Source organism: Cupriavidus sp. DB3, assembly GCF_020418465.1.
Lineage (GTDB): Bacteria > Pseudomonadota > Gammaproteobacteria > Burkholderiales > Burkholderiaceae > Cupriavidus > Cupriavidus cauae.
Genome location: NZ_JAIZPL010000002.1, coordinates 800,518 through 857,360, shown reverse-complemented (window position 1 = coordinate 857,360; position 56,843 = coordinate 800,518). Strand labels below are relative to the sequence as shown.

Sequence of the window (56,843 nt, the reverse complement as noted above, 5' to 3'; positions counted from 1 at the left end):
CAACGTCGCGCGACACGCTGCTGTCGTGTTCTCGATGCGCGGGAAGGCGATCGAAGCAGCGACGCACGCAGGGACAGAAACGGGGATCGAAGCGGGATGAAAACGGAGCGCCGCGACATCGCGCATCGCGCTGCCAAAAAGCAGGGTTAACCCATCGGCCCGGGCGCTGGCCTGCTGTCGGCCCGGGTGTGGCGAAGCATCGTTCGCCGGTTGTCTCCATGCACCGTCGAGGCAATCGCGTCTCCCCTTTGGAATCGTGGCGCGCACCGTGCGGGTGCGTGCCCATTGGAATGCCGAAACCGCTACAGGTTCCAGTTCGCATTCGACCGCGTCGATCGCATCGCTGTCTCCCCGTCGCGGTTGCCCGCGCGGCGGCATCCGTCGGCCACCGTTGTCGGTACACCAGCAAATTGCGGGCCACATGCGACGGGCGAGCGGAACGATCGTCGGACGGTCGACGAAGAAGGCGGTGGACGAACGGCATTCACCGACGACAGCCGGCGGTGATGCGGGGAAACCGCAATGCGCGAAGACGTGCGCGCGAGCGACAATCGATCGAAGGAGGAGAGGCGAAACGGCGAAGGAGAGGAGAGGAGAGGAGAGGAGAGGAGAGGAGAGGAGAGCGCGGAGAAGAGCGAGACAATGAAAACGCCGGGCGTCAGCACCCGGCGCGTCGTGCTGCCAGCGCATTGCCGGCAGCGGCGTATCTCGGATCAGATCGTCGGAAGCGAATCCTCAGATCGGATCCCAGTTGATGACGTCGGGCGAGCGCTCCAGCGGATAGAAGCTGTTGCGCATCGCCGGGATCGCGATCTCGGCGATCGACTCGGGCGTCCACCCCTCGCTGGCATGCACCGAGCGCACCGGCCGCGGCTGGCTCATCAGCATGATCTCGTTGGCGCGCACCGCGAAGATCTGCGCATTGACCTCGCGCGCCGCCTCGCTGGCGAGGAACACCGCCATCGGCGCGACCTTGCCGGCCTCCATCTTCTGCAGCTTGGCCACGCGCGCCTGCTCCTCCGGCGTCTCCGACGGGATCGAGCTGGTCATCCGGCTCCAGGCGAATGGCGCGATGCAGTTCGAGCGGACGTTGAAGCGGGCCATGTCCAGCGCGATCGATTTGGACAGCGCCGCGATGCCCAGCTTTGCGGCGGCGTAGTTGGCCTGGCCGAAATTGCCGATCAGGCCGGAGGTCGAGGTCATATGGACATAGGCGCCGCTCTGCTGGTCCTTGAAGTAGGGCGCGGCGGCGCGGCTGACGAAGAAGGTGCCGTGCAGATGCACGTCGATCACCGCGCGCCATTCCTCCTCGTTCATCTTGAAGAACATGCGGTCGCGCAGGTTGCCGGCGTTGTTGATCACGGCGTCGATGCGGCCGAACCGGTCGAGCGCGCACTGGACGATCGCGTTGGCGCCCTGCCAGCTCGACACGCTGTCGGTGTTGGCCACCGCCTCGCCGCCGGCCGCCTGGATTTCCTCGACCACGCGCTGCGCCGGTCCCGCATCGCCGCCCTCGCCGCTCAGCGACACGCCGATATCGTTGACCACCACGCGCGCGCCCGCGGCGGCCAGCGCCAGCGCGATGCCGCGGCCGATGCCGCCTCCCGCGCCGGTCACCACCGCGACCTTGCCCGCCATCGTGCCAGCCGTCGAGTCTGCCATCGCGCCTGCCGCCGATCCTTCCACCTTCGCCGTCATCATCGGTCTCCTGTCCCACCTACGAGGTTCTATTGAAGCGGCATATACGATAAATTGCCGGCAGCGAAAGGGGAATTCGCCAATCCCAAAAGACGCCTTCCGCCTGCCGAAACCCTCCGTTCGATCCCGCCAAACCCATCACGACACGATGCATTACGACCTGACCGACCTGCGCCTGTTCCTGAACGTAGGGGAAACCCATAACCTGACGCGGGCGGCCGAACGCAGCTTCCTGTCGCTGCCGGCGGCGAGCACCCGCATCAAGCAGCTGGAGGAAGCGTTCCAGACCCAGCTGCTGATCCGCCAGGTCAAGGGGGTGCGCCTGACGCCGGCCGGCGACGCGCTGCTGCGGCACGCGCGCGAGGTCTTTCGCGAGCTCGAATGCCTGCATGCCGATCTGCGCCCCTACGCCAAGGGCGTCAAGGGCAAGGTCCGGCTGCTGGCCAACACCACCGCGACCAACTCGTTTCTGGCCAACGCGCTGTCGCGCTTCCTGTCGGAGAACCCGGACGTCGACATCGAGCTGGAGGAACACCTGTCGCAGGAGATCGTCTCGGCCATCGGCGCCGGTGCGGCGGACCTTGGCATCGTCGCCGGCGAGGTCGCCACCGAGGACCTGGACGTGATGCAGCTGTGCAGCGACGAGCTGATCGTGATCGCGCCGGTCAACCACCCGCTGCCGCAGTTCAAGCGGCTGCATTTCGCCGATCTGCTCGATACCTGCCGCTTCGTCGGCCTGAACCAGTTCAGCGCGATCCAGTCCTTCCTGGACCGCATCGCCAGCGGCATGGGCAAGCGCATCAGCCTGCGCATCCAGGTCGGCAGCTTCGACGCGGTCTGCCGCATGGTCGAGGCCGGCGCCGGCATTGCGATCGTGCCCAACAGCTGCGCGCGCCGCTACGCCAGCCGCAAGGTGCTGCGCTTCATCACGCTGGAGGACGACTGGGCCAAGCGCGAGCTGCGCCTGGTGCGCCGGCCCGGCCGCGAGCTGCCGCAGTTCGCCGAGACCCTGGTCCATTACCTGATCGACGCGGCGCGCGAGCCGGTCTGAGCGGGCGCGTCCGGCATCGCGGACCGCCGGGGGCCACGACGTGCCACCCGCATGCCACCGCCAGCCATCGCCAGCCATCGCCGGCCACCGAGGCCCTGGCGGGTCCCAGCGCGCCACATCGGCCCACGGCGGCCACGGCACCGGCGAGGTAAGGCCCGCCCTAAGCCGCTCTTTGGCAAATGCGAATGTCGGTCCGTGGCAGGCTCGGGAATAATGGCCGCATTCCCGTGATTTCCCGCAAAGGCCCCTTGATGACGATCGACCAGGCGCACGATGCGCATTACCCCGAAATCCGCGAGGCGGTGCGCGATCTGTGCGCCGGCTTCGATTCCGCCTACTGGCAGCGCGTCGAGGAGCAGGACGCCTTCCCCGAGCAGTTCGTCCAGGCGCTGACGCAGGCCGGCTGGCTGTCGGCGCTGATTCCCGAGAACTACGGCGGCTCCGGCCTGCCGCTGACGGCCGCCTCGGTGATCATGGAAGAAATCAATCGCAGCGGCGGCAATTCCGGCGCCTGCCACGGCCAGATGTACGTGATGGGCTGCCTGCTGCGGCACGGCTCCGAGGCGCAGAAGCAGCGCTGGCTGCCGGGCATCGCCGCGGGCGAGCTGCGCATGCAGTCGATGGCGGTGACCGAGCCCACCACCGGCACCGACACCACCAAGCTCAAGACCACCGCGGTGCGCCAGGGCGACCGCTATGTCGTCAACGGCCAGAAGGTCTGGATCTCGCGCGTGCAGCATTCGGACCTGATGCTGCTGCTGGCGCGCACCACGCCGCTGGACCAGGTCAAGCGCAAGTCCGAGGGCCTGTCGGTGTTCGTGGTCGACCTGCGCGAGGCGATCGGCAACGGCCTGACGGTCCAGCCGATCCGCAACATGGTCAATCACGAGACCAACGAGCTGTTCTTCGACAACCTGGAGATCCCGGCCGAGAACCTGATCGGCGAGGAAGGCAAGGGCCTGAAGTACATCCTCGACGGGCTGAACGCCGAGCGGATCCTGATCGCCGCCGAATGTATCGGCGACGGCTACTGGTTCGTCGAGCGCGCCAGCCACTATGCGCGCGAGCGCGTGGTGTTCGACCGGCCGATCGGCCAGAACCAGGGCATCCAGTTTCCGATCGCCCGCTCCTACGTCAACGTAGAGGCCGCCAGCCTGATGCGCTACAAGGCCGCCGAGCTGTTCGACGCCGGCCAGCCCTGCGGCAAGGAGGCCAACATGGCGAAGCTGCTGGCCGCCGATGCTTCGTGGGAAGCGGCCAACGTCTGCCTGCAGACCCACGGCGGCTTCGGCTTCGCCGCCGAATACGACATCGAGCGCAAGTTCCGCGAGACGCGTCTGTACCAGGTCGCACCCATCTCGACCAATCTGATCCTGTCCTATGTGGCCGAGCACGTGCTGGGACTGCCGCGGTCCTTCTAGGCCGGCGTCTTCCTCAGCGCCGTTGCCACCGCCTTGCGCCAGGCCTTCCGCGCCAGACCGATACGCACCAAGCCGATACGCACCAAACCGATCCACGCCAAGCCGATCCCCGCCAAACCGATGCCAAGCTCCTATCCCACGCGCGAACTCTGCGAGTTCCTTGCCCGCTTCACGCTGTCCGACGTGCCGCCGCACGTGGTCGAGCGCACCAAGGACCTGTTCCTCGACTGGATCGCCTCGGCCCTCGCCGGCAAGGACGCTCCGGCGATCCGCCGGCTGCAGGAGTTCGCCGTGGCGATGGGCCCGCAGCAGGGCCCGTCCGAGGTACTGGTCGACCGCCGCCGCACCTCGCCGTGGTTCGCCGCGCTGGTCAATGCCGCGGCCTCGCATGTGGTCGAACAGGACGACGTGCACAACGGCTCGGTGCTGCATCCGGCCGCGGTGGTGTTTCCCGCCGTGCTGGCCGCGGCCCAGGCCGAGGGCAAGAGCGGCGCGCAGCTGCTGACCGCGGCGATCGCCGGCTACGAGGCCGGCATCCGCATCGGCGAATTCATGGGCCGCTCCCACTATCGCGTATTCCATACCACCGGCACGGTCGGCACACTGGCGGCCGCGGCGGCGGTGGCCAAGCTGTACGGGCTCGATGCCGAGGGCATCAACCAGGCGCTGGGGTCGGCCGGCACCCAGGCCGCGGGCCTGTGGGAATTCCTGCGCGACGCCGCCGATTCGAAGCAGCTGCATACCGCCAAGGCTGCGGCGGACGGGCTGATGTCGGCGCATCTGGCGCGGGCGGGCTTCACCGGCGCGCGCCGCATCCTGGAGGGCGCTCAGGGCATGGCGGCCGGCATGTCGAGCGACGCCGATCCGGCGCGGTTGACCGACGGCCTGGGCACGCGCTGGGCTACCGCCGAAACCTCGTTCAAGTTCTTCGCCTCGTGCCGCCACACCCATCCGGCGGCCGATGCGCTGAAGGCGCTGATGCAGCGCGAGCGCCTCGACCCCGAGCAGATCGCCAGCGTGACCGCGCACGTGCACCAGGGCGCGATCGACGTGCTCGGCCCCGTGGTCGATCCGGTCACGATCCATCAGGCCAAGTTCTCGATGGGCACGGTGCTCGGGCTGGTCGCCTGGCACGGCCACGCCGGCCTGGGCGAGTTCGAGCAGCATGGGCTGCGCGATGCGCGCGTGACGGCCTTCCGCGACAAGGTGACGATGGCGCTCGACGCGGAGATCAACGCCGCCTATCCGCGCCAGTGGATCGGCCGCGTGACGGTGGCGACCACCGACGGCCGCACGCTGGAGGCCCGCGTCGACGTGCCCAAGGGCGATCCGGACAACACGCTGAGCCGGCCCGAACTGGAAGCGAAGGCGCTGCAACTGGCGGCCTTCCGCCAGGGCGCAAGCGAGGCCGAGATGCGCACCATCATCGCGCGCGTCTGGGCGCTCGAACACACGGACAGCATGGCGGACTGGTTGCCGGCCGCAGCCTGAACTCCTACGCTCGCAGAGACGGCGCGAAGACTGCCGTCCCCGCCGTTCCCCAAACCATAAGAGGATTCCCAACCGTGGCCCAACAACTCACGGCCGATCCGGCCGCCTCTGAAACCCATCTCGATACCGATACCAGCCTCGAAGCGCTGCGCCGGTGGATCGGCCGCAGCGAAAGCCGTACCGAAACGCTGGCGCTGCAACCGGTGCTCGGCCTCGCCGCCACGCTGGATCTGGACGGCGAGGCGATCGCGCGCGGACCGCTGCCGCCGCTGTGGCACTGGCTGTATTTCCTGCCGCGTGCGCCCCAGCACAGGCTGGGCCGCGACGGCCACGCGGTGCTCGGCGGCTTCCTGCCGCCGGTGCCGCTGCCGCGCCGGATGTGGGCCGGCAGCGAGCTCGACTTCCAGCGTCCGCTGCGCGTTGGCGACACCGTGACGCGCACCTCTACCATCGAGGAGGTGCAGCAGAAAACCGGCCGCAGCGGCGAGCTGTGGTTCGTCTCGGTCCGCCACGTGCTGACCGTCGACGGCGAGACGGCACTGAGCGAGCGCCACGACATCGTCTATCGCGCGATGCCGGAGCCCGGCCAGGCCCAGCCGGCGCGCCCGCGGCTGCCGCACCAGCCGCAATGGCAGCGCCAGCTGCATGCCGATCCGGTGCTGCTGTTCCGTTTCTCCGCGCTGACCTTCAACGGCCACCGCATCCATTACGACCATGACTACGTGCGCGACGTCGAGGGCTATCCCGGCCTGGTCGTCCACGGTCCGCTGCAGGCGGTGCTGATGGTGGACCTGCTGCGGCGCGAACTGCCGCAGGCGAACGTCAAACGCTTCGGCTTCCGCGGCATGGCGCCGCTGTTCGACCACGACCTCGTCACGGTCGGCGGCCGCCGCGATGACCAGCAGCCCGGGCGCGTGTTGCTGTGGACTGGCGACGATGCCGGCGGCCAGGCGATGGAGGGATGGGCGGTGGTCGAGGAATAATCCGCTTCCCTGCACCGCCGCCTCCGCTCTCCACCGCCACACCTGCCTCCGTCGTTCCCGCATTCGGGGAACGACGGAACTGCATCACTCCACCTCGATCTTCGCCGTCTTGACCACCCCGCCCCACAGCCGCAGCTCTCGCTCGATCCGCTCCGCCAGCGGCTTCGGGCCGGTGATGTTCAGGTCGTAGCCCCCCTGCGTCATCCGCTGGCGAAAGGCCGGATCGTCGCCCACGGTCTGCTGCGCCTTGACCAGCGTGTCGACCACCTCGGCCGGCAGCTTCGGCGGCCCGATCAGCGCGTACCAGCCGGTCACCGCATAGTCCTTCAGCCCCGACTCGACCATGGTCGGCACGTTCGGCAGCGCGGCGTTGCGCTCCTTCGACGTCACCGCCAGCGGCCGCACCTTGCCGCTCTGGATATGGCCGATCGCGGTGCCGGTGATATCGAACATGAAGGCGATCTTGCCGCTGATCACGTCGGTCATCGCCGGCGAATTGCCCTTGTACGGCACGTGCAGCATCTTGACGCCGCTCATCTGCGCCAGCAGTTCGGCCGACAGATGGTTGGACGCACCGACGCCGGCCGAGCCGAACGCCACGCCCTGCGGGTGCTTGCGGGCGTACTCCACCAGCTCGCCGACATTGCGGGCCGGGAAGTCCTTGTTGATCAGCAGCACGTTGGTGTAGTCGGTGATCAGCCCGATGTGGCTGAAATCCCGGCTCGGATTGAAGTTGACCGCCTTCTGGATCAGCGGCGTCATCGTCATGGTCGGGCTGGCGACGAAGTACAGCGTATAGCCGTCGGGCGGCGCCTTGGCCGTGATCTCGGCGGCGATCGCGCCGCTGGCGCCGGCACGGTTGTCGACCACCACCGGCTGCTTCAGCACTCGTCCCAGGTGATCGGCATAGACGCGCGCCGCGGTATCGACGGGACCGCCCGGCGTATAGCCGACGATCAGCTTGATCGGCCGCGACGGATAGGCGTCGGCCGCCGCGGCGCCATCGCTCAGCGCCAGCGAGGCCACGCCGGCCAGTGGAATCAGCGCGCCCAGCACGGTCGCCAGCATGCCGGCGGGCCGCCATCGTGTTTGCTTCGTTGCCATGCGTCTCCTCCTGTGGTGAACGGTCTGGCTCGGCCGGCGCACTTTCTTGGTTTGCGCAGGTCTTTTCCGCATACGTCCGTATACATATAGAGGGAAGCCCGGGCGCTCCCGCCGATGCCATCACCGCAGTGTGTGGGCGCGCCGGGGCGCTCGCCATTTGCATTTGGCTAAGGCGGCCTTTTGCACGGCCGTGGGTGCGGTGCGGCAAATCATGGATCGCGAGCACGGATCGCGAGTACGGATCCGGAGCGCTGATCAGCAGCGCAGACGGGGCGCCCCGATGGCGCGCAGGGACCTCGCGAAGGGATGGGGCACACGGACGGGGGGCATGAAAGGAAGCACGGTAGCGCGCTACACCATGCCTCCGCGGCTCAATAGCAGCGCACCTCGTCGTCGCGCACTGCCGGCTCCGGCTCCGGCGGGAGTGCCGAGAGGAGGCACCGCGGACCTTCCAGTTCCCGCCTGACCGCTTCGACGCCGTGAATGGCCGCCCGGTATCCTTCCCGGCGCTTCCCCTCGCCGCTCATCCGCACGACCACCGCCGCGCGCCCGTCGCGCGGCATCGGATAGACCTTCAGCTGCGCCCTGCCGGCGATCTCGCCGCGGCGAGGCATCGGCAGACGAAACAGCCGGATCAGCAGCATCAGCAACGCGCCGCGCCAGTCGCCGGCGGCGAGCCGATCGCGTACACCGGGGCCGGGTATCGGCACGGCCTCGTGCATGCGCCGCGCATCCCCGACGCGCACCGGCCGGATGCGGCAACGGAGCAGCACACGCCGTGGATCGCCGCGGCGCGGGCGCACCGTCCGGCGCCACGGCTCGATCCGGAAGGCCAGGCACGCGTCCATCTCGGTAGCCTGTGTCACCGGACCATCCGCACCGTCTGCACCCGCACCAAGGGCACCGTCGGCGCTATCCGGCCTGCCGGTGCCACCCGTGCGATCGGTCCCTCTCTCCGGCTGCCGCTGCCAGCGTGTGAACTTGTGCAGGCGAATCTCGCCGCCTGCGCCCGCGCAAATCGACAGGCAGCGCTGCACCGGTGCAGCGTCGGCCTTTACGGCACGCTCGTCGCGGCAGATCAGCGCCTCGTCGGCAATCGCCGCCGCGCATTCGAGCAGCGCGGCGCGGCGGGCGATATGGTCGCCATGCGCGTCGCGCTGAACGTCGCGCTGTGCGGCGCCCCCTGCGTCGTCCCGTACGTCGCTCCGTACGCCGTTCCGCACGCCGTCCTGCGCCCCGAACAGGGCGCCGAGGCAATCGCTCAGCCGCATCAGCACCTTGATGCCCATTTCGAGCTCCAGCGCGGCATGGGCTGCCTCGGGATCGGGTGCGCGGTCGCAGCTGCGTCCGCCGATGCGGTATTCCCGCTCGATGTCGGCGAAGACCGAACGCAAGCGTCCGCCTCGATCCGCGGCCAGCGTGACGTCGATGCTGCCTTCGCCGAGAAACAGCGTGGCCGCGGTGCGCGCCACCTGCGCGGCATCGCGCGGCCGCAGCGGCGCCTGCCATGCGCGGGATCGCGGGTCTCCGATACGTGACGTCGGGGGAAGGAACGATGGGATGGGACGGGCGGACAGCGTCATGATGCGGGCAGGCTCAGAAGGACAAGGCAGGGGCGTGGGCGAACCACAGGCCGAGCGGCAGCGCCTTGCCGGTCCGCGATTCGCCCTCGCACTCTCTAGACGAGTGGCGCGGCGCCATCGTTGACGGCCAATGCCGACTTCGCGAGTCTTCGACCGGACCTGGTGTCGCCAAACGAAAAAATGCGGACGAACGCGTTAATCGTCCGTCCGCATTGCCTTGCGCGCTTGCGTACCTGCCTGACGCCTGCTGCGGCATGCCGTCGCAGCATCGGTTCGGCAGCCGGGGCCGCTACAGCGCCGCCGCGGTTCCCAGAATCGCGGTCGACTGGCTCGACAAGGTGCCGCCGTTGCCGTGCACCAGCGCGATCTCCGCACCGCCGACCTGGCGTTCGCCGCATTCGCCGCGCAACTGGCGCACCGCCTCGATGGTGATGAACATGCCGTACATGCCGGGATGCACGCACGACAGTCCGCCGCCGTTGGTATTGACCGGCAACCTGCCGCCGGGCGCGATGGCCCCGCCGCTGACGAAGGGTCCGCCCTCCCCCTTGGCGCAGAAGCCAAGATCTTCGAGGAACAGCAGCGTGTTGATGGTGAAGGCGTCGTACAGCTCGAGCACGTCGACATCGGCCGGCTTGACGCCCGCCATCGCGAACGCGCGCTCGCCCGATTCCTTCGCCGCGCTGACGGTCAGGTCCGGCATGCTGGAGATCTGCCGGTGCCAGGTCGCGGTGGCGTTGCCGAGCACATAGATCGGCGGCTTGGCGAGGTCCTTGGCGCGTTCGGCGCGGACCATCACATAGGCGCCGGCGCCGTCGGTGACCAGGCAGCAGTCGCGCACCGACAGCGGGTCGGACACCATGCGCGCGTTCAGCACGTCGTCGATGCTCAACGGATCGCGCATCAGCGCATCGGGATTGAGTTGCGCCCACTTGCGCGCGGCCACCGCCACCTCGGCCAGATGCTCGCGCGTGGTGCCGTACTGGTGCATGTGCCGCGCGGCCGCCAATGCGTACGAGGTGATCGGCTGCATCGGCTGGTAGGGGTTCTCGTACGGCTGCGGGTCCAGCACCGAACGCACCTTGGCGATGCCGGCGCGGCCGACCGTCGAGGTGCGCTGATTGCTGCCGTAGCAGACCAGCACTGCGTCGCACAGGCCGGCCTCGAGCGCCAGCATCGCGGGCAGCATATGGGCGACGAAGCTGGAGCCGCCGATCATCGTGCTGTCGACGAACTTCGGATGGATGCCGAGGTATTCGGCCACCGGCATCACCCACATGGTGGCGCCGACGCTGGCGGTGGCGATGCCGTCGATCTCGCGCATCGACATGCCGGCGTCCTTGACCGCGGCCTTGGCCGCCTCCACCAGGATTTCCATTTCGGTCTTGCCGTGGGCCTCGCCGAGTCCGGCCTGGCCCACGCCGACGATGGCGACGCCACCGCGCAACGATTGTGCTGGCATCGCGTCAGCCCTCCATCGGATCGAACACCACCATCGCGGGAACGCCGTCGCCGGCGGCGGGCGCCACGCGCGCCCTGACGCGCATGCCGATGCGCACCGCCTGCGGCGCCACGCCCTCGACCCGGCTCATCATGCGCACCCCTTCGTCCAGGTCGATCAGCGCGACGTTGTAGTCGCCGCCGGCGTCCGGCTTGCGGCGCACGACGCTGGTCGAATAGACGGTGCCGGTGCCCTTCGGATCGGTCCAGTCCAGCGCCTCGCCGCCGCAGTGCGGGCAGAGATTGCGTGGATAGAACACGTGGCGGTCGCAGTCGCGGCAGTGCTGGATGCGAAAGCGCCCTTCGTTCAGCAGGGCCGCGTAGAGGCGGTCCGGCCCCTGCTCGGCCTGCGCCTCGGTGGTGGGTGTTGTCATGCTGTCTCCTGGCTCGGTGCCTTCCGGGGGCAGCTTGCCGCAGTCATTGGCGCCTGCACAATTCGCTTGTCCGGAAGGGTGGACTATTCAATCGCGAATGGGGCCGCCCTTGCCCTCTCCCCGGCCCTCTCCCGCAAGCGGGAGAGGCAGAACACCACCGGTCGTTCGTCGGCGCGGCGGTTTGCTCCCCTCCCGCATGCGGGAGAGAGGCTGGGGGAGAGGGCAAGCGGCGCCTCATCGCCCCTGTCAAATCACCAGCTCGATCAGGAACGGCCCCTTGCGCTTGTTCGCCATCGCGAACAGATCGGCGAAGCTCTCCATATCGACCGCACGCGCCCCCTCGACGCCCATGCCGGCGGCGAGCTTGACCCAGTCGAGGTCGGGATTGCCGATATCGAGCATGTCGAGCGCGGTCTTGCCGGGGTTGGCGCCCACGCCGGCCAGTTCGCCCAGCAGGATCGCGTACTTGCGATTGGCCAGCACCACCACCGTGACGTCGAGCTGTTCGCGCGCCATCGTCCACAGCGACTGCACGGTGTACATGCCCGAGCCGTCGGCCTGCAGCGCGACCACGCGCCGATCGGGCACCGCCACCGCGGCGCCGACCGCCAGCGGCAGGCCCGCGCCGATGGCGCCACCGGTCAGCTGCAGCCAGTCGTGCGGGGCGGCATGCACCGTACCGGGATAGAAGGCACGGCCGAAGCTGACGCTCTCCTCGACCACCACCGCCTGCTCGGGCAGCAGCGCGCTCAGCGTCTGCGCGACGGCTTCCGAGGTCACCGCGCCCTTGGCGATGCCGGCGGGTGCGACGGCGTCCGGCACCGGCACCGCGGGCGCGCCGAGCGCGTCGGCCAGCCGCGCGAGCGCATCGGCCAGATCCTGCTCGGGGCGCGCCAGCACATGGACCTGCGCGTCCTCGGGATAAGGGCGCGGCGACTTGCCGGGATAGGCGAAGAAGGTCACCGGCGGCGGCGCGCCGACCAGGATCACCTGGCGGATGCCGGCCAGCCTGGCGCGCGCCGCATCGCCCGAGTAGGGCACGCGCTCGACCGCGAAACGGCCGCGGCCGCGCGACACGCGCGCATTGGACATCGGCGTGATCAGCCGCGCGTCGGTGGCGGCGGCGATGCGATGCGCGTCGGCCAGCGGCGCCTCGCGCAGCGCCGTGCCGGCCAGCACCAGCAGCGTCGGCTGGCCCGAGCGCAGCCAGCGCGCGGCCTGCTCGATCGCATCGGGCGAGACCTTGGGCGCGCTCAGCGGCGGCAGCGGCGCGGCAACCTGCCCGCCCTCGTCCCAGCACACATCCGACGGCAGGATCAGGCTCGCCACGCCGCCAGGCGCGGCGCAGGCGGCCTGCACCGCCGCCGCGGCATCGGCGCCGACCTGATCGGCGCGCTGCGCGGTGCGGGTCCACACCGAAACGGGACGGGCCCAGCCCTCGGTGTCGGCGGTCAGCGGCGCATCGAGCGGCCGGTGATAGGTGGCCTGGTCGCCGATGATATTGACGATCGGCGTCTGCGCGCGCCGGGCGTTGTGCAGGTTGGCCAGGCCGTTGGCCAGACCCGGTCCGCAATGCAGCAGCGTCGCCGCCGGCTTGTCGGCCATGCGCGCATAGCCGTCGGCCGCGCCCGTCACCACGCCCTCGAACAAACCCAGCACGCAGCGCATGCCGGGGATGCGGTCGAGCGCCGCGACGAAATGCATCTCGCTGGTGCCCGGGTTGGCGAAGCAGGTATCGACCCCGCAGGCGAGCAGGGTCTTGACCAGGCTCTCGGCGCCGTTGAGCGTCTGCCCGGGTTGCTGGGATTGGTTGGTCTCCATATGCGCGCTTCCTTGGTCTCAGGTCGGTCGATTCGAAAATCTCGGGTGGGGATCGGTGATGCCTGCGTTGGCGATGCGTTGGCGATGCGTTTGGCGATGGGTTCGGGATGTGCCGTGAGGCGTTGCCGTTCAGCCCGCCAGGCCGCCCGGGTCGAGCAGGTCGAAGTCCAGGCAGACGTATTCGGTCGGAAACTCGATGCGGGCGTAATAGACGATCACGCCATCGGCGCAGGCATGGCGGCGCAGTTCGGCGACCGGCGCGCCCACCGGCAGCGCCAGCGCCGCGGCCGACTCCGCGCCGGCGGCGATGATCGACAGCCGCTGACGCGCGCTCGAGACGCGCAGCCCCGGAAAGCGGTCCAGCACCGGCACCGACGCGCCCTGCCGGAACGCGCGCGGATTGCGCGCGAACAGGCCTTCCTCGATATAGACCTCGCCGATCGCGAAGGGCCGGTCGTCGAGCCGGTGCAGGCGGCGCAGGAAATGGTAGGCCGGCGCACGCTCGGCCTCGCACGGCATGCCGAGTTCGTCCGGCAGCGGCACGCTGCCCGCCGACTCGACCAGCGCCTCGGTGCCCAGCTGCTCGCCGACCTCGACCGCCTGGCCCCAGGTGACCGGCAGCGATAGCGGCCGGCGCCGCTTGCCGCCGCCCTTGACGAAGGTGCCGCGGCCGCGCGAGCGCGCGACCAGCCCTTCGTCGTCGAGCACCGACAGCGCGTGATGCATCGTCATGCGCGCGACCCCGTATTGGCGGCACAGGTCCTCCAGCGACGGGATGCGTTCGCCGGGACGCCAGACCCCGCTCTCGATGCGGCGGCGAAAGATGGTCGCCAGCTGCAGATAGACCGGCTCACGGCTGCGCGACAGCAATTCGGTCGAGGACAGGGATTCGGGCATCGATGGCGGCAAGACGAAGGAACCGGTGCGCGGCGCCAGGCCGCGGAGGGACGCGAGGCAAACGAACGCCGTGCGGCCCCCGGAAAGGGGGTTCGGCGAACTGCCACTGTAATAAGGTCTAGTTACCTATACCACTAGGGTTTACCGCGGGTTGGTGCGGCATGCCGCGGTCAGCGAAGGCGCGTCAATGGCAAGTTCTGCTTACGTGTGCCGGCCCCTCGTCTACCCGCAAAGGTGGGTGACGTTCGCGGAGGGTCTGCGGCCAGAATGCGGCATGCCCCTCTCCCCGGGGCAAGCGCGGCTGCCGCTCGCAGCCATTGATCCAGGAGCTTTTCCATGTTGATGCGCGACGTGATTCCCCACATCCTGAACCGCGGTACCGGCCAGCTGGCGCAGGATCAGGTCGAGACCCCACCCCGCAAGACGTTCCACCACACGATCGACATCTATCTGAAGGACTCCAACGCCTTCATGAACACCTACTTCGCGCGCTATTTCGAGTGGCAGGGCATCTGCCGCGAGCGCTGGTTCCACGAGTGCATCCACGGCAATCTGCTGGCCGCGGGCGGCGTCTTCGTGACCAAGCGCGCGCATCAGGAATATGTCGAGGAAACCTTCCCGTTCCAGCGGGTGGACTGCTACCTGAACACGTTCCAGGTCAAGCAGTGCTCGGCGTATCTGCTGTTCCGCTTCTGCGTCGACGAGCGGCCGGTCTCGCTGGGCTACCAGCAGATCGTGTTCGCCGACAAGGAAAAGCGGATCGCGCGGTTCCCGAAGGAGATCGTCGAGCGGGTCAAGGAGTATGAGGTGAGCGCGCCGGTGCTGGCCAACTAGCGCCAACCAGTGCCAGCCGGGCCGGCCATGCGAGCCGGTCCGGGCACGGCCGCCGCGTCAGGCGGCCGTGCCCTGGCCCAGCGGCTGCATCGGCTGGAGCGACTGCATCGGCTCGATCCGATCTATCCGCTCCAGCGTCTCGAGTGGACCGAGCGGGCCGATCGACGTGGCCGCGTTCGCCGAGGCCGGCGGCTCGGCCGCCAGCGCGACCGGCAGATGCAGCGTGAAGACGGTATGCCGGCCGGGCGCGGATTCGCACTCGATGCGGCCGCCGAAGGCCTCCATCACGCGCCGGCAGAAGGCCAGGCCCATGCCGGCACCGCTGCCGTGCGGCTTGGTGGAGAAGAAGGGATCGAAGATGCGCGGCAGCACATCGGGCGGAATGCCCGGCCCCGTATCGCGCACGCGCAGCTGATAGAAGCCGCCCGACTCGCGCGCCGAGATCTCGATGCGGCCGCCGTCCCCGCGCGCGGCCGGGTTCGCGCCCTGGTGCGCGCCCTGGTGCGCGCCCTGATGAGCGCGCATGGCCTGCAGCGCGTTCTTCAGCAGATTGAACAGCACGTAGACCAGCAGCGTGTCGGAACCGCGGAAGCGCCAGCCGGCCGGAATCGCATGCACGGAGACCCGTTCGCGTTCGCCGGCGCGGAACGGGTAGCGCTCCAGCGCCGAATCGACGCATTGCGCCACGCCGTGCGGCACGAAGCTGCCGCGGTCCAGCCGCTCCAGCGTGATCGAGGCCAGCGCCATCTCGATCACCGCCTGCGTGCCGTCGACCTCGCTGCGGATCGCCGCCAGCAGCGTGGGCAGCCGCTCGAGCTGGGCCGGGCGCAGCCGGTCCTCGATCAGGCCGTGTTCGACGGCGCGGCGGTAGCCATCCAGCACCGTGGGCCAGGCCACTGCCAGCTCCTGCGTCTGCATGCGGATCGTCGCCAGCGGCGTGCGTACCTCGTGCGCCACGGTCGCGGCCAGCGAGTACGGATGCATCAGGTCGTAGCGGACGATCGACAGCGCGATCAGGCCCAGGCTGACGGCGATGAAGACCACGCCGGGCGGGTAGAAGTCGTGGCCATAGTTGGCCGCATAGTCGATCGCGGCGAGCGAATACAGGCCCAGGCTCCACAGGCACAGCGTCAGGCGCTGGCGCTTCTCGCCCACCGCGCTGCGGCGCGCGTCGCGCAGCAGCCAGCCGCTGCGCAGCGCCAGCAGCACGGTCTGCGCGACATGGAGGGGATGGAGGACGCCCGCGCGCGGGTAATTGCCGAAGCTGTAGAGGTAGTAGTCGGAGACCAGGCGATCCGACGTCAGCAATACCACCGCCAGCAGCAGCGACATGCCGTACGACACCAGCAGCCATGGCCGCTCGCCGCGGCGCTCGGTCACCTCTGTCATGAAGTGATAGAAGGTGGTCGGCAGGAACAGGATGAACAGATAGCCGACCTTGGCCAGCAGCAGCGCCACATCCGGATGCACGGTCTGGAACAGGAAGGCCCAGGTGCCCTGCCACGCGAACGTGGTGGCGCACATCAGGAAGAAGGACGTGGTCAGGCGCGTGACGCCCTTCGTCACCAGCACGTAGAGGCCGTAACCGAGAAAGATCGACGAGACGAAGGCGGGCAGGATGGCGTACATGGCGTGACCGTTTGAGCTGCCAGACCGGCGGAAAGCGGACATGGTATGCCCTAACGCTGCGCCGCCGTACTGATTTCGGTTGCACTCTGCGGTAACCGGGGTTGAATACGCCATCCCCGATCGGGGGTAGCACGCCGGTAGGGTTGCGAGCCGCAATCCCCGCGCGGAAAACAGGGCCGGCCCCATGCTGTGCCGCGGCAGGCGGCATAATGCGCGCTCCACTTGCTACGCCGCCGCGTCCGCGGCAAGGGCCATTGGCGACGCTGCCCCGAGGCGGTACCACTGCTTCGGGCCCGCGTCGCCCACATCGACGCCCGAGCCCGCGCGCCTTCCGACCGCATGTCCTCTTCTCCGATCGCCGGCTCGCGCGCCGGCTGGCTGACCCTCTTCCTGCTCGCCTTCCCGCCGCTGAGCTGGGCCGGCAATGCGATCGTCGGCCATCTGGCGGCCGGCGCCGTGCCGCCGATCACGCTGAACTTCCTGCGCTGGCTGCTGGCCGGCCTGCTGCTGACGCCGCTGGCATGGAACGGCGTGCGCGAGCACGCGGCCGCGCTGCGGCGCCATGCGGGGCTGATCCTCGCGCTCGGCGTGCTGTCGATCGCCAGCTATAACGCGCTGCAATATCTCGCGCTGACCACGTCGACGCCGATCAACGTGACGCTGATCGGCGCCTCGATGCCGCTGTTCCTGCTGGCGGTCGGCGTGACCTTCTTTCGCGAGCCGGCCACGCGCAGCCATATCGCCGGCGCGCTGCTGTGCCTGGTCGGCGTGACCTTCGTGCTGGTGCGCGGCGAACTGGGCCGGCTTGCGCAGCTCGACTTCGTGCCGGGCGACCTGTTCATGCTGGCGGCCACGCTGGCCTGGAGCGGCTATACGTGGCTGCTGCGCAAGCAGCGGCCGGCGCTGCCGCTGATCGTGCTGCTGTACGCGCAGATCGTCGCCGGCGTGGTGGTCAGCGTGCCCTTCGTCGCCTGGGAGCTGGGCATCGACGGCCAGGCCATCGTCTGGAGCACGAAGACGGTTGGCATCCTCGCCTATGTCGCCACGGTTCCGTCGCTGCTGGCGTATTTCGCCTGGGATCGCGCGGTGGCGCGTGCCGGCGCGCAGCTGCCGGTGTTCTTCGTCACGCTGACGCCGGCCTTCGCCGCGATCCTCTCGACGCTGCTGCTGGGCGAGTGGCCGAACTGGTATCACGGCGTCGGACTGGCCGCGATCGTGGCCGGGATCTGGGTCGCGCAACGCCGCTGATCGGCGCACCGGTTTGCAGCGCGCAGGGCATCGCGACAGGGGCGATCGCGAAGATGGTGGCATCCGCGCGACACATTGCACGGTCCAACCGCCAAATCGCGCCGAAAACCCCTTGAAAATAGGCACCGTTCGCGCGTTTTGCTATTCTGTGCGCGGCGCTGCCCGGCGGCTTCCGACGGTACTGCGCTCCAACATTGAACCTGTTCACGACATCGATATGGCCACCAAAGCTAAACCGACCGCGAAGACTGCAGCAACCAAGACCGCCGCCAAGGCGCCCGCCAAGAAGGCCGCCGCTCCGGTGAAGGCCGCCAGGAAGACGGCGCCGGCCGCGCCGACGCCCAAGCCGCTGAAGGACACCTTCAACAAGTCGAGCCTGGTGTCGCACCTGGTCGCGCAGACCGAACTGGATCCGAAGACGGTCAAGACCGTGCTGGCCCAGCTGGAAAACACCATGATCGGCGCGCTGAACAAGAAGGGCGCGGGCGAATTCACGCTGCCCGGCCTGCTGAAGGTCACCGCCGTGCAAGTGCCCGCCACCAAGAAGCGTTTCGGCAAGAACCCGTTCACCGGCCAGGAGCAGTGGTTCGCTGCCAAGCCGGCGTCGGTCAAGGTCAAGGTCCGCGCGCTGAAGAAGCTGAAGGACGCGGCGCTGTAATCGGCCTGCGTTTGCCGCTGCGCCGGCGCGACTCCCGCGCCGGCATGCAAAACCCTCGCCTCGTTGAGGCGAGGGTTTTTTATTGCGCGCGCGCCCAGGGCGGTTAGAATCGCTCCCGCCGCATCCCCAACGATGTCCCGGGCGCGCGGCCGTAAGCGTTCACGTGAACCAACGCATCACCAGCGGCACCTCCGGCCGGCTGGCGGTGTGTGTCGACCGCTTGCGTCATGCCTCGCGTCTGCATCGTTCCCCGCCTGTCGATCGTTCCGGTGCCGCCCTCTCTCTGAAGGAGCGGCGGTCGATGTCGAACGTCCTGCAAGATTCTTCCCTGCGCCGGCTGGTCTGGATGACCGTGGCGCTGTTCCTGACTTACCTTGCCGTCGCCATGGCGATGCCCGCCGTGGCGATACACGTCTCCGATGCGCTGGGCATGGGCAATGTCGCCTCCGGCCTGGCGGTGGGCATTGCCTTCCTGTCGACGATCCTCAGTCGCGGCTGGGCCGGACGGCTGGCGGACGAACGCGGCGGCAAGGCCGCCATGTTCCGCGGTCTCGCGCTGTACGCGCTGGCCTCGCTGTTGTGCTGGCTGTCTTCCTGGCCGTCCCTCGGCAGCGGCACGGCCTCTTACGTGGTACTGCTCGCGGGCCGGCTGCTGCTGGGGCTAGGCGAAAGCGCCGCGCTGGTCGGCATGCTGGCGTGGGGCATGGGGGCGATGGGGCCGGCGCGCTCGGGCCTCGTCATGGCACTGGTCGGCGCGGGCATGTATGGCGCGTTCGCCGCGGGCGGACCGTTGGGTCTATGGCTGCTGCAACGCTGCGGCTTCGCCGGGCTGATGCTGGTCTGCGTGGCGATGCCGCTGCTCGGCGCGCTGATGCTGTGGCGGACCGCCCCGGCGGCGCCGCCGCAAGCGGGACGCCGTCCGCCGTTCGTCCAGGTGCTCGGGCGCATCTGGCAACCGGGCGCGGTGGTGGGCTTGCAAGGCATCGGCTTCGCCGCGCTCGGCGCGTTCTTCCCGTTGTATTTCCTGGCCAACGGCTGGCACGGCGCCGGCTACGGGCTGACCTGTTTCGGCCTGGGCTTCGTCGCGGTCCGCCTGCTGTGCGGCACCTTGCCGGACCGGCTCGGCGGCGTGCCCGTGGCGCTGGTCTCGCTGCTCATCGAGGCCGCGGGGCAGTGCCTGCTGTGGCTGGCGCCCGGGCCCGCCGTGGCGATGCTCGGCGCGCTGCTCACCGGCATGGGCTGCTCGATGGTGTTTCCATCGATGGGGCTGGAAGCGGTCAGGCGCGTGCCGGCATATCTGCGCGGCACCGCGATCGGCGGCTTCGCGGCGTTCCAGGATCTGGCTTACGGCGCGACCGGGCCGTTGGCCGGCTGGATCGCCGACCATTTCGGCCATGCGCGCGTGTTCATGGTCGGCGCGCTGGCAGCGCTGCTGGCCGTGCTGATGACCGTGCTGATGACCTTGCGGCCGCGCGCCGATCGTTCTGTGCCCGGGCAGGCCGATTCTGCTGCAGCGATGCACAAGGACAACGCACAAGCGGACAACGCGTAAGGAGACGGTCCATAAGGAGCCGGCGCGCAAGGAGCCAGCGCACAAGAAAAATGCCGGCCAAACCGGCCGGCATTTCCTGGCAGCGATCGCAAGACCGCGATCCCATTGCTCAGCGCGTCCAATACCCCGGACGCCGCACGACATGCCCGTGCGAGTCCCTGACCCAGCGCTCGGGCACGTAGCGGTGTCCCGGGCGCGACACGTAGTGGCCGTGGCCATGGTGCGGACGGGCGTAGTAGCGATGGTGATGGTGGTCATGGCGGTAGTGGTGGCGCCGCACATGCGGCGGCGCCGGACGGTAGTGCTCGTGCCGATGGTAGCCATGCCGATGGTCGTGGCGGTCCGAATGCGCCTGGGCGGGCGACACCAGCCCGAACAGGGCGCCGGCGGCCAGGGTTCCCAGTGCGATCAGCAATTGGCGAGTCATGTTTTTCTCCTGATGCGCTGCCCGGCTTGGCGGCGCGTTGAACATGGCTCGACTGTAGCGATGCGTCGCGTTCTCGGACGGATGCAGTTGTAAGGCCGTCTCACAAGCGGGCGGGCGCTGGAGACCGACGTCGACACACGCTGGAGAGCGCCCAGGCCCTTGCCGGGGCGAGGCTGGCGGAGGCTGCGCCCGCCTTCCCGTCATGCTGCCGCCCGTACTGCCGCCAGCGCGGCCGCGTTCGTCGCGTAATGCGGCGTTACAGCCGAAATAACTGCTTGCGACGATCGCGGCGTCCATCGCTGCGGCTATCGCGTCGCGGCGGCCTCGCGCTCGCGGGCCTCGCGCATCGCCAGCGCCTTCTTCTGCAGCGCGTGCTCGCGCATCAGTGTCTCCACCGTGGCGCCGTCGCGCGCCAGCAAGGCGGTGACGAAGCGCTGGTGGTCTTCGACGCCGTGGGCCCATTCGTCCCGGTCCTGGTTCGAGCGGAAGCGCAGGTTCTGCACGCGCAGATTGAGGCGGCGATGGGTGTCGGCCAGCGTCGGGTTATGGGCGGCCGCGCTGATCGCCAGATGGGTGCCCATGCTGGCCTCGTAGTAGGCGTGCAGGTCGCGCGCGGCATAGGCGTCGAGCATCGCGCGATGCAGCCGGGCGATCTGCGCCAGTTCCTCGTCGCTGGCCTTCTCCGCGGCGAGCCGTCCGGTCAGTCCTTCCAGCACGGCCAGCACGTCGAACAGGTCGGCGACGTCGCGCTCGGACATCGCGATCACCTGCGCGCCGCGCTTGGGCAGCAACATCACCAGCCCATCGGCGGCGAGGATGCGATAGGCCTCGCGCAGCGGCGTGCGTGAGACGCGCAGCCGTTCGCACAGATCGCGCTCGTTGAGCCACACCCCGGGCACCAGCGTGCCGTCGATGATCAGTTGCCGCAGCCGCTCGGCGACCACCGCGGCCAGCGTCGGATGCGCGATCGCCAGCGGGTCGTCGCCGTCTGCCGACAGGCCGGCTGCGGCGCTGGCGGCGGTGGCGGGTCCCGTGCGGCGGCCGCGCTCGCCGCCGGTGCGCGCCTGGGGCAGGTCGGGCGCCAGCGTTGCCGGCGCGTCTTCCGGGTTAACCATGGGCGATGCTTCCTTGGTATGTGGCGATGATTTGGGATATGGTATACCAAATCAACGATGCGGCAAGACACCATGTCGCCAACCTGCCAGGAGCGCCCTCGATGACCGTGATGCCCGCCTCCGCTTCTCCCGATTCCGGACCCGATTCCCGACCCGATTCGCACTCGGAATCCCGACCGGATTCCCGCGTCGATCCCCAACCGGGCGGCACCGACGACAGCCCCGTGCTGACGATCCGCGACGGCGCCATCGCCACCGTCGTGCTGAACCGCCCCGCCAAGCTCAACGCGATGACGCTGTCGATGTGGCAGCAACTGGGCGACGCCTTCCGCGCCCTCTCCGCCGACGACGGCGTGCGCTGCGTGATCGTGCGCGGCGCCGGCGAGCGGGCCTTCTCGCCCGGCAACGACATCGGCGAGTTCGCGCAGGCGCGCTCGAACAAGGCGCAGGCCACCGCCTACGGCAAGGTGATGCACGCCACCGCGCAGGCGCTGCAGGACTGCCGCCATCCGGTGGTCGCGCAGATCCACGGCATCTGCGTCGGCGGCGGGCTGGAGATCGCCGCGATGGCGGACATCCGCATCTGCGGCCAGGGCAGCCGTTTCGGCGCGCCGATCAAGAACCTAGGGCTGGTGATGGCCCATGCGGAAATGGCCCCGGTGATCCGGCTGATCGGCGAGTCGCGCACGCTGGAGCTGCTGTTCGAAGGCCGGATCGTCGGCGCGGATGAGGCCCATGGCATGGGCCTGGTGTCGCGCGTGGTGCCCGACGACCAGGTCGCCGCCGAAGCGGCCGCGACCGCGCAGCGCATCGCCAGCGGCGCGCCGCTGGTCGCCCGCTGGCACAAGAAGTTCGCGCGCCAACTGGCGGCCGGCACGCCGCTGAGCGAGCGCGAGCGCGCCGAGGCCTTCGACTGCTTCGACACCGAGGACTTCCGCACCGGCTATCGCGCCTTCCTCGCCAAGCAGACGCCCGAGTTTCACGGCCGCTGAGCGGCCTCCACCTCGAAGGACAGCGATGGCTTCCCCCATGCAATCCGAACGTTCTCCGCGGGCCAGCGCCCTCGCCGGCATGCGCGTGCTCGAGCTGGCGCAGATCATGGCCGGCCCGACCTGCGGCATGATGCTGGCCGACCTCGGCGCTGACGTGATCAAGATCGAGAAGACCGATGGCGGCGACGATGCGCGCGGCTATCGCGATCCGCGCATCAACGGCGTGTCGGCGCCCTTCCTGATGCTGAACCGCAACAAGCGCGCGATCGCACTCGATCTGAAGACGGCCGAAGGCAAGGAAGTGCTGCTGCGGATGGTGCGCGACGCCGACGTGCTGATCGAGAACTTCCGCAAGGGCACGCTGGAAAAGCTCGGGCTCGGCTACGACGTGCTGTCGGAAATCAATCCCGGCCTGATCTATTGCGCGATCTCGGGCTATGGCCGTACCGGCCCGGCCGCCGACAAGGGCGGCTTCGACCTGATCGCGCAGGGCTATACCGGGCTGATGAGCATCACCGGCGAGGAAGGCGGGCCGCCGCTGCGCACCGGCAACTCGATCGCCGACATCAATGCCGGCATCCTGGCCGCGTTCGGCATCCTGGCGGCCTACCAGCACAAGCAGAAGACCGGGCGCGGCCAGATCGTCGAGACCTCGTTGATCGAAGCCGGCCTGCAGCAGCTGTACTGGCATGCGGCGATCCATTTCGCCACCGGCGAATCGCCGGGGCCGAGCGGCTCGGCGCATGTGCTGGCGACCCCGTACCAGGCCTTTCCGACGCAGGACGGGCACATCATCGTCGGCGGCGCCAACGAGAAGAACTGGGAGCGGATCGCGCAGGTGCTGGGCCGGCCCGAATGGCTGACCGATCCGCGCTATCGGCTGAACTCGGACCGCATGCGCCACCGCGACACGCTGCTGCCGGCCATGGCGGAGATCCTGCGCACCAAGCCCTCGGCCGAATGGCTGGCGGCGTTCGACGCGGCGGGCGTGCCGGCCGGGCCGGTGCATTCGATCGGCGAGGCGCTGTCGCATCCGCAAACTCTCGCGCGCGAAATGGTGGTCGAGCAGCAGCACCCCGAGGCCGGGCCGGTCAAGAGCATCGGCCTGCCGATCAAGCTGTCGGAGACGCCGGCGCAATACCGGCGGCCGCCGCCGCGGCTGGGCGAGGACACGCGGGCGCTGCTGGCCGAGTGCGGATATGGAGAGGCCGAGATTGCGCGGATGCTGCGGGCTGGCGTCGTGCGGGACGTGACGGCGGCGGAGGGATAGCGAACGCCGTTGCCCTCCCCCCGCCCCTTTCCCGCCGGCGGCGCAGGCGGTAGAGAGGCGACAATCAAACCACCGCCTCGTCGTCCCGTCGCACCCCTGCTGCCCCCGCCGCAACCTCATCTTCCTCCGCCGCCTCATCCGGCCAGCTGCGGCTGACCATCCATTCGTACAGCGTCGGCAGCACGATCAGCGTCAGCACGGTCGCGGTGATCAGCCCGCCGATGATCACGATCGCCAGCGGGCGCTGCGTCTCCGAGCCGATCGCGCGCGAGACCGCCATCGGGAACAGGCCCAGCATCGCCAGCAGCGCGGTCATCAGCACGGTGCGCAGGCGGTCCATCGACCCGGCCAGCACGGCCTGGCGCAGCGGCAACCCCTGCTCGCGCAGCTGGTTGAAGTAGGTCACCATCACCACCCCATTGAGCACGGCCTGGCCGAACAGCGCGATAAAGCCGATCGCCGCCGACACCGACAGCGGAATGCCGGTCAGGAACAGCGCGAACACGCCGCCCACCAGCGCAAACGGGATGTTCGACAGGATCAGCGTCGCGCTCTTGAACGACTTGAACGCCTGGAACAGCAGCAGGAAGATCAGCAGCACCGACAGCGGCACGACGATCGACAGCCGCGCCATCGCGCGCTGCTGGTTCTCGAACTCGCCGGACCAGCCGATCTTGACGTCGTCGGCGCGCACGTTCTTCGCCACCAGCGCCTGCATGTCCTTGACCACGCTGCCCATGTCCCGGTCGTGAATGAAGACGCCGATCGATGTGGTGCGCTGGCCGTTCTCGCGGCTGATATTCATCGCGCCGGACGCCGCATGGAAATGCACCAGCTGCGACAGCGGCACCTGGGCGCCCTCGGCGGTCTGCATCAGGATGTTCGGCAGGTTCGGCAGTTCGCGTTCGCCGGGCGCGAGCCGCACCACCACGCTGAAGTGCCGCTCGCCCTCCCACAGCTCGGTGGCGGCCTTGCCCGCCAGCGCGGTCTCCATCAGGTCCTGCACGTCGGCCACGTTGATGCCGTAGCGCGCGGCCTGGGCGCGGTCGAAGTCGAGCACATACTGCGGCAGCTCGCCGTCGCGGTCGATGAAGGCCCGCATCACGCCGGGCACGGTCTGCACGTTGGCCAGGATCTGGTCGGCGACGCGCTTGTTCTGCTCGAGGCTGTCGCTCTGCACCTTGATGACGATCTGGCCCTTGATCTGCGAGATGCTCTCGAGGATGTTGTCGCGCACCGGCTGCGAGAAGTTCGGCTCGATGCCGGGCAGCTTGCGCAGATTGGCGTTGATCTCGCCGATGATGCGGCGCTTGTCGAAGCCGCGCCGCCACTCCGCTTCCGGCTTCAGGTCGACCAGGATCTCGACCGTATTGATCAGCTTCGGATCGGTGCCGTCGTCCGGGCGGCCCACCTTTGAAATGGTGGACTTGACCTCGGGCGTCTGCCGGATCGTCCGCCGCAGCCGCGCGGCCTGCTCGCGCGCCTCGTCGGTCGACACCGAGGCCGGCAGGTCGAAGCTGACCCACATCGCGCCCTCGTCGAGCTCGGGCAGGAATTCGCTGCCCAGCAGCTTGCCGACGCCGGCGGTGACGACCAGCAGCGCCACCGCGCTGGCCACCACCGCGCGCTTGTGGTCCAGCGCCCACGCCAGCATCGGCGCATAGGCGCGCTTGCACAGCCGCACCACCGCGTTGTCGTGATGGGCGATGTCCTTCTTCAGCAGCAGATAGCACAGCAGCGGCACCAGCGTCAGAGACACGATCAGCGAGCCGACCAGCGCTCCCGTCACCGTGTACGCCATCGGCGCGAAGATCTTTCCTTCGTGCCGCTGCAGCGTGAAGATCGGCAGGTGCGCGGCGATGATGATCACCATCGAGAACACCGTCGGGCGGCCGACCTCGGTCGTCGCGCGCGCGATCGCGTGCAAGCGCGCGCGGCTGTCGCGGATCTTCTGCTCCTTCAGTTCGCCCAGCCGCTTGAAGATGTTCTCGACCACGATTACCGCGCCGTCGACGATGATGCCGAAGTCCATCGCTCCGAGCGACAGCAGGTTGGCCGGAATGCCGACCCAGGTCAGGCCGATGAAGGTCGACAGCAGCGCCAGCGGGATCACCAGCGCGACGATGGCGGCGGCCCGCACGTTGGCCAGGAACAGATACAGCACCGCCATTACCAGCAGCGCGCCCTCGACCAGGTTGCCGAACACCGTGTGCAGCGTCTTGTCGATCAGGTCGGCGCGGTCGTAGTACGGCACGATCTCGACGCCGCGCGGCAGGATCTGCTCGTTGAGCTGCGCGATCTTCGCCTTCAGCGCGGTCAGCACCTCCGACGGGTTCTCGCCCTTGCGCATCACCACGATGCCCGAGACGATGTCCTCCTCGTCGTCCTGCGCCATCAGGCCCTGCCGCGGCGCGGCGCCGACGCGCACCTCGGCGATGTCCTTGACCAGGATCGGCGTGCCGTTGACCTCGGACACCACCACGTTCGCGATATCGGCCGAGCTGCGAAAGCTGCCGAGCGAGCGCAGCAGATACTGCTGCCGCCCCTGCGCGACCGCGCCGCCGCCGGCGTTCGAGTTGCCGCGCTGCAGGGCCTCGAACAGCTGCGCCAGCGAGATATGCGCGTCGCGCATGCGGGCCAGATTCGGGTTGACCTCGTACTGCTTGATGGTACCGCCGATGGTCACCAGGTCCGCGACGCCCGGTACCTGGCGCAGGTTCTTCTCGACCACCCAGTCCTGCAGCGTGCGCAGCTCCTGCGGCGTGTGGCCCTTGCCCTTCAGGCGGAAGCGGTAGATCTCGCCGATCGCGGTCGACAGCGGCGCCAAGTCCGGCTGCACCCCGTCGGGCAGATCGACGCCGCGCAGGCGCTCGATCACCTGCTGGCGCGCGGTGACGTCGGTGGCCTTGTCGTTGAAGGTCACCATCAGGTAGGACAGGCCGAATTGCGTGTGCGAGAACACCCGCACCGAATTGGGCGTGCCGGCCAGCGCGGTCTCGATCGGAATCGTGACCTGGCGCTCGACCTCCTCCGCCGCGCGGCCGGGATACAGCGTGATCACGTTGACCTGCACGTCCGAGACATCCGGGAAGGCCTCGATCGGCAAGTTCTTGAAGGCCGCCAGGCCGCCGGCGACGAACAGCGCCAGCCCCATCCAGACGAACAGCTTCTGGTGCAGCGCGAAATGGACGATGCGCGAGATCATGACGCGGCCGCCCTCATCGAGCTTGCTGGCGCAGCGCGGCCTGCGTCGCGCTCGCATCGCGCAGGATGTCCTGCAGATACAGATTGCCGTCGGTCACCACCTGCATGCCGGGTTCGAGCCCGGACACCACCTCGGTCACGCCCGGCAGGCTCGCACCGACCTTGACCTCGCGGCGCTCGAAGCGATGCGCGTCGACGCGCACGAACACATAGTGATGATTGTCGGCCAGGAACACCGCCCGGGCCGGCACCGCGATGCCGTCGAAGCCGGCGGCCTGGATGCGCGCGGTGACGAACATCTCGGCCTTCAGCCGCCGCTCGGGATTGGGCACCGACAGGCGGACCTTGATGCTGCGCGCGGCCGGATCGACGTAGTCGGCGATCTTGACGACCTTGGCCGGGAAGGACTCGCCCGGATAGGCGGTCGAGGTCAGCGTCACGCTGCCGCCTGGGCGGAACAGCGCCAGATCGGCCTCGGCCGCGTCGAGCTGCGCCCACAGGTCGGAAGGGTCGGTCAGCAGGAACAGCGGCGCGGCCGGCGGCTGGTCGGGCCGCAGCTGCATGCCGGGATTCAGGTTGCGTTCGACCACCAGGCCGGCGATCGGTGCGCGCAGTGCGAAGCGATCCGGGGCGCCCACACCGATCGCGCCCGGCTTGCCCAGTTCGCCGCCGACCTGCCGCAGGGCCGCCTGCGCGCGCTGCAGTTCGGCGCTGGCCCGTGCGGCCTCGGCCTGGGCCTGCTCGAGGTCCTTCTGCGCGACGATGCCGGCGCCATACAGCTCGCGTTGCCGCGCCAGGCCCTTGGACGCCAGCGCGGCATCGGCGGCCGCCTTGCGCGCGTCGGCCTGCGCCGCGCCGAAGTCGGGCGAGGACAGCAGCGCCAACGGCTGGCCCGCGGCGACGGTGGTGCCCGGCTGCACCAGGATCTCGGCGACGCGGCCGGCGAACGGGCTCATCACGCGCACGGTACGGTCCTCGTTCCAGACCAGCCGGCCGGGCAGCGTCAGCACGCGTTCCGCGCCGCGCCGCACCGGTTCGGCGGCGATGCCGGGCAGCGACTTGACCGTATCGGGGAAGACGACGGCCGCGCCTTCGACGCGCGGCGACTCGGACTCCGGTTCGGCCTTCCGGCCGCATCCGGTCAGGCTCAGCGACGTGGCAAGCAGGACGATCGTCAACAGGGAACGGAGGGTCATGGCGACGGGATCGGGAAAGCCGGAACGTGTCCGGTCAGTGGACGGAAAGGTAGGGGGCGACGTCCTGCAGCGGCAGATCGGCAGCATCGGCCGGAGCCGCGGCGGCCGCCGCTTCATCCGCCGTGCGCGTGGCGGCCAGATAGGCGGACAGCGCCTTGGCATAGGCGCCCCGCGCCTGCGCGGCATCGAGGCGCGTCTGCCGCAGCGCGCGGCGCGCATCGAGCAGTTCGAGCACGCCGATCGCGCCCTTGCCGAAGGCGAACTCGGCATCGGCGGCGACGCGCTCGGCCGTGGGCAGCACGGCTTCGTCGATCTGACGCAGCGATTCGCGCGCGGCATCGAGGGCGGTGCGCAGCCGGCCGACCTCGTTGCCCGCGGCCAGCAGCACGCGGTTGCGTTCGTCGAGCGCCGCGTAGTAATCGACCTCGGCGCGCTGCGCCTCGCCGCCATAGCTGTGGCGCAGATACAGCGGGATGCTGACGAACACGCCGAAGCTGTTGCCGCTGCCCTGCTGGTTGGTGGCCGAGGCCGGATAGCGCTCGGCCTGCGCGCCGACGGTCACGTCGGGCACGCGTGCCGCGCGCGCCAGCTCGCGCGCGGCCGCGGCGGCCTGCAGACGCGCCTGCGCCACGGCGACATCGGGCCGCGCCTGCAAGGCCTGTTCGTCCAGCGACGGCACCGGCTCGGCCAGGCCCGGCCACCGCGGCGACAGCGCGACGTCCTGCAGCGTGCCCGGGATGCCGATGCGCTGTGCGAGTTCGGCCAGGTCGCGCTGATGATCGGCCCGTGCCTCGCGCCAGTCCGCGCGGGCGCGCAAGGCATCGAGCTCGAGCCGGGTCACGTCGGCGCGCGCCAGGTCGCCGGCCTTGTAGCGGGTCTTGTTGGCCTGCTCGGTGCGCTCGTACAGCGCCAGCGTCTGCGCCAGCACGTCGACCCGCTGCTGACTGACCGCCGCATCGAAGAAGGCCTGCTCCAGCGCGGCCATCTGCTGCACGGTGGCCGCCTGCACCTGCCGGCCCGCCGCCACGCTGGCCGCCTGCGCGGTCTTGACGCGCAGGCCGGCCTTGTTGGCGGTCTCGATCACCTGGTCGATGCGCACCGTCGAATCGACGGTCTTGTTGCGCCAGCTGCCGGCGCCGACGCCGGCATGCGGGTTGATGTTCTCCACGCCCAGGCTCAGCACCGGGTTCGGCCGCTGCCCGGCGATCCGGATATCGGCCTCGGCCGCCTGCACGGCGCGGCGAGCCGCGAGCAGGTCGGGATTGCAGCGCAGCGCCAGCGCGCGCGCCTCGGACAGCGTCAGCGTCGCGCCCGCGCCGGGCGCGCGGCATTCGCCATCTGGCTGCGGTGCGACGGCTGCCGGGGGCGGAGCGGCGGCGGCGAAACGGGCCGGCGCGCCGAGCAGCAGCGAGACGGCGATCGACGCGAGCAGCAGGCGGAGGTGGGCAAAGCGATGACGACGGACATGCACGATGACAGGCTCGATTCAGGCAACGCAGACACGAAGCGCGCCGGCAAGGCCGGCGCGACGCGACCGTGCGGCCCCTTTGGCAACGGGCCCGGCACGATCTCCGGCGGCATTGGAGCGAAACCGGATTTCAATCGGCTTTCAAGATCTTGACGATTAGCTTGCAGCGCGCGATTCCGCGGGAATGTCCTGACGTCCAGCGTGTGGGCGATGTCTCCATGTTTTATGATCGATACTTTTGCGCGAGGCCGCCGCGGTGGCGCCCGCCCCCTCCACTCGATCGACGATGCCCGATATTCCGCTGCTCCCCGCGCTGTTGACCTTCCTTCTCGGCGGTGCGCTCGGCGCAGTCGGCGGCCTCTTCGGCATCGGCGGCGGGCTGATCGCGATCCCCGCGCTCGGGCTGCTCTACGGCATGGACCAGCAACTGGCGCAGGGCACCGCGCTGGTGATGATTGCGCCCAATGTGCTGATCGGCTTCTGGCAGTACCGCCGCCGCGCGGACATCGCGCTGCGCACCGCGCTGGTGCTGGGCCTGTCCGCGGTGCTGGCGACCTATGTGGGCGCGCGGCTGGCGACGGCGATGGATGCGGTGCTGCTGCGGCGGATCTTCGCGCTGTTCATGATCGGCATGGCCGTGTATTTCCTGTGGCGGCTGTTGCCTGGCCGCGCGGTCACGGTGCAGAAGGACCGGCTGTCGTCGCGCTGGATTCCGGCGGTCGGCGTGGTCGGGGGCGCGTTGTCGGGATTCTTTGGCGTAGGGGGCGGCGTGGTGGCCGCGCCGGCACTGGTCGGTCTGTTCGGCTTCCGCCAGGCGGCGGCGCAAGGGCTGGCACTGGCGCTGGTCACGCCGGGCGCGGTGGTCGCGCTGGCGACCTATGCACAGGCCCGCCACGTCGACTGGGCCAGCGGCATCCCGCTGTCGCTCGGCGGCATGCTGACGATCTCCTGGGGCGTGGCGCTGGCGCACCGCATGCCCGAACGCCATCTGCGGGCGTGGTTCTCGCTGTGCCTGATCGCGACCGCGGTGGTGATGCTGGTGCGGGGTTGAGCCAGTGTTGATGCTGGCGCGCGGCCGACGCGGTTGGTGATGCTGGCGCGCGGCGACGCGGCGTGATGCCCGCGCGCGGCTGAGGCGGGCGTGATGCTGGTGCGGGGCTGAGGCGGCGGTAATGCTGGCGCGGGGCCGAGGCAGTGTTGGTGCCGGTGCGCGGCCGAGGCGTTTGCCGCTGCGGCCGGTCTTTTTGCCGCAGGCTAGTTCTTCCTGAACACCACGCTGAAGTTGTTGGCCGGCATCGGCACCGCTTCCTCGAAGCGCAGCCCGACGCTGTCCCCCAGCGCGATCACGGCCTCGATATCGCGCACGCCCCACGAGGCGTCGCTCGCGCGCAACTGCTCGTCGAAGATCGCGTTGCTCGGCGACGTGTGCTGACCGTCGCGACGATAGGGACCATACAGATAAAGCACGCCGCCGACGGGCAACAAGCGCGCCGCGCCCGCGAACAGCGCCTCCGTCGCCTGCCACGGCGAGATATGGATCATGTTGATGCAGACGACGGCATCGGCCTGCTCGATGCCCCAGTCGGCCTGCAGCACGTCCAGCGCCAGCGGATCACGCAGATTCGGCAATCCCGCCTCGACCTTCCACGCCGAGATCGACCGCCGCGCGGCGGGGTCCGGATCGCTGGGCTGCCAGATCCACGCCGGATTGGCGGCGGCGAAGTGCCTGGCATGCTGACCGGTGCCGCTGGCGATCTCGAGAATGGTGCCGGCCGCCGGCAATACGCGCCGCAACACATCAAGAATCGGCTCGCGATTGCGTTCGGCGGCCGGGGCGATGCGGCGGTGGTTGGGATGGACGTGTTCAGGCAGCATGGGCATCGGTCGGTCGGGCAGCCGGTTCGAACGGCGAGACTGACAGCCTACCAGCAACGGTCCCGCTGTCGAGCCGAATCGCCACTGCGATACACTGGCCCCGCCGTTGCCATTTCCCCGCCGTAGCCCCTTGCCCACGTACACCCTTTCCGCCCCCGTTCACGCCGAGCTCGATATCCGCAAGAGCCGCTTTCTCGCCGTCGCCATGCCGGTCGCCGACCGGGACGAGGCGATGCGCGTCGTGCAGTCGCTGCGCGCCGAGCATCCGACGGCGACGCATGTCTGCTGGGCGCTGTTGGCCGGCGGGCAGTCCGGCATGTCGGACGACGGCGAGCCGTCGGGCACCGCGGGGCGGCCGATTCTCGAGGTGCTGCGCCATCATGAACTCGATGGCGTGCTGGCCGCGGTGGTGCGCTACTACGGCGGCATCAAGCTTGGCGCCGGCGGGCTGGTGCGGGCCTATACCGATGCGATCGCCGCCGCGCTGAAGACCGCCGAACGGATCGAACGCATCGCCTACGCCAACGTGGCGGTCGAGGTCGACTATGCCGACGAGGCGCGGGTGCGGCGCTGGCTCGAACAGACCGGCCACACATTGGCCGACAGCGTCTATGGCTCGACGGTGAAGCTCATCGTCAGGCTGCCCGCCAGCGAAGTGGACACCGCGCGCGCGGCGCTGCGCGATGCCACCCATGGCCGCGCGCAGTTCCCGCGGGTGGACCCGGACAACGAGGGATGCCGATGAGCGAGGCGATGACCGAGCCCATGGGCGAGGTGAAAGGCGATCCGAGGGACGATGCGATGGGCGAACCAAGGAGCGGACCGGACACGGCATCGCCGCTGCGCGTGCGTATCGCCCCATCCGGGTTCGAGTTCACGGCGGAGCCGGGGCAATCCATTCTCGAGGCCGCGCTGCGCGCCGGCATTCGCCTGCCCAGCTCGTGCCGCAACGGCACGTGCCGCACCTGCCTGTCCCGGCTGGTATCCGGCAGCATCCGCTATCGGATTGAATGGCCGGGCCTGAGCGCCGACGAAAAGGAAGACGGCTATCTGCTGCCTTGCGTCGCCTGCCCCCAATCCGATCTGGAGATCGTCGCACCGGGCGCGCGGCGGCAGGACTAAGCCCGCGACGCTCAGGCGACCGCGCGCCTGCGCACCGGCGCCGGCGCAACCGCGGCAAAGAACGCCAGCGCGATCCGCAGCGCATCGGGCCCCGCCGGATCGGCATAGGCCTGGCTGGCCGCGCCGCCGCTCCACGCATGGCCCAGCCCTTCAACCCGTACCAGGCGGACATAGAGCCTGCCGTCGCGGCGCCAGTCATGCACCGCGACCGGACGGCGCTCACCCCGCCGCAGCACGCGCACCGATGGCTGGGCCGCCGCGGCCGGCAATGCGCCCGGGGTCGACAGCGACAGCCACAGCGTCGCGCTGGCGATGGCGTTGTCGTAGGCCACGACACGATCGGCATCGCCATGGATCAGCAGCAGCGGCGGCGGCATCCTGCCCTGCAATTGCAGCCGCAGCGCCTGCAATTGCGCGGCCGTATGTCCGTTCAGCGAGCCGCGCATGACGCGCCCGGCCTGCGTGGCGTTGCGTGCGAGATGCGGGGCCGCGCCCGAGTGCGAGCCGACGGCGACGAAGCGGTCGGGATAGCGCAGCGCCAGCATCAACGCCATCGCGCCACCCGCCGACAGGCCGAGAAGATGCACGCGATCGGACTGCACCGGATGCGCGCGGCAGACATGGTCGATCATTCCCATCAGCAGGCTGGCCTCCGCCGCGGCCTGCGCCTCGCTGCGGAACCAGTTCCAGCATCGATGCGCATTGGCGCGCGAGGACTGCTCGGGCAGCAGCACGATGCAGCGGCGTGCGCGCGCCAGCGCCGCCACGCGCGTGCAGGCGGCAAAGCTGGCGGCATCCTGCCCGCAGCCATGCAGCAGCACCAGCAAGGGCGCGGGCCGCGATGCGCCGACCCCGGACGGGATGAACAATCGATAGCGGCGCTGCGCCAGCGGACCGAAGCCCCAGACGCCCTCCTGCCATCGCCCGCCGCCACGACTGGTCGGCGCCGCCACCGGCGAGGCGACACCGGACAGCACGCGCCGCGCTTCCCGGCCCTGCTGCGCCGCATGGCCGACCGATTGCGCCACGGTATGCGCGACGGTCTGCGCCACCGTCTTCGTGACGGACTTGGTCACCGTGCGCGCGACGGCGCGCTGCATCTGCTGCATCTGGCGGGCAGCGGTCTTGCCAAGCTTGGCCCAGGGATTGACGGTGCGGCGGCGGCGTGGGGTCGGCATCGGTCAGCCTTGCGCTTTACGCATTGCGGTCCGCGGGTCGGGACCGAGGCCATTATGCGGCAAGCCGGAGCGCGGCATGCCGATGCGGTGCAGACGCCGATACCGTTGCCCTTGCCCTTGCCCTTGCCCTTGCCCTTGCCCTTGCCCTTGCCCTTGCCCTTGCCCTTGCCCTTGCCGTTGCCGTTGCCCTTGCCGTTGCAGTTGCAGTTGCAGTTGCCGACGCCGATGCCGATGCCGCTGCCAGTACGGTGCCGTTGCCGGGCAAGCCGGCCCTCAATGCCAGCCGCGCCAGGCCAGGTCCGCTCCCAGCAATAGCAGCCCGATAAAGAACAGCCGCCGGAACAGCGCCGCGCTGATCCGGTTGCGCAGCCGCTGGCCCAGCCACATGCCGGCCAGCGCGGGCACCAGCGTCGCCAGCGAGGCGCCCAGCACCGGCGTCTGCGCCAGCACGCCATGCATCAACAGATTGATCGCCAGCGCCACCGTCGACACCGTGAACGACAGGCCGAGCGCCTGCACCAGTTCCTCGCGCGCCAGGCCCAGGCCCTGCAGATAGGGCACCGCCGGAATCACCAGCACGCCGGTCACCGCGGTGATCGCGCCGGTGGCCAGGCCGATCAGCGGCGCCAGCCAGCGCTCATGCGCCGCCGGCACGTTCAGGTGCCACGACGACAGCCCTACCGCCGCATAGGCGATCAGCGCGATGCCAAGCGCCGCGGTGGCCTGCTGCATGGCCGACGGCGGCGCCAGCGCACCGGCCACCAGCGTGCCGACGACGATGCCGAGCAGCATCGGCCAGAGCCGCATCACCAGTGCGCCGAAGCGCGGACCGGCGGCCAACTGGACCACGTTGGTCACCATCGATGGCGCAACCAGCAGCGCGGCGGCCTGCATCGGCGGCATCACCAGCCCAAGCAGGCCGACGGCGACCGTCGGCAGGCCGAGTCCGACCACGCCCTTGACGAAGCCCGCCAGCAGAAAGGTCAGGCCGATGAACAGCGCCTGTGCGCCCAGCGTGTGAGCATCCATGCCGCGTTCCCTTACTGGTCGCCGGTACGGGCATCGTGCACGGCGCGGCTGTCGCCCGGCGCCTGCTCGCGCCGATGCATGCCGTAGTCGCGCAGCACCTGCGCGACGCGCAGCCGGTAGTCGGCAAACACGCCGCCGCGGCCCGCCGCCTGGGCGTGGCGGTGCTCGACCGTATTGCGCCAGGCCTGCACCGCGGCCTCGTCGCGGAAGAAGGACAGCGACAGCACCTTGCCTGGCGTGCTCAGGCTCTGGAAGCGTTCGACGGAGATAAAGCCGTCGATCGCTTCAAGCGTGGGGCGCAAATGCGCGGCGATATCGAGATAGGCGTCCTTCTGCCCGGGGGCGAATTCGACTTCAAAGATCACGGCAATCATCGGGGCGTCCTTGAATTGTGTTGGGTGGTCCTGTGCGGAGATCGGGATCCGAAAAGATGGGAATCAGAGGAAATGCGGGATCCGTGCGTTCAGCGATGGCCGGTAACGATACGCCTTTGCCAAGGCGGCCGGCTCGATGCCGCGCGCCAGCAGCGCGGCGACGGTGGCTTCGGCCAGCGTCGCCGCCAGCGCATCGCCGGGACATCGATGCGCGCCATGGCCGAAGGTCCAGGCCCGCTCGCCGGAATTCGGCGGCCCATACACCGAGGCACTCACCGAGGCACTCACCGGGGCACTTACCGGGGCACTTACCGGGGCATTCTCCGGGGCATTCTCCGGGGCATTCGCCGGCACATTCGCCGAGACACTGGCTGGTCGGCCTTCCGATGCGGCGGCCGCGGCCAGCAGCACCAGGATCCCATCGCCGCGCCGCAGCGGCACGCCGCAGACGTACGCATCCTCGGCCATGAAGCGGCGCGTGTTGTGGATCGGCGGATCGGTTCGCAGCACGCCCGCCACCGTCGCCTGCAGATCGTCGGCCGCGGCCGCATCGCGTGCGAGCCGCAGCAGCGTATTGCCGATCAAGCCTGCGGTGGCCTCGCAGCTCTGCACCATCAACCCCAGCAGATTGGCGGCGATCGCGGCGTCGTCGACCCCGGCCGTGCGCGCCTGCTCGCGCAGCGCCTGCGTCCACGGCGTATCGGCACGCAGGGGCTGGGCCTGCAGCGCCGCGGCGGCCTCGATGCCGGCCGCGATCTCGGCCGGACCCGCCAACGGCGACATGGCGGCGGCAAAGCTGGCGATCTGCGTGGCGATCCGGCCGGCCGTGGCCTCGTCGTCGGTGGCCGTGAACCCGAGCAAACCCGCGATCGCGATCACCGGCAGCGCGCTGCTCCAGCGATTCGCGGTCGCGCCGTGATCGTGCGTCACCGCAAGGACACGCGCCCATGCCGAGGCGGCAGCACGCACGTCGTTCAGGTCCAGCGTCGCCAACTGCCGCTGCAGCACCGCCTTCAACGGCGCATGGCCCGGCCCGTCGTTCATGCGGATCAGCCGCGCGAACAAGGTCCCGGCGGGCGACTGCGCGAGCGCCGGCGGCACCGGCTGTCCCGGCGGCCGCACCCGGCACGCCGGATGCGACAGCACCGCGGCCACCTCGTCCGGTCCCGCGGCGACCCACAGCATCAGCATCGCGTCGCGGTGAAACGGCTGCGCGTGTGCGAGTTCGCGATAGTAGGGATAGGGGTCGGGATGCGTGGCGGCGGCCAGCGGATCGGGAGGCGGCTTGGTCGGGTACAGGGTCATGGGGATCACAAGGGGGTTCGCGGCGGCTTTACGGCGGCTTTACGGCGGCATTACCTCGGCATTGCCGCGGCATCGGGGCGGCGCTACGGCGGTATTGCCGCGACATTGCCGCGGCATGACCGCCGACAAGGCATGGTTGATATCGGCAAGTATCGGCCTATACTGCGATCGTTGTTTCACCGTGGAATGAACTATGGAATACGCTCCCAGCATCAGTCAGTTGGCTGGCCTGCTGGCCGACCCGGGCCGCGCCGCGATGCTGTGGGCGTTGATGGACGGCAGCGCGAGACCGGCCGGCGAGCTGGGGCTGATCGCGGGGCTGTCGGCCTCGTCGACCAGCGGCCATCTGGCCCGGCTCGCCGAGGGCGGCCTGCTGGCGGTCGAGACGCATGGCCGCAATCGCTACTACCGGCTGGCCGCGCCCGAGATCGGCGTGGCCATCGAGGCGCTGGCCGCTGCCTCGCTGGCAAGCCGCCCGCCCCGCCTGCGTGCGGTGCCGCCCTCGCGCACCGCCCCGGCGACGCTGCGCCACGCGCGGACCTGCTACGACCACCTGGCAGGCGAACTGGCGGTCGACCTGTTCGCGCGCATGACCGATTCGGGATGGATCCTCGTGCGGGACAGCGCGGTGGAATTGTCCGAGCACGGCGCGCACGGCATGGCGCAGCTCGGCGTGGATCTGGACGGCGCACGCCGCAAGCGCAGGCAATTTGCCTGCACCTGTCCCGACTGGAGCGAGCGCAAGCCGCACCTGGGCGGCGCGCTGGGCGCGGCCTTGCTGGACGCGATGCTGCAACGGCGCTGGGTCGAGCGCACGCCATCGTCGCGCGCGCTGCGGGTGACGCCACGCGGGATGCGGGAAATCGGGCAACTGGCGAATCAGGTTGGCCGCTGGGTCGGCACGGCGGATCAACGCGGTGAACCGACGCAGTGGACCGGCACAGCGGACCGACACAGTGGACGGCGGTCCGGCACACTGGATGTTTTGCATGGGAAGCGGGAGGGCGAGCCGTGAATGGAGTCATCGACGACGAGTCGCGCCAGGCGGTCGAACGGCTGCTCGGCATGATCAATTTCGACGACGGCGCAATGGTCGAGAAGCAGCTGGCGCTGCTGGACGAGGCGCTGGAGGAAGCCGACGATACGGTGGAAGGCACCGAACTGCTGTCGGTGGTGCAGGACGTGGTGGACTGGGAAGCGGGCTTCCAGGTCGAACAGAATGACACCGCCACCTTTATCGACTGCATGAACCAGCTGGCGGCGCGCGTGGCGCTGGTGCTCGATTGGGGCGTCGACGACCCCGAGGACGAGGACTTCCTGGGCAGCACCAGCGTGCCCGAACTGATGGAGCAGGCGCACGAGCAACTGCGCGCGTCCGGCATCACGCTATGGCACTGGGAGATCGGCTCGGGCGTCTACGCGGGCTGGATCGCGCGCGCCGAGGACGATGACGAGATCCTGGCGATCGGCGAAACGCTGGGTGTCGAGCTGCGGACCGGCGACCAGCCGTTCTGAGCGCGGCCGCCGCGGCCGCATCAAGCCTTGATATCGGCCTTGGGGTCGCCCTTGATATCGCCCTTGATATCGCCCTTGGTATCGCCCTTCGCCTCCGCCTTCCCCGCCCGCCGCACTCCTCGCGCCGGCGCCGCGGCCCCCACCGTGTGCTCCATCACATCGAGCAGCGCCCGCACCGCGGCCGGCATCAGCTTGCGCGCGGGCATCAGCACGTAGACCTTCAGCGGCGACGACGCATAGGCGGGCAGCACGCGCACCAGCTGGCCCTGGCGCACCTGCTCGTCGACGAACTTCGGCGACAGGCGCGCGACGCCCAGCCCGTCGGTGGCGGCCTTCAGCCGGATCTCCGCGTTGTGCGTGCGAATGCGCGGGTCGACCGGCAGCACGGCCACCTCGGCGCCGTCCTGCACGAACTCCCAGCGCCGATCGTCGGCGTTGCCGATCACGGGCCAGCCGTTCAGATCGCTGGGCGAGCGCGGCAGCCCGCGCGCCTGGATCAGCGATGGCGCGGCATAGAAGGCGCGCTCGACCAGCACCACGCGCTTGCTGGCGAACGAGCTGTCGTGCAGCGTGGTGTTGGTCATCACGAAGGCCAGGTCGTAGCCGTGCTTGAGCAGGTCCGGCTGGTCCCAGGTGACGTCGATCTGCACCTTCAGGTTCGGATGCAGCGTCAGAAGACGCGACAGGCTCGGGGCCAGATGCTGCGAGCCGACCTCGTACGGGGTGGCGATCCGCAGCGTGCCGCTGACCTGTTCGCTGGCCGAGGCGGCCTCGGCGCTGATCTCGCGCAAGGCGGCGAAATGCGGCGCGACGCGTTCGTACAGCCGCTGGCCCTGCTCGGTCACGCGCACGCGGCGCGTGTTGCGCTCGAACAGCCGTCCGCCGAGCTGCGCTTCAAGCCGGGCGATCGCCGCGCTCGCGGACGACTTCGGCACCTCGGCCAGTTCGGCCCCATGCGTGAAGGTGCCTGCCTCGACCACGCGGCAGAAGATTTCCCAATCCTTCCATTCGATCGTCTTCATCGTCCCGTTCGCCGGCGCCTGAGATGCGGCGCGCGAGCGGGATTTTCCCACAGCGCGGGCGGCATCGTAGGTCCAGCGCTCTGCCGCGGCCGGACTAATGCTCGAACAGGATCACCGAGCGCGCCAGCTCGCCGCGCCGCAGCTCGTCGAAGGCCTCGTTGATGCGCTCGAGCGGCAGCCGCTGCGCGATCAGCGCATCGAGCTCCAGCCGGCCCGACAGATAGAAGTCCACCAGGCGAGGCATGTCGATCGGGAAGCGGTTCGAGCCCATCATCGAGCCCTGGATGCGCTTTTCGGCGAGGAAGTCGGTGCCCTTGAGTTCGACCTTGACGCCCGGCGGCAGCATGCCGATCACGGTGGCGGCCCCGCCCCGGCGCAGCATCGCAAAGGCCTGCTCGGCCGTGGCCTTCAGCCCGATCGCCTCGAAGGCGTGATGGACGCCGCCGCCGGTCAGCGTGCGCACCGCGTCGACGGGATCGGCCGCGCTGGCGTCGACCACATCGGTGGCGCCGAAGCGCCGCGCCAGCTCCAGCTTGCCGGGCAGCCGGTCGATCGCGATGATGCGGCCCGCGCCCGCCAGCGCGGCGCCGTTGATGGTGGCAAGACCGATGCCGCCGCAGCCGATCACCGCGACGGTCTCGCCCGGCCGCACGCCGGCCGTATGCGTGACCGCGCCGAAGCCGGTCGTCACCGCGCAGCCGATCAGCGCGGCGCGATCCAGCGGCATGTCGCGCCGGATCGCCACCAGCGCATGCTCGTGGATCAGCATCTGTTCGGCGAAGGCCGACAGGTTCAGGAACTGGTTCATCGCCGCGCCGGCGGCGCGCAGCCGCGGCGGCTCGTCGTCACGGCGGCGCGTATCGGGCGCGACGCACAGCGACAGATGCCCGCTCAGGCAGTGTTCGCAGTGGCCGCAATAGGCCGACAGGCAGGTGATCACATGATCGCCGGGCTTGACCGTGCGCACTTCGGCGCCGACCTGCTCGACCACGCCGGCCGCTTCGTGGCCCAGCACCACCGGCATCGGAAACGGGTAGGCGCCGTCGAGAAAATGCAGGTCCGAATGGCAGACACCGACCGCCGCGGTGCGCACCAGCACCTCGCGCGGGCCGGGCTTGTCGATGGCGAGGTCTTCGATGACCAGCGGGGTCCTGGGCTGATGCAGCACGGCAGCTTTCATGGTGTCTCCTTGTTCCGCTTGATGGGCTATCGGGAAATCCACTGCGATGTTGCGCCCGCCGGCGCATCGCCCGGGACGGGTCCGGGTCCCAGCGCTGGTTCCGCTCTGGCTCTGGCTCTGGCTCGGGCTCTGGCTCTGGCTCTGGCTCGGGCTCTGGCTCGGGCTCTGGCTCGGGCTCGGGCTCGGGCTCGGAGCGAAGCCTACTGCAGCATGCGCCAGTCGCCCTGCGCTTCCTGCGCCTGTCCATCGGCCTGCAGCTTCAGCAGGTGCGCCAGCAGCGAGCGCTGCGCGACCGGCAGCATGCGCGGCGGCACGTCGTCGTAGACGCGCGGCAGCAGCGTTTCGATCGGCGCCGGCCCGAGCTCGCGCAACGCATTGACGACCTTGGCCTCGCGATGCTGCCGATGGCGCATCAGCAGGCGGATCGCGTCGCGCGGCCGCGGCATCAGGAAGCCATGGCCGGGCGCGAGCCATTCGAGATCCTCGTCCAGCAGCGCGGCGAGCGAGGCCAGATAGGCCCGCATGTCGCCATCGGGCGGGCCGATCACCACGGTCGAGCCCTGCATCACGTGGTCGCCGGTAAACAGCAGCTTCTCTTCCTCGAGCAGGAAGCACAGGTGATTGGACGCATGGCCCGGGGTATGCACCACGCGCAGCGTGATGGCGTCGCCCGGTACATCCGTGTCGCCGAGCACGATGCGCTCGCCGTGTTCGAGCACGCGGTCCGGCGCAAAGGTCGGGTCCTGCCGCTCGGGCCGGTTTGCGATGCGCCCCAGCACCTGGGCCCCGGTCGCTTCGCGCAGCCGCACCGCGCCCGGCGAATGATCGATATGCGTATGCGTGGCGAGGATCCAGCGGATCGGACCCGGCGCGGCGGCCAGCACCGCGCGCTGATGCGCCTCCTCGTCGGGGCCCGGATCGATCACCGCCCATTCGTTGCGCTTGCCGCCGCCGACCAGGTAGGTGTTGGTACCTGGCCCGGTCATCGCGTTGCCGTTGTCGGCGGTCACGCGCCAGACGCGTTCCGACAGCCGCACCGGCACGCCAGGTTCGAGCGCATAGCGGCCGTGGCCGGCGCCGTCCGGATCGATGCGCGCGATCTCCGCGTAGGGCGGCTCGTCCGGCTGCACCGGGCGCACGCCCTTGGGGCCATTGGCCAGCCGCGGCATGATCAGCGCGATCTCGCGCAGGCCCTGCGCGTAGTCGAAGCAGGCCTGCGCCGTGGGGAAATGCGCGATCGACGCCAGCATGCGCCGCGTCACGTTGACCAGCGTCATGCCGCTGTCCGGCGCGATCGCCTCGGCCGGGCGCACCCAGCGATGATCGACCGCCTCGATGCCGTCGTGCATCGCGCTCTGGCCCGGCGGCAGCACCGCGACGAAGAAGCGCGTATCGAAACGCTTGGGCAGGCCCGGCGGCGTCAGCCAGTGGCTGATATAGGCCATCCTGTCCATCGCCAGCCGCAGATCGAAGCGGCGGCAGACCTCGGCGATGCCCGGGCCGCCATAGCGGACCGCCTCGCGCAGCCAGGCCAGCTGGGCGTCGTCGAAGCGTTCGAGCGCGACCATCTCGCCGTCGCGCTGGTAGGCGAACAGCAGACCGGCCTCCTCGCAGCATTCGCGCACCGCGCACAGGTAGAAGTCGAGCCCTCCGGCCGGCAGGCGCAGCCGCGCGCTGGCGGCGGCATCGTCGAGCCCTTCGCAGAGGCCGTGCAACTGGTTGTCCTGCGGATCCAGCGTGCCGCCGGGGAACACATAGGCGCCGCTGCTGCGGTCGTCCTGGCGTTCGGGCCGGCGCACCAGCAGCACTTCCATGCCGTCGGCGCCGTCGCGCAGCACCAGCACGCTGGCCGCGTGGCGCAGCGAAGGAGCGCGCGGACGCTTCGCTGGCGCGGCAGATGGGGCGCCAGCGGCGGCGTCCGGGGTGGGATTCGATGGATTCATACGGGTCGAACAGATCGGGTGGGCGGCGCGCGGACATGGCGCGGGCCGTCATCGGATCGCCCTAGTGTAAGGGCAAGCGTCGCGGCGGTCATGGCGCACTGCGCCAGTGGAGCGGCAGCGCTGTGCGGTCACCGGCCGCAAGCCGGGCTGCGAACCGGGCTGCGAACCGGGCTGCGAACCGGGCTGCGAACCGGGGCTGCGAGCTGGACCCCGAACTGGCCGCAAGCCGGGCCGGTATGCCAGGCGCGTTACAGGGCAGGCAATCAGAAGGCAGGCGACGAGGCAGGCGGCCCGCTGGCGTCCGGCGCGCCCGGGCCGCCGGCCGTGCCAGGGCGTCCGGCGCGGGCCATCCGCGCGCGGTCCTCGGCGGCCTCGCGCTGGTCGGCTTCCGTGGCGGCCTCGGCGGCCGCATCGGCGCCGGCCTCCTTGCTGTCGCTCATCCGCTGCCGATAGAAACGCCGGATGATCTGCTGCGCCACCGGCAGCCGCCCGCCCACCGGCGCGGGGAAGCGCACGATCGCGTCGAGCCGGTCGGTGCCGACCGGTTCGAACATCACGCGCGGCGCGAACTGCGACAGCTCCAGGAAGCGCGTATCGCCATAGCGGCGCAGGCTCTGGCCCGCGGCCTCGAGAAACGGCTCGCAGGCCTGCTGCGCGATGTCGAGCAGTTCCGCCTCGATGCGGTCCGGGTCGCACTGCGCCGCCAGCGGAATGCGCACGGTGTCCAGCGTGTATTTGCCCGCCTGCGAATGATTGCGCACCGCCACCGTCAGCAGCAGGCTGTTGGGCACCTGCACCGTGAAGCCGGTGAATTGCCGGGTCGGCGCGACCTCGACCAGCGTCGTCGTCAGCGCGTCCATGTCGATCACCTCGCCGGCGTACTGGCCGATCTCCACCAGGTCCCCCAACTGGAACGGCCGCGTCAGCATCCGCATGAACGCGCCGAGGAAGCACATCACCAGCTCCTTGCCGGAGATCATCAGCGCGGCGGCAAACGCGGCCAGCGAGATCGCGACGCTCTTCAGTTCGGAGACCCAGATGCCGAGCAGCAGCAGGAACACCACCGCGCCGATCAGGTTGCGCGAGGCCACGGTCCAGGTGCGATAGCTGCGCAGGTTGTCGCGATCGGCGAGCTGGCGCGAGACGAAGAAGCGGTTGCTGAGCTTGACCAGCAGCACGCCCACCAGAACGATGAGCACGCTCAGCACGATATGCAGCAGGATGCTGTCGTTGAAATCCAGATTCAGCTTCATGGTGTCGGGACCGCGGCGCCGCAGCGCCGCTCGGCCGCGCGGGCAGGGAAGCCACGATTCTACCGAGTTGGCGGCCCGGGTATCCCGCCGTCTATCCCGCCGGCGGGTTTTCTTATAGGATGCCGCCCCATTGCTGGCCTTCCTGTCCTGACCATGACCGCTTCCCAAGACACGCGCGCCGCGGCGGCCGCCGACACCGCGCGTCCGACCTTGCAGCGCAAGCTGCGGGCCCGCCATCTGAGCATGATCGCCATCGGCGGCTCGATCGGCACGGGACTGTTCGTCGCCTCCGGCGCGACCATTGCCCAGGCCGGCCCGGGCGGGGCGCTCGCCGCCTACCTGCTGATCGGCGCGATGGTCTATTTCCTGATGACCAGCCTGGGCGAACTGGCCGCCTATATGCCGGTGGCCGGCTCGTTCTCGACCTACGGCTCGATGTATGTCGAGGAGGGCTTCGGCTTCGCGCTCGGCTGGAACTACTGGTACAACTGGGCGGTGACGATCGCGGTGGAGCTGGCCGCAGCGCAGCTGGTGATGCAGTACTGGTTCCCCGACACGCCGGGCATTCTGTGGAGCGCGCTGTTCCTGGCGCTGATGTTCGGGCTCAACGCGATCTCGGTGCGCGGCTTCGGCGAGGCCGAATACTGGTGCTCGCTGGTCAAGGTGGTGACCGTGATCGCGTTCATCGCGATCGGCACGCTGATGATCTTCGGCATCCTGCGCGGCGACGTGCCGGCGAGCCTGGCCAACCTGACGCTGGGCGATGCGCCCTTCGTCGGTGGGCTGCCCGCGATGATCGGCGTGGCGATGATCGCCGGCTTCTCGTTCCAGGGCACCGAGCTGATCGGCGTCGCCGCCGGCGAATCGGCCGATCCGGCGCGCAATATCCCGCGCGCGGTGCGGCAGGTGTTCTGGCGCATCCTGCTGTTCTATGTGCTGGCGATCGCGGTGATCGGCGTGCTGATTCCCTATACCGATCCGAGCCTGCTCAAGAGCGATGTGCAGACCATCGGCGTCAGCCCGTTCACGCTGGTGTTCCGCAATGCGGGTCTTGCCTTCGCCGCCGGGCTGATGAACGCGGTGATCCTGACGGCCGTGCTGTCGGCCGGCAATTCGGGCATGTATGCGTCGACGCGGATGCTCTACAACCTCGCCACCGAGGGCCGCGCGCCGCGAGTGTTCGCCCGGCTGACGCGCAACGGCGTGCCGATGCCCGCGCTGCTGGCCACCACCGCGGTCGGCGCGCTGTGCTTCCTGACCTCGCTGTTCGAGAGCAAGACGGTCTATCTGTGGCTGCTGAGCCTGTCCGGCATGACGGGCTTCATCGCATGGCTGGGCATCGCCATCAGCCACTACCGCTTCCGCAAGGGCTGGACCCGGCGGGGCCTGGACCTGTCGCGGCTGCCGTACCGCTCGCCCTTCTTCCCGTACGGCCCGATCTTCGCGTTCGTGCTGTGCCTGGTGATCGCGCTGGGGCAGAACTTCCAGGCCTTCCTCAGCGGCAATATCGACTGGTGGTCGGTGGCCGCCACCTATATCGGCATTCCGATCTTCCTGGCGATCTGGCTGGGCTACCGCTGGACGCGCAAGACGCGCTTCGTCAGGTACGAGGACATGCGGTTTCCGGGCGTCGAATGAGGCCGGTGAAGGGGCCAGTGAAGGGGCCGGTGAAAACAGTCCGTGAAGCGGCGGGGGATCCCGCTCAGTAGACGTCGCGCCGATAGCGCCCGTTCTCGGCCAACGCCGCCAGTGCCTGCGTCCCCAGCACCTCGGCCAGCGCATCGTTGACGCCCGCGGCCATGCCCTGCAGGCTGCCGCAGACGTAGATCGCCGCGCCGGCCGCGACCCATTCGCGGATCTGCGGCGCGGCGGCGCGCACGGCGTCCTGCACGTAGCGCAGCGGCGCACCGTCGCGCGACCAGGTCCGGTCCAGCCGCGGCAGCGTGCCGTCGGCCTGCCAGGCCTGCAATTCTTCCCGATAGAAGGCGTCGTGCGCCGCGCTGCGTTCGCCGAACAGCAGCCAGTTGCGCCGGTGCCCGGCGGCGGCGCGCGCCTTCAACAGCGCGCGCAGGCCCGCCATGCCGGTGCCGTTGCCGATCAGCAGCAGCGGCCGGTCGTCGGCCGGTGCATGGAAGGCGCGGTTGGTGCGCACGCGCAGCGCAATCGGCGCGCCGAGCGGCGCGTGTTCGGTCAGCCAGCCCGACGCGAGCCCGAGCCGGCCATCCTCGTGGCGGGTCTGGCGCACCAGCAGGTCGAGCCGGCCATCGGTGGGCAGCGAAGCGATCGAATATTCGCGATGCGGCAGCGGCGGCAGCGCGTCGATCAGCGCCTGCGGGGACAAGCCGCGCATCGCTTCGGCATGCGGCGCGGGCAACGGCATGCGGGTGGCCAGCGCGTCCGCCAGCGGCATCGCCTCGCCATCGCAGCGCACCGCGGCGCCGCCATCGAGGGACAGGTCACGCAGCAGTTGCGCGACCTGCGTGGAGGGCAGGCGCGGGCCGATCTCCGCGATATCGCCCGCCTGCCAGTCGAGCGCGGCCGGCGACTCGGGCTCCAGCGCCAGATGGAAGGCCGGCGCACCGGCGCTGCCCGGATTCATCAGCCGGCGTTCGACCAGCCGCCAGCGGCCGTAGCGCGGCGCCTCCCAGTCCGCGATCTCGGCGCCACCGGCCAGCGCGGACAGGTGGTTCTGCCAATGGCGCAGCGCGCCGGTGTCGCCGTTGTCGACCTCGACCAGGTCGAACAAGGGCTGCGCCTGCGCGCGCTGCAGCGCCGCGCTCAGCGCATGCCCGTAGGCGCAGAAATTCGCGTAGCTGCTGTCGCCCAGCGCCAGGATGCCGTAGCGCAGGCGGCGCAGCCCGTCGCCGCTCGCGGCGGCCAGCTTGCGCGTGAAGCCCGCCGCGCTGTCGGGCGCATCGCCCTCGCCGGTGGTGCTGGCAACGAACAGCGCCTGACGGCAGCGCGCGAGCGCGGACGGATCGAGATCGGCAAACGAGGCGACCCGCACCGGCAGGCCGGCGTGTTGCAGCGCCTGCGCGGTCTGCAGCGCCAGCTGTTCGGCAAACCCGGTCTGGCTGGCATAGGCGATCAGCGTGGCATCGTCGGCGGTCGACGCGAACACGGCGCTGCCCTGGCGGCGACGGCGATGCAGCGCGAGGATCGCGCCGCAGAAGCCGGCGTAGGCGAGGGCGACGCCGCCCGCGGTCGGCCATTTGCCCGCGCCGGCCAGCGACAGCGCCAGGCCGGACGCGCCGGCCACTCCGCTGATGGCGGTGAGCACGCCGAGCGCGCTCGTCAGCGAGGGCAGGCCGAATCGTCGCGGCGCGTTCATGCGAGCATCGCCGCGAAGGCGGGCGAAACGCGTTCGGCAAAGCCGTGCGGCGTGCGCAGCAGCATCCGCGCCGCGATGCCGCGCTGCGTGGCGAAGGCCATGCCGGCCTCGGGGCCGAGCACGGTCAGCGCGGTCGACAGCGCGTCGGCCATCATGCATTGCCGATGCAGCACGGTCACCGAGGCCAGCGCGTGGCTGGCCGGATAGCCGGTACGGGGATCGAGCGTGTGGGCGTAGCGGCGGCCGCCGCTGTCGAAATAGCGGCGGTAATCGCCGGAGGTCGCGACCGACAGGCCGTGCAGCGCGACCACGGTCGGTGCAGCGGCATCGCCCGCGTGCAAGGTGGCATCGCCGCCGCGGGCGTCATCCGTGGCCGGCGGGCTTTCCAGCTCGACCCACCACGGCATGCCATCGGGCTTGACGCCCTCGCCGCGCAGCTCGCCGCCGATCTCGACCAGATGGTGCGAGACGCCGCGCGCCGACAGCCATGCCGATACGGCGTCGACCGCATAGCCCTTGGCGATCGCGCACAGATCGATCGACACGCCGCCGGGATGGCGCGCGCGCTGTCCTTCCTCGTCGAGCTCGATGCGCGCCCAGCCGCAGCGCTCGCGCGCCGCTTCGACTTCGTCGGCGGTCGGCGGCAGCGCGCGTGCGCCGTCGGGGCCGAAGCCCCACAGCGACACCAACGGGCCCGCGCTCGGATCGTAGGCGCCACCGCTGTCGCGCGCGACCGCCAGCGCCGCCTGCAGCACGGAAAAGCAGGCGGGCGGCAACGAGACCCAGCTGCCGGCGGGCGCGCCGTTGAAACGGCCGATATCGGAGTCGTCGAGCCAGTTGCTCATCTGCCCGACGATCTGTGCGAGCAACGCGTCGATGCCGGCCTGGATCGTTGCGGCATCGACAGCGGCATCGACAGCGGCATCGACAGCGGCATCGATATCGGCATCGAAACCGGGCGCGTCATTGCCCGCGTCATTGCCCGCGACTTTGCCTGCGTCATTGCCCGCGACTTTGCCTGCGTCATTGCCCGCGTCTTTGCCCCTGTCATCGCCAGCATCATCGGCGGTCAGCAGGCAGCGCACCGACCAGGTCGTCCCCATCGTCTGCCCGCCGCATCGATGCAGCACCACCGCGCCTTCGGGCGGCGACGGTGGCGCATCGAAACGCAGCGGCACCAGCACGCGCCGCGCGGCGGATGGCGGCGCGGATGGTAGCTCGGATGACGGCGTGGACCGCATGCGAGCCGCCGCGGCGGCGGACATCGGCAGCATCGGAGGACCCAACTCGACCCAACGCGCCGCGCTTACTGCGGCAGCACCTCGAAGGTCGCCATATAGGCCGCGCGGCGCGCCTTGGCGGGCTTGATCGAGACCTTGTCATCGCGCACCTCGGCCTCGATCCAGTACATGCCCGGCGACGGCCACTTGACGGTGAACTTGCCGTCCGCATCGGTCTTGACCTTCATCTCGCCGAGCTGGTCGCGATAGCGATTGCCGCCCGGCACCACCTCGACCTCGACGTTGGCCGCCGGCTTGCCGTCGAGCAGCAGCCGGAAATTGGCCGGCTCGTCCGCAAACAGATCGTTCGGATGCGTGACGGGGGCCAGCTCCAGCCCGCGGCCGGTGGTCTTCAACGCCTGGGTGGTCGGCTTGCCGGCGGTCACGAAGGTTTCGAGCCGGCTCTCGGACTGGGTCACCTGCAGGTCCTGGGCGTTGGCCGGCACCTTCTGCGCGAAATCCTCGGCCGAGCCGCGCCAGCGCTTGGTCTGGCCGTTCTCCTTGTAGCTGGCGAACAGGCCGTTGTTGACCACCGCCAGCTTGTAGGTGCCCGGAGCGGTCAGGTGCACGTCGAAGGTGCTGCGATAGCGGCCGGTGCTCTGGTTCTCGGCCTTGGCCGGGCTGCCGTCCGGTGCGCTGACGCTGAGGTTGTCGAGGCGCAGCGGGAAATGCTCGAAGTAGAACAGGTCGTTGGACACCGCCGCATCGACGGTCACCCACGGATCGCTGCCCGACAGCACGGTGGCCGACGGCAGCAGCCATTGGCGGTGGGCGTGCGCGGACAGCGGCAGCAGCGCAACCAGGGCCAGCGCGGACAGCCTGGCGGAGAGGGACATCGCGGAACGGTTCATCGAGGGCTCCAGGGCACGGGATCGGAAATGGACGGATGGAATGCGGCGGGCGGCGGCGCGGGGCACGACGCTCACGGCTTCAGGCTGACGGTGACGGCGCCCAGCTCGTGCTGGCCCTTGGCTTGCGCCGACTTGGAACCGTCCGGCGGCCAGGCGAACGGCACGCGCAGCAGTTCGCGGCCGCCGACTTCGCGCGCGGCCTCGACCACCAGCTGGTATTCGCCCGCGGGCAGCTTGGCCAGCGGCGCCTTGCCGTCGGTGAAGGTCACGGTGTGTTCGCCCGGTGCGCGCGTCGCGCCGGAGATGCCGTCGGCCGGCATCTGCAGATCGCGGCCGGCCTTGCGCCACCACTGGCGCATGTCCTTGAGCCACTTGGTGCCCTCGGCGTTCTTCAGCTTGACGTCGTACCAGACCGACAAGGTCGCCACCGGGCTCTGGTCGGCGCGCTCCAGCCACATCGCCACATAAGGGCGGTGGTATTCGGCGACGCTCAGGCGAGGGATCTCGACCTTGACGTTGATCTCCGCCGCCGCGGCGGGCGCGGCGAACGAGACCGCCGCCAGGCCGCCCAGGCCACTGAGGCCGCCCAGGCCGGTCATGGAGACGTTAAGCAAACGACGCATACAGGGAACCTCGTCAATGGATAAACAGGATGGCCAGCAGCAGCGGTGCCACCAGCCCCAGGCCGACCAGCGGCCAGGTGGCGACGCGGGCGCCGGCGTGCAGCTTCAGCAGGAACAGGCCGGTCACGCAGAACACCAGGCAGGCAAACGCGAACAGGTCCAGGAACAGGCTCCAGGCGCCGCCGGTGTTGCGGCCCTTGTGCAGATCGTTCAGGTAGGAGATCCAGCCGCGCGTGGTCAGCTCGTACTGCGCCTCGCCGCTGTCGAGCGCGACGCTGACCCAGGCATCGCCACCGGGGCGCGGCAGCGGCACGTAAATTTCGTCCGGGGACCATTCGGCCTCGCGGCCATGCGCGTCGATATCGAATTCGTGCTGCAGCCAGTCGGCGAGTTCGGCAGGGACCGGGGTTTTGTCCTGGGCGGCGTTATTGCCGCGGTTGCCGGTATCGCCGTTTTTGCCGCTATTGCCGCCGTCGCTGCTATCGCCGTTCGTGCCCGCCAGGGCCGCCTTGCGGGCCTGCAAGGCCGCCAGCACCGGGGCCGGCGCCTCGGCATTGCGAACCACGACCTTCGGCTCGGCCTCGATCTGTCCGGCATGGTTCAGCGTGAAGCCGGTCACCGCGAACAGCAGCATGCCGATCAGGCAGAGCGCGGAGCTGATCCAGTGCCATTGGTGAAGGTGCTTGAGCCAGAACGCCCGGCGCTGCTGCGCCGCGCCCATATGGGATTCCATACGCGGCTCCAGAGGGGGTTCCAGGCGGGATTCGGTCATGACTGTGTTCCGGCGCTACTGCGTGTTGCTCGTCGCCGGGGCAATGCGGCGTGCGGGACGGCGGCGCAGCGACTTGCCACGGGCGCTCGCCGTCCGTCGTCGGCCCGTCGTAACGGGAGTTTCAGGAGACCGAAAGAATAATTGTTCTCATTTGGTCCTGCAATCCACACGTGATTAATAAGTATTACAGCGCATTTCACGTGCCGTAACTTGTAAGTAAGTGCATGTAACTTTACGCGTACTGCCACGATTGTGCCCGCATTTGCGCTCATGGAAAGCCCTAGGCCCTCCCCGGTCAAGTTTGTCCGCCGGTCCGCCGTTATGCCGCGGACAAACACAATTTTTACGGTGGACCACGGGGAAACACGATGCTGGAACGTCTTAGCTTGAGAAAGAAATTGCTGCTGCCATTGGTGCTCAGCTGGGTGTGCCTGTTGGCGCTGCTGTTGTGGGATGCCTGGCAGATGCGCAACATGCGGCTCGACGAGCGGCGCACCGACCTCGTCCATGTCACCGAGACCGCGCTGTCGGTAGTCAAGGCCTACGAGGCCGAGGCGAAGGCCGGCAAGATGACCGTCGAACAGGCCAAGGAATTCGCCGTCGACAAGGTGCGGGCGATGCGTTTCGGCAGCGACGGTTACTTCACGCTGATGCGCTCGGACACCGTGGTCGTGATGCATCCGATCAAGTCCGAGATGAACGGCAAGAGCATGGCCGACTTCAAGGATCCGGCCGGCACCTACCTGTTCCGCGACATCGCCGAGATCGGCAAGGGGCCGGGCACCGGCTTCGTCCACTACCTGTGGCCCAAGCCGGGCGCGGAGGCGCCGCAGCCCAAGCTCAGCTATGTCGCCAACTTCAAGCCGTGGGACTGGAACTTCATCTCGGGCGTCTATCTGGACGATATCGACGCGGCCTTCCGCGCCTCGCTGTGGCAATCGCTGGGGCTGCTCCTGGTGATCGGCACGCTGATGAGCCTGGTCGTCGTCCGGATCGCGAACGGCCTGCACAAGCAGCTTGGCGGTGAGCCGGCGCTCACCTCGCATATCGCCAGCCGGATTGCGGAAGGCGATCTGGCCAGCCGCGTCGAGGTCGCGCCCGGCGACCAGCGCAGCGTGCTGTTCGCAATGGCCCAGATGCAGCAGCGGCTGACCGGCGCGATCGGCACCATCCGCGGTTCGGCCGATTCGATCGCCGGCGCGGCCAAGCAGATCGCCGCCGGCAACGCCGACCTGTCGCGCCGCAGCGAGGAACAGGCCGCCTCGCTGGAGGAGACCGCCGCCAGCATGGAGCAGCTGACCAGCACCGTGCGCCAGACCGCCGACAACGCCCGCCAGGCCAGCCGGCTGGCCGAAGGCGCGTCGGAGATCGCGGTGCGCGGCGGCGAGATCGTCCATCAGGTGGTTTCCACGATGGGCGAGATCAAGGACGCGTCCGGCAAGGTGGTCGACATCATTGGCGTGATCGAAGGCATCGCCTTCCAGACGAATATCCTGGCGCTGAACGCCGCTGTCGAAGCGGCCCGCGCCGGCGACCAGGGCCGTGGCTTTGCCGTGGTGGCCGGCGAAGTGCGCAGCCTCGCTCAGCGCAGCGCCACCGCCGCCAAGGAAATCAAGGCGCTGATCGGCAACTCGGCGCAGCGCGTCGAGGACGGCTCGGCGCTGGTCGAGAACGCCGGCAAGGCGATGGGCGAGATCGTCGAGGCGGTCAAGCGCGTCACCGACCTGATCGGCGAAATGCGCGCCGCCACCGAGGAACAGACCGGCGGCATCGAGCAGGTGAACCAGGCCGTCACGCAGATGGACCAGATGGCGCAGCAGAACGCCGCGCTGGTCGAACAGGCGGCCGCCGCCGCGGCGTCGCTGGAAGACCAGGCCGATGCGCTGCACCGCGCGGTGGGGACGTTCCGGTTGGCGGCGTGATCTGGAAGACCCAGGCGGGAGGGTGACTTGGCATGTTGACGGGACGTGCTGGGTGCCTCTGGATGGCCTACCGTGTCGTGTGTATAGTCCACGCTCTGCGCTTGACGTAAGCCGGTGAACATCCGGCCCGCGAGCGCAGGGACTCAATACCAACAAGGACAGTTGCACACGGCCGCGCGCTCACAAGGCGACGCGAAGCCATCCATTCAGAGGAGCATCATGGCCCGTACCACCACCCTTCACCCCGTCCGTCCGATCGCCGCGCTGCTGCTTTGCGCCGGCCTGCTCACCGGCGCCGCCCACGCACAGACCGTCGTCGCACCCGCCGCACCCGCCGCGACGGCGGCTCCGGCAGCCACCACGGCCCCTGCGGCGACCGCGCCGAGCCAGGTCCGCAAGGCCAATATCGTGATCGTCGGCACCGGCGGCACCATCGCCGGCGCCGGCGCCTCGGCCATCAATACCGCCGCCTACCAGTCCGCGGTGGTGCCGGTCGACAAGATCATCGCGTCGGTCCCGGAAATCTCGAAGGTTGCCAACGTCAAGGGCGAGCAGATCTTCCAGATCGGTTCGGAGAGCTTCAACAACGAGCGTCTGCTCAAGCTGGGCAAGCGCGTGTCCGAGCTGCTGAAGCAGCCGGACGTGGACGGCGTCGTGATTACGCACGGCACCGACACCATTGAAGAGACGGCCTACTTCCTGAACCTGACGCTCAAGAGCGACAAGCCGGTGGTGGTGGTCGGCTCCATGCGTCCGGGGACGGCGCTGGGCGCCGACGGCGCGCTGAACCTGTACGACGCGGTGCTGGTCGCTTCCAGCCCGGAGTCCAAGGGCAAGGGCACGCTGGTGGTGCTGAACGACGAGATCCACACGGGCCGTGACGTCACCAAGAGCAACACCTTCAAGACCGAGACCTTCCGCTCGCCGTTCGGCCCGCTGGGCTACGTGGTCGAGGGCCGCACGCTGTATTACCGGCTGCCGGCCCGTCCGCACACCACCGCGACCGAATGGGACATCGACCGGATCGACCGCCTGCCTGAAGTGGCGATCGTCTATGCGTACGGCAACGCCAACCCGGGCAGCGTCGACGCAGCGGTCAGGAACGGCGCCAAGGCGATCGTCTATGCCGGCACCGGTAATGGCAGCGTCGGCGAGTACATGGTCGAACCGCTGAAGGCCGCACGCGCCAAGGGCGTACAGATCGTCCGCGCCTCGCGCACCGGCAGCGGCGTGGTCATCCGCAACGGCGAGCAGCCCGACGACAAGTACGACTGGGTGGTGGTGGACGACCAGCTGCCGCAGAAAGCGCGCATCCTGACCGCGTTGGCCTTGACCAAGACCAACGACACGCGCGAGCTGCAGAAGATTTTGTGGAAGTACTGAGGCGCTGAGGCGGGGCGCGTTTGGGCCCGGGTTACCCCGGGCTGTCTCAGCAGCGCGTGCGATCCGCCGTCCAGCGCCGCATGTAGGCGATCACTCGCCGAAGGCCAGCCTCTGTCGTCATCACACTGATGGGGGTCTGGCCGCCAAAGTGCGGTGAGGGGGCGTCGAACCACTGGAATGCCGCCGACCGGCTGCCCCGGACCGCAGTGGCCAATTGCAACGCTTCACGGAATAGCTCCGGATGGGCATGCCATGAATCCGGCTTGATCGTGGGCCTTTTTCCGCCATGGACAACACGAGGCAACTGCGAAGCTGCCAGTTCCTCGACGGTGAGATGCCGGCGCACCCAGTGACAATGGGCCGCCAAATCGGCATTCGGCGAACGCTGGCGGTCGAGCGTAGGGATCACCAGGCCAACGACCACTTCGGTGTGGGCGCGGATCATCCGTAGCGCCGGCATCAAGTCCGTATCGTTTGACACAACGATCGCTTGGTCGATGTGATTCGACACGGCGTCATGATACGCATGGAGTGCAAGACTGACATCGCTCTGCTTTTCCTCGAGCTTCCAGACGGCGACCCGATCGCAGTCGCGCGGCCACCGTCCTGGACAGGCTTCATCGATGCGGGGCATCCTCACTTTGGTAAGCGAGTAATAGCCTTCCACGATTCGAATACGCCCGTCATGTAGCTTGCGCAATGCCGAGTGATAGCGGGCCTGAGAAGAGACTGAATCGGCTGCCTTGGCCGCAGTTTCAATGATTCTGGCCGTGAAGTATTGAATCGCTTCGGGCAGCAGTTCGCACCGGCACGGTACGCCCGCACGATGCACAAGGACCGAAGGAATGACTTGTTGCGAGAACAGTTGGTAGAGGTCGAGCCACTTGTAGCACGTGCCCTTGAGGCAGCCGTAATAAAAGTTGTAGCCGTCCACATAGACTCGAGTACGTAGAGCACTCGGCGCCGTTTCCCCTCGCTGCATGGATGTCCCCTGGAATGAAAAAACCGGCTTTCGCCGGCTTTTTCTCCCAGGCACCGGATGGATAAACCACGCCGGTTTCGAGGGTTAGTTGTTCAGCAGAGGGTATCGAGCCCTGTCCGTGAGGTCAACATGCTATATGCCGCACCGGTGCAGCGGCCGTCACGTGGGCTCTTGATGTAACAAAAAGTATCCCCCCACAATCGATACTTGTAATGAGATCAATTCTCATTTACTATCGCATCACTGTCTGACGACGCCGACACCCGAGTTTCACGGTCGGGACGCAGACCAAGTCGGCAGCGCAACGCTTGCGCCCGCCGCACGAATTCCGCGACGCCGCCTGGCGGTGTCCGACAACCGTCTTTTGTGGGGACCGCTCCGTACCGCGGAGCGTTTGGCAGTAGCCAGTCGCCGGAGGATCAGGGAAGCAACCAGACCCCGCTTTCTTGATCGCCAAACTCCGTCGGCAAGCAAAGCCACCTTTTTATTCCTGGCGCCGTGCTTCTGCACGGCGTGTCTTTCCGGGCGCCCGTCCAGGGCGCGGCAGCCGGAACTTCCGTCGCCCGGCGCGCTTCTCGCGCCGGCGCATCGAGCGCCTTCCACTGGCTGTCCGCCGCTTCGCCATGCCGGCCCACCCGATGGCACCGATGGAGCTTCGCGATGGAACGCCTGTTCAAGCCGTTGACCGAACTGAAACGCATCCTGGCGCGGCAGTTGCGCGAGCAGCCGGGTTGCCATGATTGCCAGCTGCGCGCGGTGTGCGTGCACCGGCCGGACCATACCGGCTGCAACTGGAGCGCGGAAGTCGACTTTCCCGAACGATGCGACGACGATGCCGTCCGCGACCTGCGCCATGCGCGGCAGGTCATCATGCTGGTGCGCGAACGCTATAACGTCACCGCCGCCAGTCTTGCGGGCCAGGGCGGCCGCGCGGCAGGGGCGACTCCCGCCTAGGCGAGCCGACGCCTTCTCATTCGATCACGATCGCAGACCGCTCACGGCCGCCCGGCGGCCGGGACCGCCGGCACCGTCGCCGGCCTCAACACCAGCCACAACGCCACGCCGATCAGCGCCCCGCCCACCGCGTGCGCCCAGGACAGCGACTCGCCCAGAAACACCGCGCCCCACACGATGCCGAACGGCGGAATCAGGAAGGTCACGCTGAGCGCCCGCACCGGTCCGATATCGGCGATCAGCCGGAAATAGAGGATGTAGGCCAGCGCGGTACAGACGAGGCCCAGCGCCGCCATCGCCGCCCAGACGCCGGCACTGGCCGCGGGCAGCGTGTTCTCGCGGACCAGGGCCGCCACGCAAAACGGCAGCAGGAACAGCGTCGCGCCGACCATGCTGCCCGCTGCCACCAGCCGCGCATCCAGCCCGCCCTGCTGGCTGATCCAGCGGCGCGTCAGAAAGCGGGCCAGGCCATAGCAGGCGGTGGCGGCGAGGCAAGCGAGCGCACCGAAAAGCACTTCAAGACTGAACGCGACCGGCCCGGTCCGCGTCAACACCGCGACGCCGGCCACGCCGATCAGTACGCCCGCGCCCTTGGCCAGCGTCATGCGTTCGGCGAAAAACAGCGCGCCGATCAGCACGCCCATCAACGGCGTCATGGCGTTGAACACCGCCGAATAGCCGGCCGGCAGCCACAGCGCGGCCACCGAGTACATCACGAAGGGGATGCCGGAATTGACGGCGCCGAGCACCATCACGCGGCCCCATTTGCCGCGCATGTCCCAGCGGATACGCAGCGCGGCCAGGATTACCGCCAACGCCAGCGCACCGATGACCACCCGCACGAAGGCTGCCGTCAGCGGACCGAGCACCGGCGCGCCGACACGGATAAAGAGAAAGCTGGCGCCCCAGATGGCGGACAGCGACAGCAGGCGGAGGAAATCGGCGGGAGTCATGACGGGATCGGCGCTTGTGGCGCCCGGTGAATGCGCAGTGAATGCGCGGGGGTGTGCGGGGTGTGCGGGGTGTGCGGGGTGTGCGGGTGTGCGGGGTGTGCGCGACTGTGCGCGGATGGGCGGATTTGACCCCTCTCGTCCGCCAATGGCAAGCCGTTTTCGGACATGCGCATCGCCCCGGGACGGCGATCGGCGATGTAAGGACGCAACTGTTGCGCGACGGCATCAGCTTGACCCCACAACGGAAAGGGTAAATATTACAAGCAGTGACAAAACGCCTTAAGTGAAATTAAACTCTGACCTGCGCCAGAGTTAATTGACCCCTCCGACGCATTCCCGACGAGCCGCCAGGCAACTGGCGGCTTCTTTTTTTGGTGCCGGGATTGCCGGGATTGCCGGGATTGCCGGGATTGCCGGAATTGCCGGGATTGCCGGGATTGCCTGATTGCGGAGATCGCGGAAGGCTCGGAGACCGCGAAC

Annotated in this window: 47 protein-coding genes and 1 pseudogene; 19 read left to right on the top strand and 29 right to left on the bottom strand. The window is 69.2% G+C overall.

Translation table 11 applies throughout. The features are described 5' to 3' along the window. Positions 1-735: 735 nt before the first annotated feature. A complete protein-coding gene (locus K7G19_RS09530; RefSeq protein WP_226107075.1) occupies positions 736-1,662 on the bottom strand; it encodes an SDR family NAD(P)-dependent oxidoreductase in 927 nt (308 codons plus the stop codon). 184 nt (positions 1,663-1,846) lie between these two features. On the opposite strand from K7G19_RS09530, the gene K7G19_RS09525 reads away from it, so the two are divergent. The 4 genes from K7G19_RS09525 to K7G19_RS09510 all read left to right on the top strand — a co-directional run bounded on the left by K7G19_RS09525 (position 1,847) and on the right by K7G19_RS09510 (position 6,644). Next, positions 1,847-2,749: a LysR family transcriptional regulator gene (locus K7G19_RS09525; RefSeq protein ID WP_149318649.1), complete on the top strand. Its 903-nt coding sequence runs from the start codon at positions 1,847-1,849 to the stop codon at positions 2,747-2,749. A gap of 251 nt (positions 2,750-3,000) precedes the next feature. Then, the gene (locus K7G19_RS09520) at positions 3,001-4,170 is read left to right on the top strand and encodes an acyl-CoA dehydrogenase family protein (RefSeq protein WP_149318648.1); all 1,170 of its coding nucleotides are present in this window, start codon (positions 3,001-3,003) and stop codon (positions 4,168-4,170) included. 120 nt (positions 4,171-4,290) lie between these two features. After that, the gene (locus K7G19_RS09515; protein ID WP_226107002.1) at positions 4,291-5,661 is read left to right on the top strand and encodes an MmgE/PrpD family protein; all 1,371 of its coding nucleotides are present in this window, start codon (positions 4,291-4,293) and stop codon (positions 5,659-5,661) included. Between the two features lie 146 nt (positions 5,662-5,807). Further along, positions 5,808-6,644: a MaoC family dehydratase N-terminal domain-containing protein gene (locus K7G19_RS09510; RefSeq protein WP_255650751.1), complete on the top strand. Its 837-nt coding sequence runs from the start codon at positions 5,808-5,810 to the stop codon at positions 6,642-6,644. 84 nt (positions 6,645-6,728) lie between these two features. Here K7G19_RS09510 and K7G19_RS09505 read toward each other — a convergent pair whose 3' ends face one another. From K7G19_RS09505 to K7G19_RS09480, 6 genes are all read right to left on the bottom strand, one after another. Beyond that, on the bottom strand, positions 6,729-7,712 hold the full coding sequence (locus K7G19_RS09505; protein WP_226107074.1) for a tripartite tricarboxylate transporter substrate binding protein: 984 nt from the start codon (positions 7,710-7,712) through the stop codon (positions 6,729-6,731). Positions 7,713-8,119: 407 nt separating this feature from the next. Then, a complete protein-coding gene (locus tag K7G19_RS09500) occupies positions 8,120-9,331 on the bottom strand; it encodes a hypothetical protein (RefSeq protein WP_226106998.1) in 1,212 nt (403 codons plus the stop codon). A 289-nt stretch (positions 9,332-9,620) separates the two neighbouring features. Beyond that, positions 9,621-10,793: a thiolase gene (locus K7G19_RS09495; protein ID WP_226106996.1), complete on the bottom strand. Its 1,173-nt coding sequence runs from the start codon at positions 10,791-10,793 to the stop codon at positions 9,621-9,623. Positions 10,794-10,797: 4 nt separating this feature from the next. Continuing rightward, positions 10,798-11,205 carry a Zn-ribbon domain-containing OB-fold protein gene (locus K7G19_RS09490; RefSeq protein WP_226106994.1) on the bottom strand — a complete coding sequence of 136 codons (408 nt, stop codon included), beginning with the start codon at positions 11,203-11,205 and terminating at the stop codon, positions 10,798-10,800. A gap of 246 nt (positions 11,206-11,451) precedes the next feature. Continuing rightward, positions 11,452-13,026: an acetolactate synthase large subunit gene (locus K7G19_RS09485; RefSeq protein WP_149318642.1), complete on the bottom strand. Its 1,575-nt coding sequence runs from the start codon at positions 13,024-13,026 to the stop codon at positions 11,452-11,454. 129 nt (positions 13,027-13,155) lie between these two features. After that, a complete protein-coding gene (locus tag K7G19_RS09480; protein WP_226106993.1) occupies positions 13,156-13,923 on the bottom strand; it encodes a GntR family transcriptional regulator in 768 nt (255 codons plus the stop codon). Positions 13,924-14,259: 336 nt separating this feature from the next. Between K7G19_RS09480 and K7G19_RS09475 the strand changes: the two genes are divergently transcribed. Continuing rightward, entirely contained in the window at positions 14,260-14,757 is a 498-nt protein-coding gene (locus tag K7G19_RS09475; protein ID WP_006579723.1) for a thioesterase family protein, read from the top strand. Between the two features lie 57 nt (positions 14,758-14,814). Here the strand turns inward: K7G19_RS09475 and K7G19_RS09470 are convergent, their stop codons facing one another. Further along, on the bottom strand, positions 14,815-16,386 hold the full coding sequence (locus K7G19_RS09470; RefSeq protein ID WP_226106992.1) for a sensor histidine kinase: 1,572 nt from the start codon (positions 16,384-16,386) through the stop codon (positions 14,815-14,817). A gap of 339 nt (positions 16,387-16,725) precedes the next feature. Between K7G19_RS09470 and K7G19_RS09465 the strand changes: the two genes are divergently transcribed. From K7G19_RS09465 to K7G19_RS09455, 3 genes are all read left to right on the top strand, one after another. Then, positions 16,726-17,634 (top strand): DMT family transporter, encoded by a 909-nt coding sequence (locus tag K7G19_RS09465; protein ID WP_150082325.1) that lies wholly within the window; start codon positions 16,726-16,728, stop codon positions 17,632-17,634. A gap of 217 nt (positions 17,635-17,851) precedes the next feature. After that, entirely contained in the window at positions 17,852-18,292 is a 441-nt protein-coding gene (locus tag K7G19_RS09460; RefSeq protein WP_226106991.1) for an HU family DNA-binding protein, read from the top strand. Positions 18,293-18,593: 301 nt separating this feature from the next. Then, positions 18,594-19,844: an MFS transporter gene (locus K7G19_RS09455; protein ID WP_226106990.1), complete on the top strand. Its 1,251-nt coding sequence runs from the start codon at positions 18,594-18,596 to the stop codon at positions 19,842-19,844. A 109-nt stretch (positions 19,845-19,953) separates the two neighbouring features. Here K7G19_RS09455 and K7G19_RS09450 read toward each other — a convergent pair whose 3' ends face one another. Both K7G19_RS09450 and K7G19_RS09445 read right to left on the bottom strand, forming a co-directional pair. Further along, positions 19,954-20,271 carry a hypothetical protein gene (locus tag K7G19_RS09450; RefSeq protein ID WP_149318635.1) on the bottom strand — a complete coding sequence of 106 codons (318 nt, stop codon included), beginning with the start codon at positions 20,269-20,271 and terminating at the stop codon, positions 19,954-19,956. 305 nt (positions 20,272-20,576) lie between these two features. Further along, the gene (locus tag K7G19_RS09445) at positions 20,577-21,386 is read right to left on the bottom strand and encodes a GntR family transcriptional regulator (protein ID WP_226106989.1); all 810 of its coding nucleotides are present in this window, start codon (positions 21,384-21,386) and stop codon (positions 20,577-20,579) included. Between the two features lie 101 nt (positions 21,387-21,487). On the opposite strand from K7G19_RS09445, the gene K7G19_RS09440 reads away from it, so the two are divergent. Beyond that, the gene (locus K7G19_RS09440) at positions 21,488-22,378 is read left to right on the top strand and encodes an enoyl-CoA hydratase/isomerase family protein (protein ID WP_226107073.1); all 891 of its coding nucleotides are present in this window, start codon (positions 21,488-21,490) and stop codon (positions 22,376-22,378) included. Between the two features lie 37 nt (positions 22,379-22,415). Next, positions 22,416-23,648 carry a CaiB/BaiF CoA-transferase family protein gene (locus K7G19_RS09435; protein WP_226106988.1) on the top strand — a complete coding sequence of 411 codons (1,233 nt, stop codon included), beginning with the start codon at positions 22,416-22,418 and terminating at the stop codon, positions 23,646-23,648. A 64-nt stretch (positions 23,649-23,712) separates the two neighbouring features. Here the strand turns inward: K7G19_RS09435 and K7G19_RS09430 are convergent, their stop codons facing one another. The 3 genes from K7G19_RS09430 to K7G19_RS09420 are packed head-to-tail and all read right to left on the bottom strand — an operon-like array spanning position 23,713 to position 29,519. After that, positions 23,713-26,853 (bottom strand): efflux RND transporter permease subunit, encoded by a 3,141-nt coding sequence (locus K7G19_RS09430; RefSeq protein ID WP_149318705.1) that lies wholly within the window; start codon positions 26,851-26,853, stop codon positions 23,713-23,715. 13 nt (positions 26,854-26,866) lie between these two features. After that, positions 26,867-28,048 (bottom strand): efflux RND transporter periplasmic adaptor subunit, encoded by a 1,182-nt coding sequence (locus tag K7G19_RS09425; RefSeq protein ID WP_149318632.1) that lies wholly within the window; start codon positions 28,046-28,048, stop codon positions 26,867-26,869. A 34-nt stretch (positions 28,049-28,082) separates the two neighbouring features. Next, positions 28,083-29,519, bottom strand: a complete 1,437-nt coding sequence (locus tag K7G19_RS09420; RefSeq protein ID WP_370639514.1) for a TolC family protein — start codon at positions 29,517-29,519, stop codon at positions 28,083-28,085. Between the two features lie 283 nt (positions 29,520-29,802). Here K7G19_RS09420 and K7G19_RS09415 point away from each other — a divergent pair, with 283 nt between their 5' ends. After that, positions 29,803-30,567, top strand: a complete 765-nt coding sequence (locus tag K7G19_RS09415; RefSeq protein WP_149318631.1) for a sulfite exporter TauE/SafE family protein — start codon at positions 29,803-29,805, stop codon at positions 30,565-30,567. A gap of 203 nt (positions 30,568-30,770) precedes the next feature. Here the strand turns inward: K7G19_RS09415 and K7G19_RS09410 are convergent, their stop codons facing one another. Further along, on the bottom strand, positions 30,771-31,391 hold the full coding sequence (locus K7G19_RS09410) for a DUF938 domain-containing protein (RefSeq protein ID WP_226106987.1): 621 nt from the start codon (positions 31,389-31,391) through the stop codon (positions 30,771-30,773). A 130-nt stretch (positions 31,392-31,521) separates the two neighbouring features. Between K7G19_RS09410 and K7G19_RS09405 the strand changes: the two genes are divergently transcribed. Continuing rightward, on the top strand, positions 31,522-32,136 hold the full coding sequence (locus tag K7G19_RS09405) for a YigZ family protein (protein WP_226106986.1): 615 nt from the start codon (positions 31,522-31,524) through the stop codon (positions 32,134-32,136). Between the two features lie 56 nt (positions 32,137-32,192). Further along, complete coding sequence (locus K7G19_RS09400) at positions 32,193-32,513, top strand: 2Fe-2S iron-sulfur cluster-binding protein (protein ID WP_226107071.1); 321 nt, start codon at positions 32,193-32,195, stop codon at positions 32,511-32,513. Positions 32,514-32,524: 11 nt separating this feature from the next. On the opposite strand, the gene K7G19_RS09395 is transcribed toward K7G19_RS09400, so the two are convergent. The 4 genes from K7G19_RS09395 to K7G19_RS09380 form a co-directional block, all read right to left on the bottom strand. Continuing rightward, entirely contained in the window at positions 32,525-33,691 is a 1,167-nt protein-coding gene (locus K7G19_RS09395; protein ID WP_226106984.1) for a PHB depolymerase family esterase, read from the bottom strand. A 273-nt stretch (positions 33,692-33,964) separates the two neighbouring features. Next, positions 33,965-34,720: a sulfite exporter TauE/SafE family protein gene (locus K7G19_RS09390; RefSeq protein ID WP_150082319.1), complete on the bottom strand. Its 756-nt coding sequence runs from the start codon at positions 34,718-34,720 to the stop codon at positions 33,965-33,967. An 11-nt stretch (positions 34,721-34,731) separates the two neighbouring features. Beyond that, entirely contained in the window at positions 34,732-35,094 is a 363-nt protein-coding gene (locus tag K7G19_RS09385; RefSeq protein WP_226106982.1) for an antibiotic biosynthesis monooxygenase, read from the bottom strand. A gap of 63 nt (positions 35,095-35,157) precedes the next feature. Beyond that, positions 35,158-36,399: a cytochrome P450 gene (locus K7G19_RS09380; protein WP_226106980.1), complete on the bottom strand. Its 1,242-nt coding sequence runs from the start codon at positions 36,397-36,399 to the stop codon at positions 35,158-35,160. A gap of 193 nt (positions 36,400-36,592) precedes the next feature. Here K7G19_RS09380 and K7G19_RS09375 point away from each other — a divergent pair. Further along, positions 36,593-37,273, top strand: a pseudogene (locus K7G19_RS09375) (ArsR/SmtB family transcription factor); the annotation flags it as partial. A 137-nt stretch (positions 37,274-37,410) separates the two neighbouring features. Then, the gene (locus K7G19_RS09370; protein ID WP_226106978.1) at positions 37,411-37,914 is read left to right on the top strand and encodes a hypothetical protein; all 504 of its coding nucleotides are present in this window, start codon (positions 37,411-37,413) and stop codon (positions 37,912-37,914) included. A 20-nt stretch (positions 37,915-37,934) separates the two neighbouring features. Here K7G19_RS09370 and K7G19_RS09365 read toward each other — a convergent pair whose 3' ends face one another. The 4 genes from K7G19_RS09365 to K7G19_RS09350 all read right to left on the bottom strand — a co-directional run bounded on the left by K7G19_RS09365 (position 37,935) and on the right by K7G19_RS09350 (position 43,312). Continuing rightward, positions 37,935-38,936, bottom strand: coding sequence for a LysR family transcriptional regulator (locus K7G19_RS09365; RefSeq protein ID WP_226106976.1), 1,002 nt, complete (start codon positions 38,934-38,936; stop codon positions 37,935-37,937). Positions 38,937-39,030: 94 nt separating this feature from the next. Continuing rightward, the gene (locus K7G19_RS09360; protein ID WP_149318621.1) at positions 39,031-40,116 is read right to left on the bottom strand and encodes a Zn-dependent alcohol dehydrogenase; all 1,086 of its coding nucleotides are present in this window, start codon (positions 40,114-40,116) and stop codon (positions 39,031-39,033) included. A gap of 200 nt (positions 40,117-40,316) precedes the next feature. Then, a complete protein-coding gene (locus K7G19_RS09355) occupies positions 40,317-42,059 on the bottom strand; it encodes an MBL fold metallo-hydrolase (RefSeq protein ID WP_226106974.1) in 1,743 nt (580 codons plus the stop codon). A 263-nt stretch (positions 42,060-42,322) separates the two neighbouring features. Next, positions 42,323-43,312, bottom strand: a complete 990-nt coding sequence (locus tag K7G19_RS09350) for a mechanosensitive ion channel family protein (protein WP_226106973.1) — start codon at positions 43,310-43,312, stop codon at positions 42,323-42,325. Between the two features lie 153 nt (positions 43,313-43,465). Between K7G19_RS09350 and K7G19_RS09345 the strand changes: the two genes are divergently transcribed. After that, entirely contained in the window at positions 43,466-44,950 is a 1,485-nt protein-coding gene (locus K7G19_RS09345; protein ID WP_149318620.1) for an amino acid permease, read from the top strand. Between the two features lie 64 nt (positions 44,951-45,014). Here K7G19_RS09345 and K7G19_RS09340 read toward each other — a convergent pair whose 3' ends face one another. The 5 genes from K7G19_RS09340 to K7G19_RS09320 all read right to left on the bottom strand — a co-directional run bounded on the left by K7G19_RS09340 (position 45,015) and on the right by K7G19_RS09320 (position 50,130). Continuing rightward, positions 45,015-46,643 (bottom strand): sulfite reductase flavoprotein subunit alpha, encoded by a 1,629-nt coding sequence (locus K7G19_RS09340; RefSeq protein ID WP_226106972.1) that lies wholly within the window; start codon positions 46,641-46,643, stop codon positions 45,015-45,017. Continuing rightward, entirely contained in the window at positions 46,640-47,884 is a 1,245-nt protein-coding gene (locus K7G19_RS09335) for an FAD:protein FMN transferase (protein WP_226106971.1), read from the bottom strand. Before K7G19_RS09335 ends, K7G19_RS09340 begins: the two co-directional genes overlap by 4 nt. Positions 47,885-47,949: 65 nt before the next feature. Then, positions 47,950-48,774: a DUF4198 domain-containing protein gene (locus K7G19_RS09330; RefSeq protein WP_226106970.1), complete on the bottom strand. Its 825-nt coding sequence runs from the start codon at positions 48,772-48,774 to the stop codon at positions 47,950-47,952. A gap of 71 nt (positions 48,775-48,845) precedes the next feature. Next, positions 48,846-49,397: a DUF2271 domain-containing protein gene (locus K7G19_RS09325; RefSeq protein WP_226106969.1), complete on the bottom strand. Its 552-nt coding sequence runs from the start codon at positions 49,395-49,397 to the stop codon at positions 48,846-48,848. 13 nt (positions 49,398-49,410) lie between these two features. Beyond that, positions 49,411-50,130, bottom strand: coding sequence for a PepSY-associated TM helix domain-containing protein (locus K7G19_RS09320; RefSeq protein WP_226106968.1), 720 nt, complete (start codon positions 50,128-50,130; stop codon positions 49,411-49,413). 407 nt (positions 50,131-50,537) lie between these two features. Between K7G19_RS09320 and K7G19_RS09315 the strand changes: the two genes are divergently transcribed. Continuing rightward, the gene (locus K7G19_RS09315) at positions 50,538-52,091 is read left to right on the top strand and encodes a methyl-accepting chemotaxis protein (RefSeq protein ID WP_226106967.1); all 1,554 of its coding nucleotides are present in this window, start codon (positions 50,538-50,540) and stop codon (positions 52,089-52,091) included. Positions 52,092-52,310: 219 nt separating this feature from the next. Then, positions 52,311-53,474 carry an asparaginase gene (locus K7G19_RS09310; RefSeq protein WP_149318614.1) on the top strand — a complete coding sequence of 388 codons (1,164 nt, stop codon included), beginning with the start codon at positions 52,311-52,313 and terminating at the stop codon, positions 53,472-53,474. Between the two features lie 46 nt (positions 53,475-53,520). Here the strand turns inward: K7G19_RS09310 and K7G19_RS09305 are convergent, their stop codons facing one another. Continuing rightward, the gene (locus K7G19_RS09305; protein WP_226106966.1) at positions 53,521-54,408 is read right to left on the bottom strand and encodes an antitoxin Xre/MbcA/ParS toxin-binding domain-containing protein; all 888 of its coding nucleotides are present in this window, start codon (positions 54,406-54,408) and stop codon (positions 53,521-53,523) included. Between the two features lie 708 nt (positions 54,409-55,116). Between K7G19_RS09305 and K7G19_RS09300 the strand changes: the two genes are divergently transcribed. Further along, positions 55,117-55,410 carry a hypothetical protein gene (locus K7G19_RS09300; RefSeq protein ID WP_149318613.1) on the top strand — a complete coding sequence of 98 codons (294 nt, stop codon included), beginning with the start codon at positions 55,117-55,119 and terminating at the stop codon, positions 55,408-55,410. Between the two features lie 41 nt (positions 55,411-55,451). Here K7G19_RS09300 and K7G19_RS09295 read toward each other — a convergent pair whose 3' ends face one another. Further along, entirely contained in the window at positions 55,452-56,363 is a 912-nt protein-coding gene (locus K7G19_RS09295; RefSeq protein ID WP_226106964.1) for a DMT family transporter, read from the bottom strand. Between the last annotated feature and the right edge of the window lie 480 nt (positions 56,364-56,843).

Bases quoted from the DNA above. Each gene is read 5' to 3' on its own strand.
- K7G19_RS09530 (WP_226107075.1), bottom strand. From the start codon at position 1,662: ATGGCAGACTCGACGGCTGGCACGATGGCGGGCAAGGTCGCGGTGGTG.
- K7G19_RS09525 (WP_149318649.1), top strand. From the start codon at position 1,847: ATGCATTACGACCTGACCGACCTGCGCCTGTTCCTGAACGTAGGGGAA.
- K7G19_RS09520 (WP_149318648.1), top strand. From the start codon at position 3,001: ATGACGATCGACCAGGCGCACGATGCGCATTACCCCGAAATCCGCGAG.
- K7G19_RS09515 (WP_226107002.1), top strand. From the start codon at position 4,291: ATGCCAAGCTCCTATCCCACGCGCGAACTCTGCGAGTTCCTTGCCCGC.
- K7G19_RS09505 (WP_226107074.1), bottom strand. From the start codon at position 7,712: ATGCTGGCGACCGTGCTGGGCGCGCTGATTCCACTGGCCGGCGTGGCC.
- K7G19_RS09500 (WP_226106998.1), bottom strand. From the start codon at position 9,331: ATGACGCTGTCCGCCCGTCCCATCCCATCGTTCCTTCCCCCGACGTCA.
- K7G19_RS09495 (WP_226106996.1), bottom strand. From the start codon at position 10,793: ATGCCAGCACAATCGTTGCGCGGTGGCGTCGCCATCGTCGGCGTGGGC.
- K7G19_RS09490 (WP_226106994.1), bottom strand. From the start codon at position 11,205: ATGACAACACCCACCACCGAGGCGCAGGCCGAGCAGGGGCCGGACCGC.
- K7G19_RS09485 (WP_149318642.1), bottom strand. From the start codon at position 13,026: ATGGAGACCAACCAATCCCAGCAACCCGGGCAGACGCTCAACGGCGCC.
- K7G19_RS09480 (WP_226106993.1), bottom strand. From the start codon at position 13,923: ATGCCCGAATCCCTGTCCTCGACCGAATTGCTGTCGCGCAGCCGTGAG.
- K7G19_RS09475 (WP_006579723.1), top strand. From the start codon at position 14,260: ATGTTGATGCGCGACGTGATTCCCCACATCCTGAACCGCGGTACCGGC.
- K7G19_RS09470 (WP_226106992.1), bottom strand. From the start codon at position 16,386: ATGTACGCCATCCTGCCCGCCTTCGTCTCGTCGATCTTTCTCGGTTAC.
- K7G19_RS09465 (WP_150082325.1), top strand. From the start codon at position 16,726: ATGTCCTCTTCTCCGATCGCCGGCTCGCGCGCCGGCTGGCTGACCCTC.
- K7G19_RS09460 (WP_226106991.1), top strand. From the start codon at position 17,852: ATGGCCACCAAAGCTAAACCGACCGCGAAGACTGCAGCAACCAAGACC.
- K7G19_RS09455 (WP_226106990.1), top strand. From the start codon at position 18,594: ATGTCGAACGTCCTGCAAGATTCTTCCCTGCGCCGGCTGGTCTGGATG.
- K7G19_RS09450 (WP_149318635.1), bottom strand. From the start codon at position 20,271: ATGACTCGCCAATTGCTGATCGCACTGGGAACCCTGGCCGCCGGCGCC.
- K7G19_RS09445 (WP_226106989.1), bottom strand. From the start codon at position 21,386: ATGGTTAACCCGGAAGACGCGCCGGCAACGCTGGCGCCCGACCTGCCC.
- K7G19_RS09440 (WP_226107073.1), top strand. From the start codon at position 21,488: ATGACCGTGATGCCCGCCTCCGCTTCTCCCGATTCCGGACCCGATTCC.
- K7G19_RS09435 (WP_226106988.1), top strand. From the start codon at position 22,416: ATGCAATCCGAACGTTCTCCGCGGGCCAGCGCCCTCGCCGGCATGCGC.
- K7G19_RS09430 (WP_149318705.1), bottom strand. From the start codon at position 26,853: ATGATCTCGCGCATCGTCCATTTCGCGCTGCACCAGAAGCTGTTCGTC.
- K7G19_RS09425 (WP_149318632.1), bottom strand. From the start codon at position 28,048: ATGACCCTCCGTTCCCTGTTGACGATCGTCCTGCTTGCCACGTCGCTG.
- K7G19_RS09415 (WP_149318631.1), top strand. From the start codon at position 29,803: ATGCCCGATATTCCGCTGCTCCCCGCGCTGTTGACCTTCCTTCTCGGC.
- K7G19_RS09410 (WP_226106987.1), bottom strand. From the start codon at position 31,391: ATGCTGCCTGAACACGTCCATCCCAACCACCGCCGCATCGCCCCGGCC.
- K7G19_RS09400 (WP_226107071.1), top strand. From the start codon at position 32,193: ATGGGCGAACCAAGGAGCGGACCGGACACGGCATCGCCGCTGCGCGTG.
- K7G19_RS09395 (WP_226106984.1), bottom strand. From the start codon at position 33,691: ATGCCGACCCCACGCCGCCGCCGCACCGTCAATCCCTGGGCCAAGCTT.
- K7G19_RS09390 (WP_150082319.1), bottom strand. From the start codon at position 34,720: ATGGATGCTCACACGCTGGGCGCACAGGCGCTGTTCATCGGCCTGACC.
- K7G19_RS09385 (WP_226106982.1), bottom strand. From the start codon at position 35,094: ATGATTGCCGTGATCTTTGAAGTCGAATTCGCCCCCGGGCAGAAGGAC.
- K7G19_RS09380 (WP_226106980.1), bottom strand. From the start codon at position 36,399: ATGACCCTGTACCCGACCAAGCCGCCTCCCGATCCGCTGGCCGCCGCC.
- K7G19_RS09365 (WP_226106976.1), bottom strand. From the start codon at position 38,936: ATGAAGACGATCGAATGGAAGGATTGGGAAATCTTCTGCCGCGTGGTC.
- K7G19_RS09360 (WP_149318621.1), bottom strand. From the start codon at position 40,116: ATGAAAGCTGCCGTGCTGCATCAGCCCAGGACCCCGCTGGTCATCGAA.
- K7G19_RS09355 (WP_226106974.1), bottom strand. From the start codon at position 42,059: ATGAATCCATCGAATCCCACCCCGGACGCCGCCGCTGGCGCCCCATCT.
- K7G19_RS09350 (WP_226106973.1), bottom strand. From the start codon at position 43,312: ATGAAGCTGAATCTGGATTTCAACGACAGCATCCTGCTGCATATCGTG.
- K7G19_RS09345 (WP_149318620.1), top strand. From the start codon at position 43,466: ATGACCGCTTCCCAAGACACGCGCGCCGCGGCGGCCGCCGACACCGCG.
- K7G19_RS09340 (WP_226106972.1), bottom strand. From the start codon at position 46,643: ATGAACGCGCCGCGACGATTCGGCCTGCCCTCGCTGACGAGCGCGCTC.
- K7G19_RS09335 (WP_226106971.1), bottom strand. From the start codon at position 47,884: ATGCGGTCCACGCCGTCATCCGAGCTACCATCCGCGCCGCCATCCGCC.
- K7G19_RS09330 (WP_226106970.1), bottom strand. From the start codon at position 48,774: ATGAACCGTTCCGCGATGTCCCTCTCCGCCAGGCTGTCCGCGCTGGCC.
- K7G19_RS09325 (WP_226106969.1), bottom strand. From the start codon at position 49,397: ATGCGTCGTTTGCTTAACGTCTCCATGACCGGCCTGGGCGGCCTCAGT.
- K7G19_RS09320 (WP_226106968.1), bottom strand. From the start codon at position 50,130: ATGGAATCCCATATGGGCGCGGCGCAGCAGCGCCGGGCGTTCTGGCTC.
- K7G19_RS09315 (WP_226106967.1), top strand. From the start codon at position 50,538: ATGCTGGAACGTCTTAGCTTGAGAAAGAAATTGCTGCTGCCATTGGTG.
- K7G19_RS09310 (WP_149318614.1), top strand. From the start codon at position 52,311: ATGGCCCGTACCACCACCCTTCACCCCGTCCGTCCGATCGCCGCGCTG.
- K7G19_RS09300 (WP_149318613.1), top strand. From the start codon at position 55,117: ATGGAACGCCTGTTCAAGCCGTTGACCGAACTGAAACGCATCCTGGCG.
- K7G19_RS09295 (WP_226106964.1), bottom strand. From the start codon at position 56,363: ATGACTCCCGCCGATTTCCTCCGCCTGCTGTCGCTGTCCGCCATCTGG.